Source organism: Dysgonomonas sp. 216, assembly GCF_010501065.1.
Lineage (GTDB): Bacteria > Bacteroidota > Bacteroidia > Bacteroidales > Dysgonomonadaceae > QVMM01.
The window spans coordinates 173,014-220,634 of sequence record NZ_QVMM01000003.1; the positions used below are offsets into that span (position 1 = coordinate 173,014).

The 47,621-nt window shown below is 35.3% G+C and carries 44 protein-coding genes and 1 tRNA gene (1 of these 45 running past the window's edge); 26 read left to right on the plus strand and 19 right to left on the minus strand.

Features of this window, described 5'->3' with window-relative positions:
- Together D0T53_RS03165 and D0T53_RS03170 are read right to left on the minus strand one after the other, a co-directional pair.
- On the minus strand, positions 1–53 hold the start of the coding sequence (locus D0T53_RS03165) for a DedA family protein (protein WP_163264995.1). The gene continues 619 nt to the left of window position 1, outside the view; the window shows 53 of its 672 coding nt (coding positions 1–53); its start codon is at positions 51–53; its stop codon lies off the left edge, out of view.
- Positions 54–300: 247 nt separating this feature from the next.
- Positions 301–876 (minus strand): superoxide dismutase, encoded by a 576-nt coding sequence (locus D0T53_RS03170; protein WP_185152967.1) that lies wholly within the window; start codon positions 874–876, stop codon positions 301–303.
- Positions 877–1,310: 434 nt separating this feature from the next.
- Between D0T53_RS03170 and trmD the strand changes: the two genes are divergently transcribed.
- Complete coding sequence (gene trmD, locus D0T53_RS03175; RefSeq protein WP_163264999.1) at positions 1,311–1,988, plus strand: tRNA (guanosine(37)-N1)-methyltransferase TrmD; 678 nt, start codon at positions 1,311–1,313, stop codon at positions 1,986–1,988.
- 13 nt (positions 1,989–2,001) lie between these two features.
- On the opposite strand, the gene D0T53_RS03180 is transcribed toward trmD, so the two are convergent.
- From D0T53_RS03180 to D0T53_RS03200, 5 genes are all read right to left on the minus strand, one after another.
- The gene (locus D0T53_RS03180; RefSeq protein ID WP_163265001.1) at positions 2,002–2,913 is read right to left on the minus strand and encodes a dihydroorotate dehydrogenase; all 912 of its coding nucleotides are present in this window, start codon (positions 2,911–2,913) and stop codon (positions 2,002–2,004) included.
- On the minus strand, positions 2,901–3,683 hold the full coding sequence (locus D0T53_RS03185; RefSeq protein WP_163265003.1) for a dihydroorotate dehydrogenase electron transfer subunit: 783 nt from the start codon (positions 3,681–3,683) through the stop codon (positions 2,901–2,903). Before D0T53_RS03185 ends, D0T53_RS03180 begins: the two co-directional genes overlap by 13 nt.
- Before the next feature lie 85 nt (positions 3,684–3,768).
- Positions 3,769–4,287 (minus strand): helix-turn-helix domain-containing protein, encoded by a 519-nt coding sequence (locus tag D0T53_RS03190; protein ID WP_163265005.1) that lies wholly within the window; start codon positions 4,285–4,287, stop codon positions 3,769–3,771.
- A gap of 671 nt (positions 4,288–4,958) precedes the next feature.
- Complete coding sequence (locus tag D0T53_RS03195) at positions 4,959–8,342, minus strand: AAA domain-containing protein (protein WP_163265007.1); 3,384 nt, start codon at positions 8,340–8,342, stop codon at positions 4,959–4,961.
- On the minus strand, positions 8,323–8,826 hold the full coding sequence (locus D0T53_RS03200; RefSeq protein WP_163265009.1) for a hypothetical protein: 504 nt from the start codon (positions 8,824–8,826) through the stop codon (positions 8,323–8,325). The genes D0T53_RS03195 and D0T53_RS03200 overlap by 20 nt, the downstream gene beginning before the upstream one ends.
- 318 nt (positions 8,827–9,144) lie before the next feature.
- Between D0T53_RS03200 and D0T53_RS03205 the strand changes: the two genes are divergently transcribed.
- From D0T53_RS03205 to D0T53_RS03220, 4 genes are all read left to right on the plus strand, one after another.
- A complete protein-coding gene (locus D0T53_RS03205; RefSeq protein ID WP_163265011.1) occupies positions 9,145–9,303 on the plus strand; it encodes a hypothetical protein in 159 nt (52 codons plus the stop codon).
- A gap of 334 nt (positions 9,304–9,637) precedes the next feature.
- Positions 9,638–11,437 carry a 30S ribosomal protein S1 gene (gene rpsA, locus D0T53_RS03210; RefSeq protein WP_163265013.1) on the plus strand — a complete coding sequence of 600 codons (1,800 nt, stop codon included), beginning with the start codon at positions 9,638–9,640 and terminating at the stop codon, positions 11,435–11,437.
- 199 nt (positions 11,438–11,636) lie between these two features.
- Positions 11,637–12,488 carry an endonuclease/exonuclease/phosphatase family protein gene (locus D0T53_RS03215; RefSeq protein ID WP_163265015.1) on the plus strand — a complete coding sequence of 284 codons (852 nt, stop codon included), beginning with the start codon at positions 11,637–11,639 and terminating at the stop codon, positions 12,486–12,488.
- 362 nt (positions 12,489–12,850) lie between these two features.
- On the plus strand, positions 12,851–14,293 hold the full coding sequence (locus D0T53_RS03220) for a sulfatase-like hydrolase/transferase (protein ID WP_255489376.1): 1,443 nt from the start codon (positions 12,851–12,853) through the stop codon (positions 14,291–14,293).
- Between the two features lie 55 nt (positions 14,294–14,348).
- Here the strand turns inward: D0T53_RS03220 and D0T53_RS03225 are convergent, their stop codons facing one another.
- On the minus strand, positions 14,349–15,593 hold the full coding sequence (locus D0T53_RS03225; RefSeq protein WP_163265019.1) for a DUF1015 domain-containing protein: 1,245 nt from the start codon (positions 15,591–15,593) through the stop codon (positions 14,349–14,351).
- Between the two features lie 266 nt (positions 15,594–15,859).
- On the opposite strand from D0T53_RS03225, the gene D0T53_RS03230 reads away from it, so the two are divergent.
- The gene (locus D0T53_RS03230) at positions 15,860–17,350 is read left to right on the plus strand and encodes a DUF3943 domain-containing protein (protein ID WP_163265021.1); all 1,491 of its coding nucleotides are present in this window, start codon (positions 15,860–15,862) and stop codon (positions 17,348–17,350) included.
- A gap of 288 nt (positions 17,351–17,638) precedes the next feature.
- Positions 17,639–18,427 (plus strand): aspartate dehydrogenase domain-containing protein, encoded by a 789-nt coding sequence (locus tag D0T53_RS03235; protein WP_163265023.1) that lies wholly within the window; start codon positions 17,639–17,641, stop codon positions 18,425–18,427.
- Here the strand turns inward: D0T53_RS03235 and D0T53_RS03240 are convergent.
- Genes D0T53_RS03240 through D0T53_RS03250 form a run of 3 tightly spaced genes read right to left on the minus strand, consistent with a single transcriptional unit; the run spans position 18,407 to position 21,206 of the window.
- On the minus strand, positions 18,407–19,294 hold the full coding sequence (locus tag D0T53_RS03240; protein WP_163265025.1) for an NAD(P)-dependent oxidoreductase: 888 nt from the start codon (positions 19,292–19,294) through the stop codon (positions 18,407–18,409). The genes D0T53_RS03235 and D0T53_RS03240 overlap by 21 nt on opposite strands.
- 53 nt (positions 19,295–19,347) lie before the next feature.
- Entirely contained in the window at positions 19,348–20,109 is a 762-nt protein-coding gene (locus D0T53_RS03245; protein ID WP_163265027.1) for an outer membrane beta-barrel protein, read from the minus strand.
- An 11-nt stretch (positions 20,110–20,120) separates the two neighbouring features.
- A complete protein-coding gene (locus tag D0T53_RS03250; RefSeq protein WP_163265029.1) occupies positions 20,121–21,206 on the minus strand; it encodes a PCMD domain-containing protein in 1,086 nt (361 codons plus the stop codon).
- A gap of 190 nt (positions 21,207–21,396) precedes the next feature.
- Between D0T53_RS03250 and D0T53_RS03255 the strand changes: the two genes are divergently transcribed.
- The 3 genes from D0T53_RS03255 to nth all read left to right on the plus strand — a co-directional run bounded on the left by D0T53_RS03255 (position 21,397) and on the right by nth (position 24,173).
- Complete coding sequence (locus tag D0T53_RS03255) at positions 21,397–21,867, plus strand: hypothetical protein (RefSeq protein ID WP_163265031.1); 471 nt, start codon at positions 21,397–21,399, stop codon at positions 21,865–21,867.
- A 53-nt stretch (positions 21,868–21,920) separates the two neighbouring features.
- Positions 21,921–23,408 carry an acetyl-CoA hydrolase/transferase family protein gene (locus tag D0T53_RS03260; RefSeq protein ID WP_163265033.1) on the plus strand — a complete coding sequence of 496 codons (1,488 nt, stop codon included), beginning with the start codon at positions 21,921–21,923 and terminating at the stop codon, positions 23,406–23,408.
- Between the two features lie 117 nt (positions 23,409–23,525).
- Positions 23,526–24,173: an endonuclease III gene (gene nth / locus D0T53_RS03265; protein WP_163265035.1), complete on the plus strand. Its 648-nt coding sequence runs from the start codon at positions 23,526–23,528 to the stop codon at positions 24,171–24,173.
- 5 nt (positions 24,174–24,178) lie between these two features.
- Here nth and D0T53_RS13705 read toward each other — a convergent pair whose 3' ends face one another.
- Positions 24,179–25,342, minus strand: coding sequence for a glycosyltransferase (locus tag D0T53_RS13705; RefSeq protein WP_163265037.1), 1,164 nt, complete (start codon positions 25,340–25,342; stop codon positions 24,179–24,181).
- 175 nt (positions 25,343–25,517) lie between these two features.
- Between D0T53_RS13705 and D0T53_RS03275 the strand changes: the two genes are divergently transcribed.
- The 11 genes from D0T53_RS03275 to D0T53_RS03325 all read left to right on the plus strand — a co-directional run bounded on the left by D0T53_RS03275 (position 25,518) and on the right by D0T53_RS03325 (position 35,143).
- Positions 25,518–26,915 carry an aspartate kinase gene (locus tag D0T53_RS03275; protein WP_163265039.1) on the plus strand — a complete coding sequence of 466 codons (1,398 nt, stop codon included), beginning with the start codon at positions 25,518–25,520 and terminating at the stop codon, positions 26,913–26,915.
- 450 nt (positions 26,916–27,365) lie between these two features.
- Positions 27,366–28,169 (plus strand): MotA/TolQ/ExbB proton channel family protein, encoded by an 804-nt coding sequence (locus D0T53_RS03280; RefSeq protein WP_163265041.1) that lies wholly within the window; start codon positions 27,366–27,368, stop codon positions 28,167–28,169.
- 81 nt (positions 28,170–28,250) lie between these two features.
- A complete protein-coding gene (locus tag D0T53_RS03285; protein WP_163265043.1) occupies positions 28,251–28,859 on the plus strand; it encodes a biopolymer transporter ExbD in 609 nt (202 codons plus the stop codon).
- Positions 28,860–28,932: 73 nt separating this feature from the next.
- A complete protein-coding gene (locus D0T53_RS03290; protein ID WP_163265045.1) occupies positions 28,933–29,589 on the plus strand; it encodes a biopolymer transporter ExbD in 657 nt (218 codons plus the stop codon).
- Between the two features lie 26 nt (positions 29,590–29,615).
- Complete coding sequence (locus D0T53_RS03295) at positions 29,616–30,452, plus strand: energy transducer TonB (protein WP_163265047.1); 837 nt, start codon at positions 29,616–29,618, stop codon at positions 30,450–30,452.
- 119 nt (positions 30,453–30,571) lie between these two features.
- Positions 30,572–30,811: a hypothetical protein gene (locus tag D0T53_RS03300; RefSeq protein ID WP_163265048.1), complete on the plus strand. Its 240-nt coding sequence runs from the start codon at positions 30,572–30,574 to the stop codon at positions 30,809–30,811.
- 31 nt (positions 30,812–30,842) lie between these two features.
- On the plus strand, positions 30,843–31,781 hold the full coding sequence (locus tag D0T53_RS03305) for a PstS family phosphate ABC transporter substrate-binding protein (RefSeq protein ID WP_163265050.1): 939 nt from the start codon (positions 30,843–30,845) through the stop codon (positions 31,779–31,781).
- 45 nt (positions 31,782–31,826) lie between these two features.
- The gene (locus tag D0T53_RS03310; protein ID WP_163265052.1) at positions 31,827–33,485 is read left to right on the plus strand and encodes a lipopolysaccharide assembly protein LapB; all 1,659 of its coding nucleotides are present in this window, start codon (positions 31,827–31,829) and stop codon (positions 33,483–33,485) included.
- A 282-nt stretch (positions 33,486–33,767) separates the two neighbouring features.
- Positions 33,768–34,175 (plus strand): hypothetical protein, encoded by a 408-nt coding sequence (locus D0T53_RS03315; RefSeq protein WP_163265053.1) that lies wholly within the window; start codon positions 33,768–33,770, stop codon positions 34,173–34,175.
- A gap of 7 nt (positions 34,176–34,182) precedes the next feature.
- Positions 34,183–34,443: a DUF4884 domain-containing protein gene (locus tag D0T53_RS03320; protein WP_163265055.1), complete on the plus strand. Its 261-nt coding sequence runs from the start codon at positions 34,183–34,185 to the stop codon at positions 34,441–34,443.
- 142 nt (positions 34,444–34,585) lie between these two features.
- Positions 34,586–35,143, plus strand: coding sequence for a hypothetical protein (locus tag D0T53_RS03325; protein ID WP_163265057.1), 558 nt, complete (start codon positions 34,586–34,588; stop codon positions 35,141–35,143).
- An 84-nt stretch (positions 35,144–35,227) separates the two neighbouring features.
- Here D0T53_RS03325 and D0T53_RS03330 read toward each other — a convergent pair.
- Positions 35,228–35,300: transfer RNA gene (locus D0T53_RS03330), tRNA-Met, on the minus strand.
- Between the two features lie 113 nt (positions 35,301–35,413).
- Between D0T53_RS03330 and D0T53_RS03335 the strand changes: the two genes are divergently transcribed.
- The 5 genes from D0T53_RS03335 to D0T53_RS03355 are packed head-to-tail and all read left to right on the plus strand — an operon-like array spanning position 35,414 to position 40,418.
- Positions 35,414–36,289 carry a YicC/YloC family endoribonuclease gene (locus tag D0T53_RS03335; protein WP_163265059.1) on the plus strand — a complete coding sequence of 292 codons (876 nt, stop codon included), beginning with the start codon at positions 35,414–35,416 and terminating at the stop codon, positions 36,287–36,289.
- Positions 36,290–36,298: 9 nt separating this feature from the next.
- A complete protein-coding gene (gene gmk / locus D0T53_RS03340; RefSeq protein ID WP_163265061.1) occupies positions 36,299–36,865 on the plus strand; it encodes a guanylate kinase in 567 nt (188 codons plus the stop codon).
- A 9-nt stretch (positions 36,866–36,874) separates the two neighbouring features.
- Positions 36,875–37,447, plus strand: coding sequence for a nicotinate (nicotinamide) nucleotide adenylyltransferase (gene nadD, locus D0T53_RS03345; protein WP_163265063.1), 573 nt, complete (start codon positions 36,875–36,877; stop codon positions 37,445–37,447).
- A gap of 32 nt (positions 37,448–37,479) precedes the next feature.
- Complete coding sequence (locus D0T53_RS03350) at positions 37,480–38,682, plus strand: L-serine ammonia-lyase (RefSeq protein ID WP_163265065.1); 1,203 nt, start codon at positions 37,480–37,482, stop codon at positions 38,680–38,682.
- Positions 38,683–38,708: 26 nt separating this feature from the next.
- On the plus strand, positions 38,709–40,418 hold the full coding sequence (locus D0T53_RS03355; RefSeq protein WP_163265067.1) for a L,D-transpeptidase family protein: 1,710 nt from the start codon (positions 38,709–38,711) through the stop codon (positions 40,416–40,418).
- A 46-nt stretch (positions 40,419–40,464) separates the two neighbouring features.
- On the opposite strand, the gene D0T53_RS03360 is transcribed toward D0T53_RS03355, so the two are convergent.
- The 6 genes from D0T53_RS03360 to D0T53_RS03385 form a co-directional block, all read right to left on the minus strand.
- Entirely contained in the window at positions 40,465–41,205 is a 741-nt protein-coding gene (locus D0T53_RS03360; protein ID WP_163265083.1) for a polyprenol monophosphomannose synthase, read from the minus strand.
- A 76-nt stretch (positions 41,206–41,281) separates the two neighbouring features.
- Positions 41,282–41,935 carry an NAD(P)-dependent oxidoreductase gene (locus D0T53_RS03365; RefSeq protein ID WP_163265069.1) on the minus strand — a complete coding sequence of 218 codons (654 nt, stop codon included), beginning with the start codon at positions 41,933–41,935 and terminating at the stop codon, positions 41,282–41,284.
- Between the two features lie 78 nt (positions 41,936–42,013).
- On the minus strand, positions 42,014–43,345 hold the full coding sequence (locus D0T53_RS03370; RefSeq protein ID WP_185152965.1) for a deoxyguanosinetriphosphate triphosphohydrolase: 1,332 nt from the start codon (positions 43,343–43,345) through the stop codon (positions 42,014–42,016).
- 105 nt (positions 43,346–43,450) lie between these two features.
- The gene (locus D0T53_RS03375; protein WP_163265071.1) at positions 43,451–44,074 is read right to left on the minus strand and encodes a hypothetical protein; all 624 of its coding nucleotides are present in this window, start codon (positions 44,072–44,074) and stop codon (positions 43,451–43,453) included.
- A 213-nt stretch (positions 44,075–44,287) separates the two neighbouring features.
- Positions 44,288–45,397, minus strand: a complete 1,110-nt coding sequence (locus D0T53_RS03380) for a TlpA disulfide reductase family protein (RefSeq protein WP_163265073.1) — start codon at positions 45,395–45,397, stop codon at positions 44,288–44,290.
- A 29-nt stretch (positions 45,398–45,426) separates the two neighbouring features.
- Entirely contained in the window at positions 45,427–46,497 is a 1,071-nt protein-coding gene (locus D0T53_RS03385; protein WP_163265075.1) for a TlpA disulfide reductase family protein, read from the minus strand.
- Positions 46,498–47,621 lie beyond the last annotated feature (1,124 nt).

Genomic DNA, 47,621 nt, shown 5'->3' on the forward strand with positions numbered 1-47,621 from the left:
GTTTCAGTTAATAATTGAACAAGAAAATTCCAAATTTCATGAAAAAGTTCCATATATTTTTATTTATGTAATCTATTCTCTTTTTTATGTTTTACAGCACAAAGATAGTCAATTTATCAGAACAATAAAGCTAATATAAATCGCATCCTATAGTTAATTGCAAAAAGCTTTTTCTATTTGATATCCAAAGTTATCAATATTAAAACAAAATGACGATTTAGCTTTTTATAACGTTACAGAAAATACAAAAGCAACCTAAATAAATTAGATTGCTTTCATTTTATAAAGAATATCAATGTATTAGTAACGTCCTTCCACAGCATTCCAATCAATTATCTTCCATATTTCAGAAAGATGATCGGCACGTCTGTTCTGATAATCCAAATAATAAGCATGTTCCCAAACATCAAAACCTAATAGGGGAGTAAGCCCCTTTGTTACAGGATTACCTGCGTTTGGTTCTTTTTCGATAGATAGTTTTCCTGAAGCATCTTTGGCCAACCAAACCCAACCTGATCCAAATAAACCAGCTCCGGCTGTATTTAATTCTTTTTTGAAATTTTCGAATGATCCCCATTTAGCATTAATTGCTTCAGCTAATTTACCTTTTGGTTCACCACCTCCGTTAGGCGAGAACGATAAAAAGTATATATTATGGTTAAGGGTTTGCCCTGCATTATTGAAAATAGCTCCATCGCTTTCTTTTACAATAGTTTCTAAATCAGCATTTTCAAATTTAGTACCAACTACCAGATTATTAAGATTATTAATATAGGTTTGAAGGTGTTTACCATAATGAAGTTCAATTGTTTGCTTACTGATTACAGGTTCTAGTGCGTTTGTTGCATAAGGCAACTTTGGTAATTCAAATTTCATAATTTTTTCGTTTTTATTATTTGTTAATATTTCGTTATTGTTTGCTGTAGCATTTATTACTACCATAAAACATATGATTAATGTTATCGAAATAATTCTATTCATTTTTATATATTCCTTCTGGTTCTATCAAATTAACAAACAGAAACCAATATTGTTTATCAATAAATTATAGATTCTCTCTAATTCTCATAGGTATTATATATATAGTAAACAAATTACAGTCGCAAACATATATAAATATATTTGTTCTATAATTACCATTATGTTTAATAATAGGTTTTAAATATTGAAAATTAATCTTCTATGACTCCCATTCTTACTTTTCTATTTTTACTCCACTTCAGACTCTAAAGATAATATGCCACAAAAAATTGCACTCATTTGTAGGCTTTTTATACATTTGCAGTCTATTATTTCAACTTAGTATAAAAATGAGAATAGATATAATATCAGTATTACCTGAGATAGTTGAAGGATCGGTCAATTTTTCAATCTTAAAAAAAGCACAAGATAAAAATCTAGCAGAAATTGTAATTCACAATCTCAGGGATTACACTAACGACAAACATCGCCGTGTAGATGATTATCCGTTTGGTGGCGAAGCTGGAATGGTTATCCAAATTGAACCGGTTGACAATATTATATCTTATTTGAAAAATCAGAGAAATTACGATGAAATAATATTTACTTCTCCAGATGGAGAACAATTTAATCAGAAGATGGCTAATACAATGTCATCTATGGATAACATTATTATTTTGTGCGGGCATTATAAAGGAATTGATTACAGAATACGTGAACATTTAATTACCAAAGAAATATCTATTGGCGATTTTGTTCTTACAGGTGGCGAACTTGTAGCCGCAATGATTGCCGATGCTATTGTACGTGTTATTCCCGGAGCTATCGGAGATGAGCAATCTGCCCTCTCCGACTCTTTTCAGGATAATTTATTGGCTCCTCCGGTATATACCCGCCCTGCTGACTACAAGGGCTGGAAAGTACCTGAAATACTACTATCAGGTCATCAAAAGAATATTGATGATTGGAAATTGCAGAAAGCAGTTGAACGTACCAAACTTTTAAGACCGGATTTATTGTCTGATTAAAACTTATAAAAAATTAAACGGAAAGCTGCCCGATTAAATCTTTTACGTGGCTAATATTATGCTTATCCAAATACTCTTTTATACCTTCGGCAACTTTTACTGAAATTGCCGGGTCTATAAAGTTATATGTACCTATCTGAATAGCCGATGAACCGGCCAAGATGAACTCAATAGCATCTTCCCAGCACGATATTCCCCCCATACCTATAATAGGGATGTTTACGGCATTATATGTTTGCCACACCATACGCAATGCTACAGGTTTAACACATGCACCCGACAGTCCGCCAGTAACAGTAGACAGTATAGGCTTACGTTTGTTTATATCGATAGCCATTCCCAACAAAGTATTTATAAGAGAAAGGCAATCGGCTCCTTCTCCCTCTACAGCTTTGGCTATCTGAGTAATATCGGTTACATTTGGAGATAACTTTACTATCAAAGTTTTAGGATAAACTTTTCTTACTGCTTTTACTACATTCGCAGCCGAATTTGCACATGTTCCAAAAGCCATACCGCCTTCTTTTACATTAGGGCATGATATATTCAGCTCAATAGCTGGTATTTTGTCTAAACCTACCAAACGTTCGGCACATTCGGCATAGTCTTCGATAGTAGAGCCCGAAACATTTACAATAACATTTGTATCCAAATCTTTTATTTCGGGATAGATATTTGAAACAAAGTAATCTACACCTTTATTTTGAAGCCCAACAGCATTCAGCATACCCGAAGGAGTTTCGGCCATACGAGGATAAGGATTTCCCTGACGTTCGTGTAAAGTTGTTCCTTTTACGAATATTCCACCTATTTTAGATAAATCCATAAAATCGGAAAACTCTTTTCCGTATCCAAAAGTACCGGATGCTGTCATTACCGGATTTTTAAGTTCGAGTCCGGCTATATTTATTTTCAATTTATCCATGTCAAATCTTTTATATTAAATACAGGACCTTCGCTACACACACACACATGACCATCTTTGGTTTTCTCAACACAACATAAGCACACTCCAAAACCACAAGCCATTGTATTTTCGAGCGATACTTCGCATTCTATATTATTTTTTGCTGCATATTGTGCAACAGCCATCATCATAGGCTTAGGTCCACATGTGAAAATGTTGTCGAATTTTATGTCTGTTAAAATCGAGTGATTTGTTACATAACCCTTTTCTCCTAACGATCCATCTTCTGTTGTACAATAAACTTCGCCATATTTTGCAAATTCGTCTAACTGTAACAGGTCGGCTTTAGAACGTGCCCCTAACAAAAAGTTGGGTTTATAGCCTTTTTCTTTAAGTTTTGCACCTAAATACAGCATAGGAGCAGTACCTACACCACCTCCGATGAGCAACAAGTTTTTATTATCAGATACAGAATCGAGCGAAAAAGTATTACCTAGGGGCAAAAGCATATTCACAATATCAGCTTTTTTATATTGGCACATTTTACGTGTACCTTCACCCACAACTTGCACCAGAAGCCATAACTCATTAGTATCTTTATCCACAAAATTTACCGAAATAGGACGACGTAAAAATGGTTTAGGTGAATCGTCGACTCTCACTTCTACAAACTGTCCGGGATACATATCGGGCAATAGAGAGCCGTCTGTTGTAGTGAATTTTATCAAACAATAGTTTTGGTTTAGTTGAACATTATCTGTAACAACCAAATCTAGCATTTTTTTCATTTATCTTGTTTTTATAGATAATATAATGTATTTCACAATACAAAGTTAATTAAAATAACAACAAGATTCTTTTCTTCAACAGACTTTAAAGAGGTTCATTTTCGGCATTAAACGACTCGAATGTATTATCGGTGTAATAAATAATTATCTTACTTATTTTTTTAGCAGCCTTTTCGCGGTATATAATGCGCTCTGTTACAGTTTTTTGAATATTATCTTGAGGTGTTTTAACCTCTATTTCCTTGTCTTCTTCAACCAAATCTGTATAAACGGGTTCATTTATCACATTCTCGGAAGCAAATAAATCTTGAGAAAATAAATCAGATGCCGAAAGTTGATTATTGTTTGTTGTAACAACTAACGAAGGCTGACTTGAATTAACAATATTGACTTCATCTTTATACATTGAACCATTTCCCGTTAAAAGCCAATCCGAATTTATTTGTGGCATTTTTGCTAATATCCGAGTTATAACTTCAAGACTGGGCTTATTACGTCCATTTAATATATGAGATATAACTGCTCTACCAATATCAAGATTATCAGCAAAACGGGCGGGCGTTAAATTCTCAGCTTCGATTATCGATTTTATGCGATTTATCATATACAATAATATATAAATAAGTGTATAAGTGAATTACAAATGTATAAAATATAGTTCACAAAAGCAAACAACAAATGTAATTTACGCGATAAACAAATGTAATTTTTAATAGAGCTAAATTAATGCACATTTGTATACACTAGGGCGTGAAGATAGAACGATAATAAAAAACATATTAAAGTAACACTTTAAAAAAATAATATATCTTGCTGATAATATTGTGATTTATAAATATAATTTGAAATACATACGTCATTAAACCGTGTTGTTTGGTATTTCATACATTTAACCTAAACAATAACTTTATATAATAAATATATTATATTGGCTTTGAGAATAATACACTTGAAAATATTGTAGTATTACGGCTATATATAGAGGTTTACATACCTATATCATACATTTGTTACATGACACCTTTTGTTGAGTTTACTTTTGTATATTTTAATATTCGAGCAGTAAGTTTACAAATGTACATCGGAAATATATGCCTACAATAAACTTTTGTCAACATTTGTACAGGTATACTTTTGTATAAATATACATTTGTTCTAACCTATATTACATACAAACATAAACTCCGTGAGAATTGAATATTTCAAAACAATTAACCCTTCGGTCTTGAAAAACTCAATCTGACTAATAGATAAAATTCGATAAAAAAATAGGATTTATATACTATAAACAGTGGTATCTTCTATTAACTGCCTATACAGATTATTTTGGGAAAGAATATAATTATTACCAACCAAAAAGAGTTGTTGGCGGGCACGAGTTAAAGCTACATTTAATTTACGATCTACATTTCTCTCTCTGTTCCAATTGCAGAAAAAATCTAATTGGTAAGGCTTATTAATACAAAACGACATAATAATAATATCTCTTTGGCTACCTTGGTATCGTTCGACGGTATCAACCATTATATTTTGTAGCTCAGATATCCTCACCTCTTCTAGTTTATGTTTTATTAATGCTATTTGATTACGGTAAGGAGTAATTATGCCCAATGTTTTACGGGGATTAAAATCCAGTCCATTTGTTTTGTATACATCGATAACTGCTTTTGCAATACGCACTACAACATCAGCCTCGGTCTCGTTTACTTTATCGCTAATAACATTAGTACTTACATCTGTACAAGGAATAAAAGCTTTTCGATATTTAGCTACCAGATTATGCGCTCTGTCCGATTCATTCAAGCAACTAAGCTCCAATGGTTCGTTTTGCCACAACGATGCAGGCAACAGCATATTATCGTAAAAATAAGTATTCGGATAGGATGCCAATTCAGTATGCATTCGCCCTTGATATGTAAGAATTGCATATGCATTGTCCCATCCTTTATTTTGACATATACGAAATATCCGTTCGAAATAAGATTCACGACAATCAAATAACTCTAATTGATTCAGCTTTTCATCAATTACCTGTGATTTATCTTCGCTCTGAAGGGTTATTGTCGATAATTGCTTATGATCGCCAATCATTATATATTTATCGAACATAGGTAACAAGCCTATAATTTGTGGTTCCAATATCTGAGAAGCTTCATCTATTATTGCTACATTAAATTTTTTGAGTTCGAATAATTCTGGTTTATTTGATATGGCAGCTAAAGTTCCTACAAATATTCTCTGATTCTGTATAACTTTACGTAGCTCATCTCTCGATTTTGTATTTGCCGATATATTTTGTAATAATCTGTGCCTATATGGTTCTCCACATGATAACTCTGTTCCGATACGGATATATTTAATAATATCTTCGTTCTCCGAATTTAGTGCATTTTCTATAGCTTCGCACAACTCATCAACAGCCCTGTTTGTGTAAGCTAATACCAGAATATTATTTTGCGGATTAGTGTAAATCTCCTCAATTAAACGACGGGCATATATTGAGGTTTTACCTGTACCAGGAGGACCAACTATAAGAAAATAATCTTTTGCCGCTAATGCCTTATCTATGATACAACTTTGTTTTTCTTCTTTGGATAAGTTTGCGTTATGAGGTATCTCCTCATAATTTGTTTCAGGTGCGGTTGCACCAAGTATCAATTCTCTTTTTTCAGGAGACACACATAGAAAAGAAAACAGGCTTTTAAACATATTGATATAGGTATGATCCAGATTATCATGTTCTAATACCCAATATTTGTACGAAGTTAAATATTTCTTGTTTTTTTGTTTGTACCTGAACCTTACTAAAACTTGTTTTGCTGTAATCCAGACCACTGTACCTTTCAGAATTTGGTTTGTCAGTACAGTATCATTTTCGTTTTCGCGTGGATACAGAATACATATCTCTCCTTCCCTAAAATTGACAAACTCCGAATCGGAAATGCGATTAAATAATATCTTCATATCGTTGCCCGAATCGTCAATATCTTCTATTTCAAGTCCGGCTATTAAATCAAAAGCTTCCTTTCTCTCTTCAAACTCTTTATTCCACAAAGACGAAACACCGTTGGCCGATTCGTAAGCCTCGTCCCCTATTTTTTGTAAATATAATTCACGGGTTAAAAAACTGACAAACCGATAGAAGTACCTTTGTTCGGTATCGGATATGTTTTCCAATATTTTTTTCAGCCCGGTTAATTTATCAGCAAAAAAAGATGGGATACGGCTATAATTATCTGGGTCGAACATTTCTGTAAACAAATGTTCAACAACCTCTGTATTACCTATATACAAGTCGTGTTCGGTTGCAATAATTAAATTACGAATGTTAACTATTTCTTTTTCAAGCGTTTTATACGAAGCTGACATCCGTATATTTTGTCCGCATTGGTCGGCAGATGAATATAATATTGAGGAAAAGATTTTACGTGATGTTTTTGAAAATACACTTTGTATTATAAGACGGTATATTACTGTCTGTACCTCATGGTTTATAGCTATTTTAGTAGGATCGTTGAACGGAAAAGGTATCTTACCCGATTTCAATTCTATAATTTTGCTGGGATTATTCTCTTCATCCGAAAGTTGAAGCAAATCGAGCCGCCCTTGAAACCCAAATTTTTCACAAAAAAAAGCAGGTTCTAACGTACATTGTTTCGTATCTATCTCATTTGCAGGAAAATCATGTACCACTACCCTCTTTATATTATCGAATTGGGCTTGGGCTTTCAGCATAAATTCAACAAAATCAGACTTTTCCTTTATATCATTACAACTGGTATACTCAAAAGGTGACATTCTGAATGCTTTCAAGAACAAATCGTTAAACTTCAGCAATTCAGGAGAATCGCTATAAACTAATTCGTCAAGAAAGAAATTCGCTAAATTACCTAATAGTATATGTTTGGAAGCTGCGACAGGCTCAAATCGTTTTCTGAAATAATGGAGATATGATTTCCCATAATTTTGAAAACATTCGGCCAGAGATGACGCATCTACTAAATAATCGGGTTCTAATACAATATAACGAGGTATAACGTAGTTTGTTTGTAAGTCGATAGATGAATTTACGAGATTAAGCTGTACATTAATCCATAATCTGTCTATTGTTGGATTAAATGAATCGTTTACATTTCGGACATTGTATTTAACTATAATCTCATTACCTTCGGCTATATTGGTATAGCAATAAAGCAATTCTTTTTCTTTATCAATTGCAATTAACTGTACCCGGATTTTATCGGGAAGATTGAAATCTGAAGTAGGTTTCGGGTAATCTCCGAGCAAAGACTCCCCTACTCTATTACCTATGTAAACAACTGAAACAAAACAAATTACAATACTTTTAGCCTGTTCGTATTTCGTCCCCGATATTATATTATTATCGTCTTTTAGTAAAAAAGAGGCTTTAACCCTAATGTTTTGGAGTTGCCATTCTAATTTTCCCGATAATCCATATTTTTGAGCAATAAAAACTAACCTCGAAAACAAAGAAGGGAATTGTAAGACTTCGTTTTGTGTAATGTCTTTACAACTCCGCTCCAATATTCGCTTCAAAGCAATATACTTCTCTCTGAATGTGATATTTTGCTTATCAACACTTTGTATATCAGCTACAAATTCTTCGTATTTTTGTTGATTAGTCTCTGAGGCGAACATCTAAATTATTTCCTAGAACTACATATAACCGTCCAACCGACATATCGGAGTATCCTCTTATGATAACATCAATACGTCCATTTCTGTTAAGCAATTTCATTGCCTGATAAATGAAATCTTTATATGCACGATCATTTGTGAAAAAGCGATCATCATCGGGACGAGGACCAATACTAGCCCGATAGTTCAACCTTAAAGTCTCTCCATTTATCGTTATATCGTATAATCTTATTAAATCCCCTACTCTTAAATCTCCATCAAGTTCAATCCACGAGTTTAGTGTTTCAATTTCGATAATATCACTCGTTCTGTGTCCAATATTTAAGTCTCTTAAATAAATAGTCGACGATATCTCGAAATTTCCATCCCAGTCAACATATGGCATTTCATAGTCAAAAGTAGTTGTTTCCCAATAATCCTCTTCACACGATGTGAAACCTATTACAATTATTATAGCTAATACTACAGAATAAATCTTTTTCATACCTGTTCTAATTTCAATAATGTTCTATTATATAGATATAACGTAATATCTTTATTTATGTTTCAATCAATAAAATTACTGAAGCAACAAAGTTAAGCAAATATTATCGAAAATATGGATATTATTATCTATAGAGTAGCTAGTTTATTTATCGGTAAAAGATCGCTTACTTCGATACTGTAAAAATCATCTGAAATGTCAGATATGTCAGTTTTTTGAAAAACATGCACTTCAACAGATTACAGACTACATTTAATTCTATATAGATAGAATTAACAAGCATTTATAATCACAAGATGTAGAAAAAATAAAATAAATTTGTTACAAAAATTTGGCGATTATCGTTATCACAATAGAATGGAATTAGAAAAGTTCAAAATAGTTGTTCTTCCTCTCCGTGAAAAGTTACTAAACTTTGATAAAGGAAAAGGACCCGATATAAAGGCCTACAACATTGGTGTTATGCTCTGCTTTTAATTTCGAAAATATTTATTCAATCTTATCTATCTATTAGGAACTATACAACAAACGGATCTAAAACAATTTATGAGTTACAATATATGGAAAACAACAAAATCTGTCAGATCTGTCAGGTTTTCTGTAAAAACCTATCGAAAAGCGATTACCGCAAGGACGTAATTCTACACAAATAGAATAAATAATTACAGGAGTGATATTTGATTACAAAACTCTAAATTTTAAGCAAATAAATTGGTTTATACGTTTAAAATCAATAACTTTGCATCGTTTTTCAATAAAATAAAGTCTAACTTATTAATTTACTGACCAATAAAGGTCAAAAACAAAGAAAATGATTGAATCAGACAAATTAAAAAATGTTCAGCCTCTCGATGGTTTCGATTGGGATGCGTACGAACAAGGCGATACTTACGGAGATGTAAGTAAAGAAGATTTGGTTAACACCTACGACCAGTCGTTGAATAAAGTGAACGACAAAGAAGTGGTTATGGGAACTGTAACTGCAATGAACAAACGCGAAGTTGTTGTTAACATTGGTTACAAATCGGATGGTGTGGTTTCGATGAACGAATTCCGCTACAATCCTGATCTTAAAATTGGTGACGAAGTAGAAGTTTACATCGAAAGCCAAGAAGACAAAAAAGGACAATTAGTTCTTTCACACAAAAAAGCCCGCGTATCTCGCTCTTGGGATCGTGTTAACGAAGCTCTTGAAAAAGACGAAGTTATCAAAGGTTACATTAAATGCCGTACAAAAGGTGGTATGATTGTTGACGTATTTGGTATCGAGGCGTTCTTGCCAGGTTCTCAAATAGACGTTAAACCAATCCGTGATTATGACGTATTTGTAGGAAAAACAATGGAATTCAAAGTTGTGAAAATCAACCACGAATTCAAAAATGTTGTTGTATCTCATAAAGCTCTTATCGAAGCTGAACTTGAACAACAGAAAAAAGATATTATCTCGAAACTGGAAAAAGGTCAAGTGCTTGAAGGTACAGTTAAAAACATCACATCTTACGGTGTATTTATCGACCTTGGTGGCGTAGACGGACTTATCCATATTACAGACCTTTCTTGGGGACGTGTTCAACACCCTGAAGAAGTGGTTAAATTAGACGAGAAAATCAACGTTGTTATCCTTGACTTCGATGATGATAAAAAACGTATCGCTCTTGGTCTAAAACAACTTACTCCTCATCCATGGGATGCATTGAACGCAGACCTTAAAGTTGGCGACAAAGTGAAAGGCAAAGTTGTTGTTATGGCCGACTATGGTGCATTCATCGAAATAGCTCCGGGTGTAGAAGGTCTTATCCACGTATCTGAAATGAGCTGGACACAACATCTTCGTAGCGCTCAAGACTTTATGAAAGTAGGTGACGAAGTAGAAGCTATTGTTCTTACTTTAGATCGTGACGAGCGTAAAATGTCGTTAGGTATCAAACAATTGAAACCAGATCCATGGGAAAATATCGAAGAAAAATATCCTGTTGGAAGCAAACATACTGCTAAAGTACGTAACTTCACTAACTTCGGCGTATTTGCTGAAATAGAAGAAGGTGTAGACGGACTTATCCACATTTCTGACCTTTCTTGGACTAAGAAAATCAAACACCCAAGCGAAATCACTCAAATAGGTGCTGACATCGATGTTCAGGTTTTGGAAATCGACAAAGAAAACCGTCGTTTGAGCCTTGGTCACAAACAATTGGAAGAAAACCCATGGGATGTGTTTGAAACAATATTTACTGTTGGTTCGGTACACGAAGGTACTGTTATCGAAATGGTAGACAAAGGTGCTGTAATTGCTCTTCCTTATGGAGTTGAAGGTTTTGCTACTCCTAAACACTTAGTGAAAGAAGACGGATCGCAAGCTCAAGTTGAAGAGAAACTTGAATTCAAAGTAATTGAATTCAACAAAGATTCGAAAAGAATTATTGTTTCTCACAGCAAAGTTTACGAAGACGAAAGACCTGAAGCTAAAGAAGCTGCAGAAAAGAAAACTAAGAGAACTAAGAAAGAAAATGATGCTCCACAAATGACTTCGACTTCTGCCGAAAAAACAACTCTAGGCGATATTGAAGAATTAGCTGCATTGAAAGAAAAACTTTCTGGCGAAAACAAATAAAAACCACAGCTAGATTATACTGATTATGATATGCTCTTTCATTAAAGAGCATATCATTTTTTTTTATACCTATTTTATCTATATTTTATGCACATCCATTTTTGCATCAATATTTTTAAATTTTGAGACATATAAAACAATAAGAAAAAGTTAAATACCTTTACCTTTAGTCTTTATTAAACTCATTAATATTACTACCATGCAAAAATTGTTATTAAGTATTTTATTAATCTTATACTTGGTGAGTTGTAAACTCGAAAAAAACACAGAAATAAAGGTTGCAACATTTAATATTCGCTACGAAAACTCGGATGATGCGCCTAACACATGGGACAATAGGGTGAAACACGTTTGCAAATTTATAAAAGAGAATAATTTATCTGTAATCGGCTTTCAAGAAGTATTATTCAGCCAATTACAAGATATGAAAGAAAATTTGCCTCAATACGAATTTATAGGAGTAGGACGAGACGATGGAAAAACTAAAGGAGAATATGCTTCTATTGCTTTTTTGAAAGATTCGTTCGAAAAAATAGATGACAATACATTCTGGCTTGCTGAGAACCCCGATAGTATAGGTGTATTAGGTTGGGATGCTAAATGTACCCGTATAGCAACTTGGGTTAAATTAAAAGATAAAGAGAATGGCAAAATTTTTATGCTTGTAAACACGCATTTCGACCATATAGGAACAGAAGCCCGTAAAAACAGCGCATTGTTAATCATCAATAAAATTAAAGAAATAGTAGGCAACAACCCTGCGTTGCTAACAGGCGATTTTAATGTAACAGACGACTCTGATGCTTATAGAACAATAACAACCAATAACTTTATATTAAAAGATGCCCATAAAATAGCAGCAGAAATTACAGGCAGTGAATATACATACCATAATTTCGGGAAAAATCAGGAAAACGAAAGAACTAAAATAGATTTTATATTTGTTACACCTAATATAACAGTATTCAAATCGGAAATACCACATACTCAGATAGATTCTGTTTTATATCTATCCGATCACAATCCTCAGATTGTAAATGTAGCTTTTTAACTTATTGCAGCTTGGGAGGCAATTTACCACATAAATAGGTTTATTATTTCTCTTTATTAGTCGAAATAACAACCAATGAAAACAAGAATTATTCTTTGTCTAAAGAATAAATAGTATATTTGTTTTCATTCATTTGTGTTATAATAAAAGTAAAAATTGGAATTTGTCCCTAGGAGAATGCTATGAATAAAATATTTGAAATATTGAAACAAAAGAAATTACAAATATTCTTTTTGTTTTATATTTTTTTGGTCTTACCTTTTCTTTGTATACTGGCACAGAATCTGTCAATTTTCGAGACTAGTTTTATAATTATAATAAACATTCTGTTATTTCTGTCAGTTTTATTGCTGTCGCTATTCATGTCTACTAAGACTGAGAAAATTATATACTCAATAATATTGGTAATTTCTATATTACCCGGAACCATATTCTTAGGTTATTTGCTTTTTGCAAAGGTGCTACTTGAACAAAACAGCATTACCAGCCTTTTTGAAACGAATCCGGAAGAAAGCAAGGAGTTTCTCGTCTACTATCTTAATTCATGGGTAGTTTTGGGGGTATCGTTTTATGCTATTTTACCGGCTGTAATGGTGGGCCTAATGCGTTCAGCCAAATCATTGACAATACGTAAGCATAAAAAACTGTTTATTATTGCATTAACAACAGTTTTGGCGATTGTCTTTATTCCCAACATTTCTAAGTCGGTGTATTTTCTCAACTTTTACAGAACCTATATATCATACAAGATAAGAGTAAAAAAAGAAACATGGGGCATTGCTGAACGACAAAAACACCCTTACGAAGTTTCCAATATGTATGCCGATTCTATACCTCAAACAATAGTAGTTGTTATTGGTGAATCTCAAAGCAAAAAGCACATGCAGCTTTATGGATATGAAAGAAAAACCAATCCATTGCTTTCGGCAAAAAACGATAGTTTGCACATCTACACAGATGTAGTGCCACCTCAAGTACACACTATTCCGGTAATGAGATCTATCCTTACTCTTGGAGAACATGATTGCCCTGAATTTTTTATTGAGAAACCATCTCTATTTGAGTTGTTCAACAGAGCAGGATATACAACATACCTAATAAGCAATCAATCTTTTGGTGGTCCGCTGGGAACCAGCTATGATGTACTTCTTAATCTGGCACAACATAAGTATGACTTGTCTTCGGAAAACAAACATGACGAAGTTGTGCTCAAAACCTTTACTAAAGCCTTAAAAAAGGCTCCGGCCAATAATAAACTAATTGTTATCCATTTGATAGGAAATCACATGGCTTATAAGTTCAGATATCCACCTCAGTTCGCAAAGTTTGATAATACTAAAGACGACTTTATAAAGCCAAACAATTTTATTAGTAATCAGGTTATTCCAGTTATTGACGAATACGACAATTCGATCTTGTACAACGACTATGTTGTGAATAAAATACTTGATACATTGATAGAAAAAGGCGGAGCAAAAACGTCATTGGTATACTTTTCCGATCATGCTGAAGAACTATATAATTACAGAAACTTTGCCGGACATGCGTATGAGAAAATATCTCCTTACATGTGTGAGATTCCATTCTTTGTCTGGATATCTGAAAGATTCTCCAACAATAGAAATGATATTGTAATAGAACCTTCACGCCCCTATTCTACCGCCGATCTTGTATACTCAATATCCAACCTCGCTGGAATAGATTATATTGATTACGATAAGAAAAGAAGCCTTTTTTCTCCGGATTTTAAACCTTCAGAAAGATATGTTGGCTCTCACTTATGGGAAGATTTAATAGCTCGTTAAAAATAAAAGCAGAAAAGAACCTGAACCTCTTCTCTGCTCTCTTAATACTTTTTATTCAACTAAGTTTATGGATAACTAGCCCCGATCGTAATTTGGGTTCGAACCAAGTTGTTTTTGGCGGCATAATATTATCTGTATCTGCTATATCCATTAGCTGTTTCATTGTTACAGGATATAGAGCTATAGCTAGTTTCATTTCACCGCTGTCTACGCGCTTTTTCAACTCGCCTAACCCTCTGATACCTCCTATAAAATCTATACGCTTATCAGAACGAAGATCTTTGATATCTAATAATTCGTCCAATATATATTTTGATGATATTGTAACATCAAGCACCTCTATCGGATCGTTATCATCATAAGTATTATCTTTAGCTGTCAGGCTATAACACTGACCATCAATATAGATAGAAAAGTTATGTAACCCTATGGGAGCTATAATTTCAGAGCCTTTCTCTTCAATTAAAAAGTTCATCTCTAACTTCTTAAGAAACTCATCTGTAGACAATCCATTCAGGTCCTTTACAACTCTATTATAGTCAATAATATTAAGTTGATTAGCCGGAAAACATACAGCCATAAAGAAATTATACTCTTCATCGCCCCGATGATCTGGATTTTGTTTAGCCTTTTCAGCCCCAACTAATGCAGCAGCTGCAGATCTATGATGCCCATCGGCTATGTACAAATAAGGTATGGAAGCAAATGACTCTGTTATCGTCTTTATATCATTATCTCTATCTACTAACCAAAAAAGATGCCCTATTCCATCAGTCGATACGAAATTATATTCGGCCACTCCGGAGGTAATACGCTTAATCAGATTATCTATCGTCTCATTATCCGGATACGCAAAAAACACAGGTTCTATATTGGCATCATTGATTCTCACATGCTTCATTCGGTCTTCTTCTTTATCTCGCCGGGTCAGTTCGTGTTTCTTTATCTTCCCATTGATATACTCCTCGACGTGCGCGCAAACGACCAACCCATACTGGGTTTTTCCATCCATTGTTTGTGCATAGATATAATACATCTCTTTTTCGTCTTGTACAAGCCAACCTCTATTCTGGAACATTTCAAAGTTTTCAACAGCTTTTTGATACACGACATCATCATGTTCATCCGTTTTCGAATTAAAGTCAACTTCAGGCTTTATTATCCGATACAATGATTTTTCATTTCCTTGCGATTCTATACGAGCCTCTTCCGAATTGAGAACATCATAAGGGCGGGAAGCTACTTGTGCCACTATATTTTTAGGTGGTCTTACACCTTTAAAAGGTTTTATTACAGCCATATTTATATTATCATATTATTTTACATTCTACTTTACAAATAATAAGAACGTTTATACAAATATATTTGTTCTATTGAAATATCAAACAAAATAACATATAAAACACCCAAATAAGCAACTTGACAGAAACTTTCTCTTTACAAATGAAAGCTATAAATAAAGAAGAGCAAAACAAACTATTACCTTCTGAAATTGTTTATTAGTGCATGTTATATCATAAAATGTTTATCTTAGCAGCATTTATTTTATCATCCTGAAAATTTAAAATGAAATTAAAGGTTCTCTCTTTTTTTGTTTTTTTATTACTTGCTACTACAGTGCAAGCACAGTTTGTTATGCGACGTCCGGTTGTAAATCCACAACCTGCCGATTCGGCAGATTTAGTCCATTATTCGAAAAAAAGGTTTTGGCCCGCTGCATCTTTAGTCTTCGGTATGAACATGGGGGTTTGGGCTTTTGACCGATATGCCCTGAATGCCGACTTCGCCCGAATAAGCATGCATACTATTAAAGATAATTTCAAAAACGGATTTGAGTGGGACAACGACCAAATGGGGACAAATATGTTTTTGCACCCATATCATGGAAACTTATACTATAATTCGGCACGCTCAAACGGATATAACTTCTGGGAATCGGGAGCATTTGCGTTATCAGGAAGTGCCATGTGGGAGTTATTTATGGAGAACGAGAAGCCTTCGATAAACGATATTATTGCTACGCCGGTTGGAGGAGTTGCAATAGGAGAAGTTTTTTATCGGACTACTGATATGATATTGGATGATACACGCAGAGGACGCAACCGATTATGGCGCGAAACTGCAGCTTTTATTATAGCTCCAACAAGAGGGTTATCACGTATTATATCGGGCGATGCATGGAAGGTGCGTCCAACATCGGGACGACAGTTTGGTATACCAGATGTAAGTGTAGAAGTTTCTGCCGGAGTTCGGATTTTGGAACTGGAAGACAACATTTTCGACAAAGGAGTTGGAGCTTCCACAAGCATCAATATAGAATATGGAGACAAATTTGATAATGAAGCGACTAAGCCTTACGACTATTTTAGTTTCAGGGCAAATCTTAATGTGCAAGCATCTCAACCTGTTTTAGGGCAAATAAACATCATTGGTCAATTATGGGGAGTGGATGCCATTGACTCACAAAAGCATTATTTGGGCTTTGGGTTTTACCAGCATTTCGACTATTACGATTCGGACACTATATCAAATGTATCGAACAAAACACCATACAAATTTGGCACACCAGCTTCATTTGGTATAGGAATGTACCACAAAAACAGGGAGTTTACTAAATGGTCTTTCGATTCGTATGCCCATTTTAATGGAATACTTCTAGGAGCATCATTAAGTGATCATTATCTGGTTGATAAGCGTAATTACAATCTGGGTAGTGGCTTTGGGTGGAAGGCCGGAATAAACATCGCATACAAAAATAAAATAGGCTTGTCATGGTGGTACGAGGGCTATCGCTTGTTTACATGGAAAGGTTATCCCGATGGTTACGATCTGTCGACAGCCCTGAATAATAGGCTAAACTCTCAAGGAGACAAATCGAATGCAACCTTTAACACATCGAGTATAAGGCTTGATCTTAAAATTGGACGTCATTTATACCTGACAGGTATAGCTTCGGGGTACCGAAGGTCTACTCACTATAAATATTATAACGATGTGTATTCTGTGACTGGCGAAGGTAAACTAATGTTGACATATAAGTTTGGTGCCGACAATTAAGCTATTCTACTTATATAGAATAACCATACCTTTTAAATACTATACTGAGTAGGTTATCGCAAAAACCTGACAATCCTGACAAAGTTTGTACTTTTTTTAAAGCATGTAAAACATAATAGTCAGACAACTTAAACTTACATCGTTTAAACAAGCAAATATATTTATCCGCCCCTACCCTAACTTTATAATATATAGATAAATATAAGTAAACAAGTTCTCTTTGGAGAACAGCTTACAGCAAAACAATGAATTGCATAATCAATAAAAAAAAGGCTATATTTGTAAAATATGAAAAATTTAGTAATTGTTGGATGTGGACGGCTTGCCGAAATAGTAGCTTATGCCGTTTTAGAAGGGTTGTTGCCTGAATATAATTTGACTGGTGTTTATTCGCGTACTAAAGCTAAAGCCGAATATTTGGCTTCGGTGATGACGCAAAATGGAAAACCTTGCAAAGCATGCCATAGTTTAGAAGAGCTACTTGCTCTAAAACCCGATTATCTGGTAGAAACTGCATCTCCGGCAGCAATGAAAGAACTTGCTTTTCCCACATTAAAAAACGGGACATCGATTGTAACTCTTTCAATAGGAGCCTTTGCCGACACCCCTTTTTATGAAGATGTAAAAAAAGTAGCAAAAGAACATAACACGCGTGTATATATTGCTTCGGGTGCAACCGGAGGTTTCGATGTGTTAAGAACAGCTTCATTAATGGGGAATGCATCTGCTCGCTTTTTTAACGAGAAAGGACAGGCAGCCCTCAGAAGATCCCCGGTTTACACCCCTACTTTAGAAACCGAAAAACGTATAGTTTTTTCGGGGACAGCACGGGAAGCCATTAACGTGTTTCCAACAGGCCTTAATGTATCCGTTGCTGCTTCATTGGCATCTGTTGGGCCCGAAAAGATGCAAGTAACTATGCAATCGACACCAGGATTTGTTGGTGACACACAAAGAGTTGAAATAAAAAACGATCAGGTGCATGCTGTCGTAGATGTGTACAGCGCTACCCCCGAAATAGCAGGATGGTCGGTTGTAAGCACCCTGCTGAATATATCATCGCCTATTGTATTCTGATATATTTGCTAGTACCTTTTCACTCAGGCGGTCAAACGCCTGACGTGTTCTTCCTGTCGAAACCTGTATGCAACGTACATTAGGATGAGTAAGCAAATCGGCGTTACCCAATGCCCCCAATGTATCGCAAAAGCAAAGATTATTTCCGTTTAACCATTCAATAAACGGTGCTTCGTCCCAAGCTGGAGACAAACCTGTATTAAACAATATCTTTTTATTACCCAGATGGTTAAATTCCAAATCGTGCAATAAAACAGTATTTTTATTAAGACAACAAAATACGACTTCGCTTTGCGAAAGCAATTCTGATAAGGGTAAGAAATGATAGCCTTTTTCTTTAGCGTCCGATTTTTCGTTACGAGCAAAATAAGAAACTTCCGCTCCAAAAAATTTCATAGCATCGCCAATCATACCTCCCGATTTTCCTAATCCCACAATCCCAACTTTTAATCCGGTTATTTCGCGAGGCATACCATCCCAAGGCTCCTGCTCAAACCCATGTAAGCAACGCACCAATTCGCTAACTACATATTCTACTACACCTTCGTCACCATAATCGCGAATACCTGTCACAGTAATACCCAGTTCGTTAGCACAATTAATATCTACATTTGCACTTTCGGGCGAATACAGAGAACAACACATGCCAACATATTTAATGTTCGGGCACTTTTCCAATACTGCCCTGTTTATTCGCGATGTATAACTTAATAACACAGCATCGGCATCACCAATACGAGCTATAATTTCGGTATCGCCCGATGGAATATCGTTGTACATTATAACTTCTTTTGCATACTGATGCAGTTTTGCCTCTGCTGACGGAATCAGTCCTACAGGCTCTATTGCTACAAGTTTTTGGAACATAGTTATATTATAAAATTAATAAACAAAATATTAAACATCCACGTCTGTATATCTTACAGCTTATAAGTTAATCCTACAGCCATATATATATTATACATTTTAAACGATACAGTTTTATAGTCATTAGGAAAAATAGACGTAAGTCCCCAACTCAAATTCGAATATATCCCGAATTTATCATTTATTCTTCGCTCTGCGCCACAAGACAAACCAAAGTCAAAATCCCTGATATCATCGCCAAAATTGAAAGTGGCATCTCCCTTGTTTTCTATAACTATTTTTTCGCCCGTTGGTCCGCCTGTTTCAGAATCTTCAACCCTCAGATATCCCCCCCATACATCTCCTTTAAATTCAGAGCTCGATTTATATGAAGCATATCCGCCTATCTTAAAATTCCAATCGGTATTATATTTATAAACTATGTATAAAGGAATTGTTACATAAGCCGATTTTACGCGAGTCTCGTTCCTCCCAACAAAATACCCCGTAAGCGGGCGGTCTCCGTCCTTTTCAAGAATTACACTTGTATACATATATTTCACTCTGTTTCTTACCCCCATACCTTTGTTGTCGAGTAATATACCCGAGCTTATTGCCCATTTAGAAGTATGATTATAAGTTACATTATACCCTAACTGAGGCGTAAACTCCGGCCAGTACGAAGAAATTGTGCGCACCTCCGATGGTATAGGCACAGGAGCCGTAGCTCCGAAGTTATAACCCGCAACTATTTTGTGTTCAAATTTATCTTTTTGAGCAAAAACAGATGCAGATGAAAGAAAAAGAAAAAGTATTGTATATAATTTTAGTTTCATGAGTTTTTTGTTTATTTATTATTTTCACATATAATTTCCACATCATCAACAATTAATTTGCTGCCAATTGCACCTCTATAAAAATCGCCCTCTTTACTGGATGCAAATACAACGGCCAACCGATAATCGTATTCCGAATAATCAGGCTCTGATGTATAGATAAACGGAATCTCAAATTTCGTATATTCGGCTTTTGCCGAACCATCGGGTAAAACTGCTTTAGCTACAATTCGCTCCGATGTTAAAATATTTTCTCCATTTAGGTAACTTCCATTGCTCGTATCGCCTTTTTCTATTCTATATAGCACTGCATGTATCGAACATTCATCTATACGCCCGGGTACTTCTTTAGCGTTTTCATCAATAAACGTTTTGCCTGGTTCATATTTGTAATATCCTGTAAATAAAGATGGACGCCCCATATAGTAAGGATGTAATTGACCAAACAAAGCCGACTTTACAAAATTTGAAAGATTTATCGCAAATTTTCCTCTGTAAAGAGACCCTGAAAAAATAGGAATATTTTGCCCCCAATATTTGCCCCCTTTTTTTGTTTCGAGCAATGCTGCAGAATACCCGGAATAACTATCATCAGTTACCCGTGTAGGGTACTCCCCTATCCGCCCCATTGTTGCCAAAGCAATGCCCTGGTTTGCCGAACTCCACAATTGATCGTCCAATGCCGGATGTATTAACATTCCTCCACCTGCTGTTGTCCACGCTTCGAATCCTGTTTCTAATGGCACTATTTGTACTATATTTACAATATAAACTTGCTTATAAAGTTTATCTTCCGATTCCACAATATATTCGGCTTTATAATCGATAAATTCAACTGTGTCGCCCGATGTTGGAGTTATTGTTGCTCCGGGTGAAACCTGTATTTTGGGTGCAAATTTTTTATGACTTGTTCCAGTAGTATCTGAAACTACTATTGTAACAATATTATTCCGTGCAGGTAAAAAATCGACCTGAATATCATTGTCCAACAAAAAATGATCAATATCAACTTCACTATAAAGAGGTTCGTCCTTAATACATGACGCAAATAGTAAAGAAGAAATAAGTAAATAAGTGAATACCAATTTATTTTTCATAATTATCGTGATTAATTTCATTGTTATACTCCCCATAATATGCAGTAGCTACAAAATAAAAAAGGAGTTCAGCTCCTTACCCTAAAAAGTCAATCTAAAATCTTTTTATTTTTGCCGATAATAGCACAAATTATTTGTACATTTGCATGTCTTTAGCAAAGATAGGAATCAAATCCAAAAAGGTATTGATATGGAAGATATAATTTTTTATATTGTAGTGATAATTTCGATTGTCGCAAGTATTATTAATAATTTCAGAGAACAAGGCAAAAAAAATGCCAAGAGGGATATCAGTAAACCTGTACAAGAACCACAGTCAACACCACTTCCTGAGCAACAGACCTATAATACACCTCAAAAGCAAGAAGTTGCAGACAAAAAGAAAAAGGTTGCTACTGCTGTTGTTAACAAAGAAGATTCAATTATTGAAGAAGCTTTAAAAAGGGCAAATGCCCAATACTCAACGCTCGAATCAATAAACAATACAGAATCAAGTGTTTCTGAAGAAGAATACAAAGCATATAAAGATCATAGTGAATCTGACAACGAAATATCAGATAACCACAACACAAAACACAAGCAACTCTCTGATTTATTCAAAACTTCCGACGATCTAAAAAAAGCGATTATTTACAATGCTATTTTAGACCGTAAATATTAGACATAAAATCAACAAATTAAATAAAAACAGACTTATAAAATTAACAAATTAAAATGGCATTAAAATTTATGACCGCTGACGAAGCGGCATCCCTTGTTAAAAACGGCGACAATGTTGGCTGTAGTGGATTTACACATGCAGGTTGCCCAAAAGTTGTACCGGGAGCTATTGCAAAAAAAGCAGAAGAAGAACATGCAAAAGGAAATCCCTTTAAAATCAACATTTTCACCGGAGCTTCTACCGGAGATAAACTGGATGGAGTTTTAACACGAGCCAAAGCAATTAATTTCAGAGCGCCTTATCAAACCAATAAAGATATGCGTAACGCCATTAACAATGGCGAAATTAAATATTGCGATTTACACTTATCTACAATGGCACAAGATATTCGCTATGGTTTTTATGGAAAAATCAATGTTGCGATTATCGAAGCCTGCGATATTACCGAAGATGGAGAAATAGTTCCTACATGTGCTGTCGGTATATCTCCAACTGTTTCACGTTTGGCCGACATCGTTATTGTTGAGCTAAACAGATGGAACCCAAAAGAATTGCGAGGAATGCACGACATTCCAGAGCCTAAAGACCCTACACATCGCGAAAGCCTTCCTATATACGGAGTGCAAGACAGAGCAGGCACACCTTATATAAAGATAGATCCTAGCAAAATTGTGGTTGTTGAAACAAACGAGCCTAACGAAGGTAATGCATTTGCTCCTGTTGACGAAATCACAACAAAAATTGGAGAAAACGTAGCCAACTTCTTTGTTACTGAAATGGAGGAAGGACGTATGCCTAAATCATTTCTACCAATACAATCGGGCGTAGGAAATATTGCAAATGCCGTATTAGCTGCTATGGGTGACAACCCAAATATCCCTAACTTCAATGTTTATACAGAAGTTATTCAGGATGCTGTTATCGAATTGATGGAAAGCGGACGTGTAAAATTTGCCAGTGGATGTTCATTAACAGTCAGCAACCCTTGCATCGAGCACATATATAAGAATCTTGATTTCTTCAAAGAAAAAATATTGTTGCGTCCATCCGAATATTCAAACAATCCCGAAATAGTACGTCGTCTTGGTATTATAGCTATAAACACAGCCATTGAGGCTGATATTTATGGAAATATAAACTCTACTCATATAATGGGTACTAAAATGATGAACGGAATTGGAGGATCAGGCGACTTCACGCGTGGTGCATACGTTTCTATTTTTGTAACACCATCTGTTGCTAAAGACGGAAAAATAAGTTCGTTTGTTCCATTGGTTTCTCATGCCGATCATAGCGAACACTCTGTTAAAATTATAGTAAGCGAATATGGCGTTGCTGATTTAAGAGGAAAATGCCCTGTTGAACGTGCCAGAGAAATTATTAACAAATGTGCACATCCTGACTATCGTCCATTACTTACCGAATATTTGGAAAATGCACCGATAGGTCAAACTCACTTCGATCCATACAATGCTTTTGCATTCCACCAAGCATTTATGGAAACAGGCGATATGAGAAATGCTACTATCAAAAAAAGATAAAGCAAAGCATATATGATTACAAAGCCGCTTGATTTATTTCTGGCGGCTTTATTTTTTCGCAACAATTCTGTTTTTAATTTGTATTTTTGTACTAACCGACAAATATTATAAATAGTTATGACTAAAAAACAACGATACGAGGGCATCATCAATTGGTTCGAAAACAACATGTCGATAGCCGAAACTGAACTGCATTACGATTCGTCGTTTCATTTACTTATTGCAGTCATTCTGTCGGCACAATGTACAGATAAGCGGGTAAACATGGTAACCCCTGCCCTATTCGAAGCATTTCCAACGCCCGAAGTCATGGCCGAATCTAGCCCCGAAGAGGTTTACGAGTATATAAAGAGTATCTCATATCCTAACAATAAAGCAAAGAATCTGGTTGGAATGGCTAAAAAACTGGTAAATGACTTTAATAGCGAAATACCATCCGAATTAGCCTTGTTGGAGCAAATACCGGGAGTAGGACGTAAAACTGCAAACGTAATGTTAGCCGTAGCCTTCAATAAACCGGCAATGCCAGTCGACACCCACGTTTTCAGGCTCGCAAATCGCATTGGGCTAACCAATAACTCAAAAACGCCTCTTGAAACAGAAAAGGAACTGGTAAAGAATATACCGACTGAACTATTATCAAAAGCACATCACTGGCTTATATTGCACGGACGATATGTATGTATTGCCAAAAGTCCTAAATGCAACGAATGCGGAATAAATCGATGGTGTAAATATTTCGAAAAAAACAAAGGTGTAAGATAAGTCATTTATACACCGAAGATTTTTTCGACCGACTGTAGCCAATTGGTATAATTAAATCGTTTTAGGCACTCTTCAGCCTTCGAATTATAACTTTCGGACAAATGAGCATTATCCATCACTGTTTTCATCCCTGTATAAATGCCAGTCGTGCTATTCTCTACTAATAACCCATATTTTCCATTATCGGTAATTTCTGTTGGCCCACCACAATTGGTAGTTATTACCGGTGTTCGTAAATATATAGATTCGAGAACAACCAACGAAAAGCTCTCGCGCTCCGAACTACAGATCAACCAATCGGCCTGACGTATAAAGGGATAAGGGTTCTCAACATATCCCAACAAGGATATTGTATCAGATAAAGATTTTTGTTCAATCATTCGTTCAAAATCCGGCATATAATGTCCGCTGCCTAAAATAAGTACTTTAAAAGTATATCCTTCCGACTTTAATTTATAAACCGACTCAACAACTCGGTCTATTCGCTTCTCGACCGAAAAGCGGGTAACCATTATAAACACCGGAATATCCGAATTTTCTTTATTATCTTTTGGGTTATCTGCGATACATTTATTAACCTTCGACAAATCAAGAGCATTATACAATACTTCTATCGATTGTTTTCTTTTAACCTTGCCTTTACAATAAACATCTATAAAATTATCACGACAGATATTAGATACACATATAACCTTTTCGAAATGAGTATACGCCTTTGTATATTGGTTCATTTTAAACCTTTGCATTGCTACCGACAGCCATTCTTTTACCGACCTGACTTTGTATTTATTTTTCACCGCCAAATTATGAACCCATAATATTTTATCCAAGCTGTTATAACTCAACAAAGAAGAGTATGGGCTATCTTTAAAACTGACAAGCATATTGTAGCCTTTTAAATTGAGAAACAGCCATGTATACAAACGCGGAAACAATGCTATTGCCAAAAAGAACAAGGTACGCCTATACCCCGTCAATACTTTTTTATGAATATAACGAACTTCGACATTCGACGAAACATATTGCAACAGAATATTGTCCTCGGTCTCAAAAGGCAGCAACAATGTTACTTTACATCGTTTTTTTGATAAATGATTCAAAATATCTAAAAGCAGCGATTCGGTACCACCTAGTTTAAGACAATCGTTAAATATGAGTATATTTTTCACGTTTTGCTCGATAATATATATTCTAACAAAGATAATAAATATTTGAATGGCAATATGATTATTTATCAGGACAAAAAGACATAGATAATAGTCTCTTGTTATAATATTATTATTAAATTTGCGCTTTTTGTTATTATTTATAAATAAGAAACGCTGTAAAATTTAGATAAACAATATGTTGACTGTTGAAAAAATTGGTGGAACCTCAATGTCCCAGTTTGGTAATGTTCTAAATAATATTATAATAGGTAAAAGAAATGCTGAAGATTATTACAACCGTATATTTGTGGTTTCGGCATATAGTAATGTAACTAATAAACTATTAGAACATAAAAAAACAGGCGATCCCGGAGTATACGAACAGTTTATAAACAATGGAGACTTTGCAACCGCTCTTGATAGCGTTCTGGCATACCTGCTAGAAATTAATCAGGAGATGGAAAAGATAGGGCTCGATATAAATGCTGCAAAAGAGTTTATAGAAGAGCGTATTGCTAAAACTAAAACAATATTGGTATATTTAAACAACGTAAAAGCATCAGGCTACCTTAATGTTATTAATATTCATTTAGCAGCACGCGAAATACTTGCTTCGATAGGAGAAGCACATTCGGCTTGGAATTCTGTAAACATACTGAATAATAACGGGGTAAATGCTAAATGTATTGATTTGTCAGGAATTGACGACCCAAGCCCCTTAACAATTGACGAAAGAATTTCCAGAACATTCGAAAACAAAAAATTCGACAAAATACTCTATATTGTAACTGGATATACTAAAGGTACAGAGGGTATTATGAGGGAATTCGACCGAGGATACAGTGAAGTTACATTTAGTAAAATAGCCGAAGTTGTTAAAGCCAACGAGGCAATAATACACAAAGAATACCATTTATCGAGTGCCGACCCTAACATTGTAGGTGTTAATAATACCAAGCCTGTAGGACATACCAATTTTATTGTGGCAGACCAGCTAGCCGATATAGGCATGGAAGCCATACATCCCAAAGCTGCAAAACCATTAGAAAAAGCTGGAATTAACATACGAATAAAAAACACATTCGAGCCCGAACATCCCGGAACCTTGATTTCGCGCGATTATATATCCGAAATTCCTAAAGTTGAAATTATTTCGGGAACAAAAAGAGTATTGGCTATAGAAGTTCGTAGCTCGGAAATGGTTGGTGAAGTTGGTGCCGATTTAGAAATAATGAAACACCTTAACAATAGGAAAATAAGCTATATATTAAAATCGACTGATGCCAGTTCTATAACAATTGTAGTTTGGGACAAAAAGATATTAAACCAGCAATTAATTAGCGATTTAAAAACTATCAAAAATGTGGAAGTACATTCAAGAGAAGTTGCTATTGTTTGTGCTATAGGTAGCAATATAGCTAAACCCGGCTTTTTAGCACGCGCGACATCTGCTTTAGCAAACGAAAAAATAAATGTTTTGAGTTTCGGACAATCGTTACGTCAAGTAAATATGCAATTTATTATTGAACGTAACGACTACGAAGATGCAATAAAAGTATTAAATAAGTCGTTATGTTTAGAAATCGGCTGGTAAAATTGTAACATTTATTTTCTCTATTTTCACAATTATTTCACACGCAATATAATGTAGAATAAAATTTATCTGTTACATTTGCTTATCAAAAAATTGAGAGAATATACAAAAACCATAAAAACATATATGCAATATCTTTACCTATCTGATTATACATTATCACAACAAATTATGCATTTTAGCAACTGAACTAATAAAAAAACAACAAAATTGGATAGCGGACTTATCAAAACAAACAAATATTTATTTAAGTTTTTTTTCGAAATCTGGCGTTTTTTTGCTTCAAACTACACCAAATCAAAGAATCAATTCATATATTTGTACCTGCTATTTTTTAGAGGGGCTGATTGCTTTCAAAATATAAGAAAATTAATGTCTGTTCTTTGAAAGAATTAATCTATATACGTAAAACTAAATAAAATCATTAATCAAAACAATTTTATTACTGTTATGGAAACTAAACCAAAAAATCAAAAACAAAAACCAAGATCAAAAGGCGTATCTGCCATGTTAGTTATTATTGGTTGTGGTATTATTGCCCACCTTTTCTTTTACCTGTATTGTGGAGCCGATTTTCAATTTAACGAAAAAGGTCAACCTATTGACAATAATATTTTCGGAACACTTTACCATGGTGGATTCGTTATTCCTATCGTAATAACACTTCTTCTTACAGTATTTGCTTTATCAATTGAAAGATTGTTCGCTTTAAACAAAGCTAGCGGAAAAGGAAACGTTAGTAAATTTATCATGGAAGCAAAAAATAAATTAGAAGCAAAAGATATAGCTGGAACAAGAAAACTTTGTGACGAACAACAAGGAACTGTAGCTAATATATTAAGAGCTGGTCTTGTTAGATACGAAGATGTTGAAAAACTTGACGTAAACAACGACGAAAAAGCAGCTATGATTGAAAAAGAAATTGAAGAAGCTACAACTCTTGAATTACCATACCTTGAGCAAAACCTTTCGGTTATCGCTACTATATCTAGTTTGGGTACACTATTCGGACTATTAGGAACGGTACTTGGTATGATCAAATCGTTTGGTGCGATGGCAAATGACGGAGCTCCTGACTCAATCGCTCTATCTCTTGGTATCTCTGAGGCCTTGATGAATACAGCAATGGGTATTGGTACCGGTGCTGCTGCGATTATTTCTTACGGATACTTCTCGGCTCGCGTACAAACAATAACAAATGCTATTGATGAAGTTGGTTTTGCTATTGGCCAAACTTACTCGAAAAAACACTAAAAATATTTTTTTCAAAAAAAATAGAAATTTATTTGTGGAATTTGAATATAATTCCACTCTAAATAATAAAAGCAAAAAGATATGTCTAAAGTAAAGACAAAAAAACATGATACTTTCATCGACATGACCGCGATGAGTGACGTTACTGTACTATTGCTGACATTCTTTATGTTGACTGCTACCTTTATACCCATCGAGCCGGTTCAGGTATTTACTCCGGGATCTGCATCAGAAACAAAGGTTCCTGATTATGATGTTATCACTGTAATTATCGACCCCGCGGGCAAAATATATTTGAACATGGACAGGCCTGATAATAAAAGGGAAATATTGGAAAGAATGGGTGGTTATTACAATGTAGCATTCAGCGAAAAGGATAAAAATGTGTTTGCCGAATCAACAACATTTGCTGCTGTTCCAATGGGACAGATGAAGACCTACTTATCGAAAGATATGTCAGATCGGGACGAAATGATCAAACAGTTAAACGGTATACCTAACGATAGTATAAATAACCAGTTTGCTGAATGGATTAGGGCGGCTAAGGATGTTAACGACAATTTGGCTATAGCTATTAAGGCTGACCAAAATACACCATATCCTTTAGTGCAAGGTGTTATATCAAAACTCCAAGACATTAAAGAAAACCGCTTTAGTTTGATAACAACTCTCCGTGGAATGGAAGAATAATAAATCTCGCCCATTGCGCAGATTAGTTAAAAAACTGAGAAATAATACTTTTAAAAAGTAAATTTAAAGGAATATGGCAAATATAGATACCGGTGGCGGAGAACAAAAGAAGGGGAAACCCAAGAAGATTAACCTAAGGGTAGACTTTACCCCGATGGTTGACATGAACATGTTACTTCTTACATTCTTTATGTTTTGTACATCGCTAGCAAAGCCTCAGATTATGGATATTGTTATGCCTACTAAGGATAATCAAGATCTGACTGAGGATGAATTGAACATGGTAAAGGATTCAAAGACTATAACATTGTTATTGGGTGAAGAAAACAGAGTATACTACTACTATGGTAAGCCTAATTACGAAGATTATAAATCTTTGATGGTAGCAGATTATTCGTCTGAAGATTCGGGCCTTCGTGCTGCAATATTGCAACGCGACCGTAAATCGTACGATCAGATGATTGATTTGAGAAAAAAGAGAGCTAAGGGACAAATGTCTGAAGATGAATTCAAAAAACAAGCAGATGAAATAAGAAAAGACCCTGATGGTTTGGTTGTTGTAATTAAACCAATGGAAAGTTCAACTTATAAGAATCTGGTTGATGCCTTGGACGAAATGCAGATATGTGGTATTGGTAAATATGCTATAGTTGAAGTGGCAGAAGGTGACGACTTTGTTCTTGAAAACTATAAGACAAAAGGACGGCACGCTGCTGAAAGACAACAATAAATAGCATTAGAAATATAGAAATAATTATGGCAAAAGATGTAAATTTAAATTCCTCGGAATGGATTGACATGATCTTTGAGGGGAAGAATAAAAAATACGGAGCATATTTCTTGCGTAGTACTTCTTCCAAAAGGCATATTGTCGCATTCATTATCATTGTATTTTTTGTAGGAATGGTTGCAGCAATTCCATCTCTAATGGAGGCTGTAAAATCAAACGACAAAGATGACCTAGCCGGTGTGGATGAAGCATATGAGTTGTCGAATCTGTCGAATGTAGAGGAACAAGTTCCAGAAGAAAACATTATCAGACAGGAAACTGCTCCACCTCCTCCTCCATTAAAGGCTACTGTACAGTTTACACCACCTGTGATTACAGATGATGATAAAGTTACAGACGAAAACCAAATGAAGTCGCAAGATGAATTGAACGAAAGTAAGGTTCAGATTTCGATAGCATCAGTAGAAGGTTCTGATGATAAAGATGCGGTAGACATCGCCGACCTTAAAGACCACAAGGTGATTGTAGAACAAACAGAACCCGAGAAACCATTCGTTAGTGTTGAGCAAATGCCCCAGTTTCCAGGAGGTCAGGCCGAGCTGATGAAATTTATCTCAAACAATCTTAAGTATCCTACAATTGCAGCTGAAAACGGTATCGAAGGTCGTGTTATTATCCGGTTCGTTGTAAGTGCTAATGGTTCGGTACAAAATATTGAAATTCAAAGAGGACTTGACTCTTCTTGTGATAAAGAAGCTGTACGTGTAGTAAAAATGATGCCCAAATGGATTGCAGGTAAACAAAACGGACGGGCAGTACCTGTTTACTTTACACTACCAGTATTGTTCAAATTACAAAAATAACTTTATGAGTAAAAAGGATTATTGTCCTAAAAACATTCATAATGTTACAATGATAAACTAAATTAAAGAAGAGGAGCCGATAAATCTAATGTTGTCGCTTCTCTTCTTTAGAATTAAAAATGAAAGACGAAGATTCTAAAATATCGTTTAAACTAATATGGGGAATACTAATGGTTATCGCCTATTTAGGAATAGCTTACTTAGTAGTATTTACTCCTATGCTAATACGTTATAACGCTCGGGACAACCAACCGACAAACGATGAAAATTTTGTATTACGTATTGTTTTAGGTATCATACTTCTGGCATACGGATTATTTCGTGGCTATCGCATCTGGAAAACAAGAGACTTAAACTAAAGAAATAAAAAAGACTTAATTATCGGATTTTATGAATAGAATAGCTTTAATATTTGCTGTATCAGTACTATTTTTTTCGTGTGGAGAAAGAAAAAAAGGTACACGAACAGATACAACTACAAGTGGCTTTGCCGAATTTGTTTGTGACGATTGCTATGCGCCGATAATAAAAAATGAAATTCAGGTTTTTGAGGCACTCAATCACGAAGCATTTGTTACAACGCACTACACAAATGAAGTTGAAGCTGTTAATCTTATACTTAAAGACAGTTTAAGAGTAGCTGTACTAGCCCGAGACCTTAGCGAGAATGAAAAAGAAAGTTTAAGAAATAAAAAACTGAATCCACGTTCTCAAAAAATTGCAATAGATGGTATTGCACTTATTATAAATAAAGAAAATACTGATTCGTTAATAAGCGTTCCTAATTTGAAGAAAATTATGACGGGAGAAATAACCTCATGGAAAGAGCTTAATCCGGACTCAAAATATGATGATATAACAGTTGTTTTCGACAACCCAAATTCAAGTACCGTACGCTTTATTAAGGACTCTATTTGCAGAGAAACTCCATTATATGATGGGCTTAAAGCAATGGAAAATAATCAGGCTGTATTAGACTATGTAGCTAAAACAAAAAATTCGATGGGAGTTATCGGTGTAAACTGGATTAGCAACCCTAACGACTCGACAAACCTGACTTTTAACAGTAAAGTAACAGTTATGTCGGTAAGTAGATATGAACCAGCACGACGAAGCAATAGTTTTCAACCATATCCTGCATTTCTGGCATTGGGAGACTATCCGCTTACACGCGAAATGTATGTTGTTTTAACCGACCTTAGAGGTACACTCCAATCTGGTATAATGGCATTTTTGGCGAGTGATAGAGGACAACGCATTATTTTAAAATCAGGATTAGTACCCGCAACTCGTCCTGTAAGATTAATTAGCGTAAGTGAACACTTCTAAAATTGAAATATATTTAAATTGAAATAATAAAAATTAGATTAAAAAATGAAGAAAAGAAATTTAATGAAAGCATTTCTTGTTTTATTAGTAAGCTCGATAAGCATATCAGCTTATGCTCAAAACTTGGGTGCCGATTACTTTAACACAGGTGAAATAGGAGTTGCAAAAGAATTCTTCAACAAAAACATGAGCAATAACCAAGCAGAGGCAAACTATTATTTAGGAGAAATAGCATACTCCGAAGGTAATATTAGCGAAGCTAAATCATATTACGAAAAAGGGCTTGCAGCTTCTTCCGATTATGCATTAAACAATGTTGGACTTGGGAAAGTTCTTTTAAAAGAAAATAATCAAAAAGCAGCTGAAGATATGTTTTCTGAAGCCATAAAGAAAAACAAAAAAGACGTAAAGGTTTTAATTGCTGTTGCCCGTGCATATTATATAAACGGAATAAAAGATAAACCTATGCAAAAAGCATTGGAAGATGCACGCAAAGCCGATAAAAAATCGCCATATGTTTATTTGTTCGAAGGAGACATGCTTAAAGATGCAAATGATCCGGGTGGTGCTGCAGGACAATATGCTCAAGCCATAAACTTTGATCCTCAAAATACTGAGGCATATATAAAAACTGCTCAGGTCTATGAAACTATTAATCCAAATTTGGCAATAGACAATCTGAATAAAGTATTAGAAATAAATCCTGAGTACAAATTGGCCAACAAATCATTAGGTAGTATATATTATCGTAATGGACAATATGGTAAAGCAATTGAAGCTTTCTCTCAATACTTTGCAGGAGGTGTATATACAACCGACGACTTAACTCAATACGCTGCTTCATTATATTTTTCAAAACGTTACGATGAAGCAAAAAAACTTATTGAGGAAGGATTGAATAAAGAACCAGGAAATTTTGTATTGAATCGTCTATTAATGTATAGCGATTTCGATTCTAAGGATTTCGAAAAAGGTTTAGCTGCTGGAGATAAATTTTTCTCTATTGATAAAGGAACTAGCGAATACATCGCTCGCGACTATTTGACTTATGCTCAAATATTAGCTGAAAATAAAATGTACGAGAAAGCTTTTTCACAATTTGAATTAGCTATAAAAATTGATCAGGAAAATGCTGATACTTATAAATTAGCCGGAGAAGTTTTGTCTAAAGCAGGTTTACCTGCTGAAGCTGCAGAATACTTTAAAAAGTATATAGATAAAGCTGGTGAAAATGCTGTTGCTCTTGATTACTTCAATATGGGTAGATATTATTATATGGCTGCAACAAAAGCTAACAACGACTCGGTAGCAGATGCATTACCTAAAGCTAAAACTTACTTATCTGAAGCTGACTCTGCGTTTTCAATAGTTACGGTTCGCGTACCCGACAGTCATTTAGGTGTATTCTGGAGAGCCAGAACTAATGCTCTTTTAGATGCAATACTAGCTAAAGAATCGGAAGCTTTACCTGTATTGGCCAGACCTTATTACGAAGCTACAATTGAAATTTTATCTGCTAAAGAAGGTAATAATACAAGTGAATTAAAAGAAGCATATCGCTATTTAAGTTCTTCGTACTATTTTGCATTCGATTCGTCTAAAAACGCTGATGATAAAAATAAAACGATAGAATTCAGCAAGAAATTGCAGGAGCTTGATCCTGATAATGCACAAGCAAAGCAATTACTAGATGCTCTTCAATAATTACTAATCTTAAAAGACTGTTACAAGTTTAACTAGACAAAAATATTGATAATTTATGAGATAGTTGTTGAGGCTAAGCCCGATAACTATCTCATATTTTTTTATCCATTCTTTATATCCCGAATAATATTAAAACCTGAAAGAGTTTTATTAAGATGACAAATAAAGTAAGGTTAAATAAATATTAATGTACTATGGATTCTTTAATTAAACCTTTTCTTTATTTGTTGGTCAAAAGAATTGTAGTAACAAGTAAAATACGAACCAAATAATAAAATCGACATGAAAACAAAGGTTACATTTCTACTTTTAGTCTTGTTTTTTATTTCAGCATCATTTGTTGAGGCTGCAAACAGACAAAGAATCATAACTAAAAAACAAAATCATTCATGCAACATTCGATGTAATTTTGCACATATACCTAATTTAACACCAAAACAGAGAAATAAAATAGATAAGATTTGTTATAACAGAGACAAAAAAGTAAAACTATTAGAACATCAAAAGCGTCAACTTAAGTATGAATTAGTACGTCTTGAACGCCGCCCTTATCATGGATCGTGTAAAAAAGTTGAAAGAGTGAAAACCAATATACATAAGAAAAACATAGAGATAGCAAGAGTGACCCGTGATGCAGAATTGAAAGTATATTCTTTATTAAGCCGAGGACAACGAATAATATACACATAAAAATATTATGAAAACGCTATCAATATACTTGCTCGTTATTTTGACGACATTTTTGGGATCATGTGTTTCTACATATCCCACAGCATTGAATCAGACATCTCCAAGTAATAATAATACTTATACTGTAAGTTATTTATTTGAACACGAAGGTGTAAAAGTCTATCGTTTTTATGATAACGGACAATATGTATATTTTACAAATTGTGGAGGAGAAATGACTTCAATAAATAATGATTCCATTGGAGTACGTATACAAACCATTAAATAAAACAAAAAGAACCACTTTTCAATGATCCTTTCAGTTTAGTTGAACACTCTATCGAATTCTCGAACGATTTTATTGAGGATTGGAAGAAGATTGCTACATTTTTATTACATTTGGTAATTTTTTAACTAAAAGAAATGCATTTATGAAAAAAACATTATTTATTATTTTCTTATTAACATTAGGTTGTACTTTCACCCTATTTGCTCAGGATGCAAAAAAAGAAGCCGAAACAATTAAAACAAAAATGGATGCTTTCTCATCTAAAACAGGGACAATAACTAAGTTTATAGACACTAAACTTCCTAACTTAAAAACATCTTATTCTTCGCCTGAAACTCGGATTAGAAAAATCAGTAATACAAATATATCTGCCTATTTCTATCAAATTGAAAAAGAAGGAAAGTATAGTAATAACACAGCTTCAATTGAATATTCAGACTTACTTGAAGTCATAAAAGCATTATCTGTATTAAAGGTTGACGAGAGTAAAGATATTGCTTTAAATCCTGATTATTTAGAAAATAAATTTGTAACTGTAGATGGCTTTCAAATCGGATACTTTGTAAGTAAGGGTAAAAGTACTTGGTATATAAAGCTTGAAAAATACGGATCAGACAATACTGTTTTTATAAATGATGTAAATATTGTGGAAGCTGCATTTACTGAAGCTAAGAATAAAATAGAGGAACTAAAAAAATAAATTTTAATTGATTCGATTCAGATTTCAAAATCAACTGATGTAAAATAAGAAAGCAATCTCTTTCAGAGATTGCTTTTTCTTTAGTTGCGGAGACCGGACTCGAACCGATGACCTCCAGGTTATGAGCCTGGCGAGCTACCAACTGCTCCACCCCGCGATTTATTTCGAGTGCAAAGATAAGTATTACGAAAATACAAACCAAACTTTTAGTAATAAATTTTCTAAGAATAATTATTTCACTACATTTGTAGGAAATATAATACATTCTATATGATACAGTCAATGACTGGTTTCGGCAAAGCTAAAACAGAACTCGAAACCCGAAAAATTACTATCGAAATTAAATCGCTTAACAGCAAACAGCTGGATTTATCAGTGCGAATCCCTTCTTTGTATAAAGAAAAAGAAATGGCTCTACGCAACATGTTGGCTAAAAAGCTGGAACGAGGAAAAGTTGAGTTTGCCATATATATAGAAAATATAGGTACTGAAACATCCACGCAAATTAACCACAATATAATTGAAGGTTATTACAACCAAATCAACGAATCGGCTGGTAAGCTAGGAGTTGCTCCTCCTACCGACTGGTTTAAGGTTTTGCTGCGTTTACCCGATACACTGAAATACGAAGCTCAGGAATTAGACGAAAAAGAGTGGAGTCTTATTGATGCAACTATCAACAAAGCCGTTGAACAAATAATAGATTTTCGTAAACAGGAAGGTCAGAGCCTAAGCGCTTTATTCGAAACAAAAATATCTAACATATCTCAGTTGATGACTGATATAGAGCCTTTCGAAAGCGAGCGTATCGAGAAAGTCAAACAACGTATAATAGAAGCTTTACAAAAAATAGAAAATTTCGACTATGATAAAAATCGTTTCGAGCAAGAAATGATCTATTACATAGAGAAACTTGATATAAACGAAGAAAAAGTCAGGTTAAAAAATCACCTTGATTATTTTATCGAGACAATGAAAGATACCGGTTCGGGGCAAGGCAAAAAACTAGGATTTATAGCACAAGAAATGGGTCGCGAAATAAATACGATGGGATCGAAATCGAACCATGCCGAAATGCAACGCATTGTTGTGCAAATGAAAGACGAGCTGGAGCAAATAAAAGAACAAGTGTTAAATGTTTTATAATTGCCATACGTGGGAAAACTTGTGATATTTTCGGCCCCCTCGGGTTCAGGCAAATCTACTATAGTAAATTATTTATTGAGTCTAGGTTCTTTAAATCTGCATTTTTCGGTATCGGCAACAAGCCGGATGCCTCGTGGATGCGAAAAGGAAGGACATGAATATTATTTTCTAACACCCGAAGCATTTAAAGAGAAAATTGATAATGACGAATTTCTCGAATATGAGGAAGTTTACGAAAATCGGTTTTACGGGACACTGAAATCGGAAGTGCAGCGGATTCTCGATAATGGAGGAAATGTTATTTTCGATATAGATGTTATAGGAGGCTGTAACATAAAAAAATATTACGGCGATCAGGCTCTTTCGGTATTTATTATGCCCCCTTCGGTCGAAGAATTACGTTTGCGCTTAGAAAAAAGAGCAACCGACAGCCCCGAAGTAATTAACGAACGTATACTTAAAGCCGAATTTGAAATGACCTTTGCTCCTAAATTCGATATAGTGATAGTTAATGAGGATTTAGAAACGGCAAAAGCTGAAACTTTTGAGGCTGTTTCGTTATTTTTAAATTCATAACAACATATTATGAATATAGGAATATTCTCAGGTTCGTTCAACCCTATTCATATAGGGCATCTGATATTGGCAAATTACATCTCAGAATTTACCGATATTGATGAAGTATGGTTTCTGGTAAGTCCGCAAAATCCATTAAAGAATGACAATCTGGAAGACGAACAAATAAGACTCGAAATGGTAAATCTGGCACTTTCAGGCTATCCCAAGCTAAAGGCCTGCGATTTTGAATTTTCGCTACCCCGTCCGTCATATACAGTAAATACGCTGGATGCTTTAAAAAAGAAATATACCGAACATAAATTTTCACTAATCATAGGTGCCGATAATTGGAAAAACTTTGAACTGTGGAAAGACTATAAAACAATATTGAACAATTTTGATATATACATATATCCACGTTTATTATTCGACATTGAAGCAAGTGATATATTGAAAGACAATATCACAATTTTGGATTCTCCTATTATCGAAATATCATCAACATTCATAAGAAACAGTATTAAGGATAAGAAAAATGTAAAGGCTTTTCTCTCCGAGAAAGTCTACGAATATATAAGCAAGAATAATCTTTATAAATAAAAAATTACTATCTTGCTCGCCACGAAGTAAGGATGGAATCAATACGCAAAATATACAAAATAGGATACGGTCCTTCCAGTAGTCATACTATGGGTCCGCGCAATGCTGCAAGCATATTCAAACAACGAAATACTAATGCTGCCGGATTTCGAATAACCCTATATGGCAGTCTTGCTGCAACAGGAAAAGGGCACTTAACCGATGTTGCCTTAATAAACGAATTGCAACCATACAAAACCGAAATAGTATGGAAACCCGAAATAGTTCTTCCTTTTCATACAAACGGGTTGAAATTTGAGGCTCTCGACCATTCGGGTAATGTAACTTCGGACTGGACTATATATAGTATCGGAGGAGGCGATTTAGCAGACGAGAGCACGAAGCAATCGCAAGAAAACATATACGAACTACATTCAATGTCTAAAATTCTGCAAATGTGCCAAAACTCAGGCAAAACATTTTGGGAATATGTTGAAGATATTGAAGGTAAAGATATACTGGCATACCTGTCGGAAGTATGGGAAACCATGCAGGCAGCCATACATAGAGGTTTGGAAGAAGAAGGACTGATTCCGGGAGGGTTAGCTTTGCCACGAAAAGCTTCTACCTATTATATAAAATCGAAAGGATACCAAGGTTCGATAAAAAGCAGAGCCTTAATTTATTCATACGCATTGGCATGCTCTGAAGAAAATGCATCGGGAGGAAAAATTGTGACAGCACCCACTTGTGGTTCGTGCGGAGTATTGCCATCAGTACTCTTTCATCTGAAAAAGAATCACGACTTCAGCGATGCAAAAATAATCCGTTCGCTAGCAACTGCCGGACTTGTTGGCAATATCGTAAAATATAACGCATCCATATCGGGAGCCGAAGTTGGGTGTCAAGGCGAAATTGGAGTGGCCTGTGCTATGGCTGCCGCTGCTGCCTGCCAATTATTTGGCGGATCGCCGGCACAAATAGAATATGCAGCCGAAATGGGACTGGAACATCATCTAGGTTTAACATGCGATCCCGTTTGTGGTTTAGTACAAATTCCGTGTATTGAACGAAATGCATTTGCTGCTGCCCGTGCTTTAGATTCGTGTTCTTTTGCAATGCTATCGGACGGAAAACACCTTATTAATTTCGATAAGGTTGTAAAAACAATGAAACAAACCGGACGCGATTTGCCCAGCCTGTATAAAGAAACATCAGAGGGCGGATTGGCTATTTTCATGAAAGACGAAGAATAATTATTTTTGTAGTTAAAGGAATTACAATGAACAAACATTTAAGGATTTTTATTTTATTATTAAGCATCAATTCGATAGTAACACTTAATGGATGCAACACAAGCTCAAACACAAAACAACAACAGGAAATAAGCGATTTCCCTTTTCCCGAATTAAATACTGATATAGCCGAAAAGCTAGAAGGAGATACTTCGGTTTTAAGTTGGCTATACAAACAAAACGGATATTCGCCAATATGGATATCTAAAGACATAGACCTGCAAAAGATTAGAGATGTATTATCTATTTTCGACGAAAGTTATATGCATGGACTTTCTCCCGAATTATTTAATAAAACTACTATCTCGCAAATAGTAGATTCTATAAACAACAACTTTTACATTTGGGACGATTATCTTGATACAGCCTTAAGACTGGAACTATTATTATCCGAGTCGGCGCTTAAATATTCAACAATACTACAATTCGGATATTTAGCCCCTCAGAATTTATATCCCGAAGAATATCATATCGAAATAAGGAAGCCCGATTCAGCTTTCTACACAAATGCATTTAAGCAACTTGCTAATAACCAGATAGAACTTTTAACTTCGTCGCAACCTCAGTGCGAAGTTTATAAAAGTATGCAAAAGTCATTACTAAAATGGAGTTCTCTGCAAGACTCAACTTTCGCCACAATTGCCAATAAAGGCAAAAACAACGTTTATAAGCTTAAAGAAAAAAGCAATGTAGTAGCTACAATCGGTCACAGGTTATCCCTTTCGGGCGAATATATAAAACCCGATACAATGCCTGACATAATTGATGAACAGCTAATAGAAGCGGTAAACGCATTCCGAAAGCTTAATTCTTATCCCGAGAGCGAAGAGATAGATAAATTAGTTATTGATGCCATGAACAGGCCTCTCAGCCATTACTGTAACAAGCTTATTGCCAATATGGAACGATACAGGTGGAAAAGGGTAAAAGGCAAATCGGCAAAAAATATTGAAGTTAACGTAGCCGGAGCCTATTTAGTTGCCTCGGACAAAGATGCATCGCCTCTGCAAATGAAGGTATGCGTAGGACAGCCGTCAACCCCTACCCCATTAATAGAAAACGAAGTAGGTTACTTAAATATAAATCCCCTTTGGAATGTACCGAAAAGTATTGCACAAAAAGAAATATGTGTAATAATGAAACGGGACTCCACATATCTGGCTCGCAAAAATATGCGTTTATACAAAGGTGGCGAAGAAGTAGATCCATCAACCATTGATTGGAAAACCGTAAATTGCAGCCAATTTTATTATGAAATAAGGCAAGATGCAGGAGATTTTAACTCGCTGGGGCGAATAAAATTTATGTTTCCAAACCGTTTTGCCGTATACTTGCACGACACCCCTTCGAAGCTAACATTTAAACGAAAAAACAGAGCCGTGAGCCATGGTTGTGTAAGAGTAGAAAAGCCGCTCGATTTGGCTTATTATTGCACTTCTACAGCTTCGGATGAAGTTTATCAGGACAGGATACGATATTCAATAGACCGTTCTCCTGTATCGAAGCAAGGAAAAGAGCTATTGAAAAATGGAAAATTACAAAAGCTTCCGGATATTATCAACTTGAAGAGTAAAATTCCCGTATCGATAGACTATTACACAGTATACATGTTGCCAAACGATTCTACTTTATACTTTGCCGACGATGTATACGGATATGATGATATTATATTAAAGAATATGGACAACAAGAACTAAGCAATCAAGCCCTCTTTATAAATTTATAAAAGAGGCTTGCATTTGTTTAATATTTAGGAGCTTTTTTAAACCCTCCGAACATTTTGCGTATTCTTAAACCAATAACACCAAAAAAGGCTTCGCCAAATATCCCTGAGCTCATTTTCGATGTTCCTAATATCCTGTTCACAAAAACAATGGATACTTCTTTAATGTTAAAGCCCAGCACATAAGCTGTGTATTTCATTTCAATCTGGAACGCATATCCTTTAAAATGAATACTATCCAAGTCGATAGTTTCGAGCACTCGACGTTTATAACAAACAAACCCGGCTGTAGTATCGTGCACCTTCATTCCTGTTATAAGCTTTACATACTTTGATGCAAAATACGACATCAGCACGCGTCCCATTGGCCAGTTCACAACATTTACCCCTGTCGAATATCTCGAACCAACTGCCACATCCGCTTCGGTTAGGCAGGCATCATAAAGCCTTACCAAATCTTTAGGATTGTGAGAGAAATCGGCATCCATTTCAAATATATAATCGTAGTCGTGTGTTATAGCCCATCTAAACCCAAGTATATAAGCTGTTCCCAGCCCTAATTTACCTGCGCGTTCTAACAAATGCAACTTTTCGGGAAACTCTTTTTGCAAAGACTTTACAACATCGGCAGTACCATCGGGAGAGCCATCGTCTATTACCAGAATATGAAATTCTTTAGGTAAATCAAATACAGCCCTAATGATGTTTTCGATATTTTCTATCTCGTTGTATGTAGGAATTATAACTATCGAATCGGACATTATTACTATTTTTCTCAAAAATAGCGATTTTAAATGTCCGATTAGCAAATATCCATCAAATTTTAAGAATATTTTATTAGTATCCCGCAGTAAATCTCATATGAGAGAAACGATTATGCTCCAGTTCATCAACTATAGCCACAGCCAAATCCTCGACCGACAGCCTCGAATGCCCCTTTTTATCGAATACTGGTTCATCGTTTGCAACACGGTATACACCTGTTCTTCCGGTTTTTACTGCAGCATTCATTTCAATTGCAGGCGAAAAATACGTCCAGTCTAAAGTTTTATTTTTTCGTATATCGTTCAAGTAGTCGCGGGCGGCAGTTGCTCCGGCTTTAAACTGTTCAGGAAAATCGTCTCCATCAACTATTTGTTGTCCTCCAATGTACAACGAACCGGCACCCCCTATAACAATAAGTCTTTTTACCCTTGCATTTTCGGCAGCTTTTTCGATAGAATGCGCACCCTTCATATAATCGTTATACAAATCGGGGTTTGACCACCCTGCGTTGAATGCACTTATAACAACATCGTTATCTTTCATCACAGCCGATAAAGCCTGAGTATTGTTTACATCTACGCTAACAGTTTTAACATTAGCCGACTGATTTTTTATTTGTTCCGAATTTCGTGCTATAGCTATAACTTCGTAATTTCTCGAAACTAGTTCGTTTAAAATATGTGAACCAACAAAACCTGTAGCCCCAATTAATACAATCTTTTTCATATTAGTTTTTCTTTATAGATAAAAAAGCATTTATTATTAGAACTGATTATCGGGCATTTTGTTCAATAATTGTGTTTTTCACACAGCAGGCAAACTCATACCTGTTATTTTTCGGTACAAATCGAGTGCATACACATCCGTCATTCCCGAAATATAATCGAGCACGGCAAGTATTCGTGTATACAGTTTTTTATCGTTAACCTCGTACTGTTCGGGTACCCTGTTCAATAGTAATTTCGAATACGATTCATCGGGCTTCTGTACAGCATTAATAAGTATATCCAACAAAAACGATATTATCCGATGTCCTGCCAATTCGATATCCAATACATCTTTCGATCGATATATATTATCAATCGAGAACTTTTTACATGCCTTATAAGCTTCGCATGGTATAGACGATATTTTATCAATTAACGAATCCTCAAATTTGCCTGATAATATTTCGTCTTCGTTATCAACAAACACCCTGATGCACTCATTAATCAGTACACCTATAACGCTGGACCGAAGGTATGCTATCTGCTCGTTCACGTCGTCAACAATTTCCATTGTCTTCCTTATCTTCAATTGTCTTTCTTCGGGGAAAAATCCGAGTAAGAGCTCCTTTATTTTTTCGGTCGAAATAATACGTAACTTATGGGCATCCTCTAAATCCATTACCTGATAACAAATATCGTCGGCGGCTTCTACTAAAAAAACCAAGGGATGACGAGCATATTTTAGGGGAGATTCATGTAGTTTCAGCAGTCCTAACTCGTCGGCAATTATTCGGAAACTATCTTCTTCGGACTGAAAAAAGCCAAATTTATTTTTCTTGGTCGATGCCAATGACGAATAAGGATACTTAGCTATCGACGCCAAAGTTGAATAAGTAAGAACGAATCCTCCTTTGCGTCTGCCCGCAAATTGATGCATCAACAGACGGATGGAATTGGCATTACCTTCGAAATTAGTAAAGTCTTCCCAACGCCCGTTCTCGTCTTTTATCGATTTTTCCAGAACAGCACCTTTACCTTCGGAAAAATAAGTAGATATAGCTTTTTCTCCCGAATGCCCGAAAGGCGGATTACCCAAATCGTGAGCAAGGCATGCAGCAGCAACAATAGAGCCCATTTCGTCAAAATCGGCATCCATTCCTACATGTTTTTCTTTTAACATGCGTCCGGCTCCCATACCCAACGACCGACCCACGCACGACACTTCGATGCTATGTGTTAACCTGTTGTGCACAAACACACTTCCGGGTAAAGGAAAAACCTGTGTTTTATTTTGCAGCCGACGAAAAGGCGACGAAAATATTAAACGATCATAGTCGCGCTGATATTCTGTCCTATCCTTATTCCTTTCGTTGCTCATTCCCTCCAGCCCGAAACGTTTCGAAGTCAAGAGAGTTTTCCAATCCATCATATTCTTGTTATTTGTTCTTTTACAAAAGTAACAAATTAAGCCAATTGAATAAAAAAAGTGCATACGATAAACGTATACACTCTCTCATATATAAATTATATCGGTTTACTTTTCTACTAAAGTTACTTCTCCTTTACCATCGGCAGTAAACTCTATATCGTAATATTCGGTCTCTGTTACCATTTTACCGTTTTTCAACTTCGTATCGCTTCCTGCACGGCTTTGGATCGAAAACTCGTGTAGTGCTTTTTCGGGATCTGCATTCGATATAAGTTCATACGTACCTAAACCCGAAAAAGGATAATCTTCGGCAACAACCATCTGTGCTGCTTTATTTACATTGTCTGCTATTTTCGAGAAATCAAGATCCGATAGTTTTACGGCATTCTCTGGTTTGTGTTTTTTATCGAACGACGAAATAAAACGGGTCTGATCCTGTACATTATCCATTGTTGTATAAATAAGTAATCGTTTTAGTTCGCTGCTACCCGGTTCGTAATAATTTACAGTAACAATTTGCATATTAGTCGAAAAAGAATGAGAGTCTCCGGTTGTAAAAGTGATTTTTGAGACAAGTACATCGGCCGGTAAGTTTTCGTCGATCTTCGCTTTCATATTATTTATCGACTCTTGTTTTGTAAAATCGTACCCTGTAATACTTTCGCACGAGCTAAATAAAATAGTTGCTACCACAACTACAAATGATAAAATTCCAGTTAATTTTCTCATGATTCAAAATTGTGTTAATTTGGTTTATAAAACGCAAATATATGTATAATTTTCATCAACAAAAAGTTAATGCTAAAATAATGCCGAATAAACCGGATAAGAGCTCTAGTAAAGATGTACAGATTGTTTCGAGTATTTATCCTTACCTCTGTTAGATGGAAAAAGAGAATACCCAAACAGGATATTCTCTTTTTCTTTATATGTTAAAGACTATTATTTCAATAATTCGTCAAGAGCCGACAAAAGTTTTTGTCCGCGAAGATCTTTCTCTACTATTTTACCATCTTTATCTAATAATATAGTATGAGGAATGCTTCTTACGCCATATACTTTCGACAAGTCGCTATTCCAAGCTTTCAGGTCCGACATTTGTGGCCAAGTGATACTAAGATCTTTAATTGAAGTTTTCCAAGCATCGCCATCCTGATCGAGAGAAATACCTACTATTTCAAAACCTTTAGCTTTATATTTTTTGTAAGCCTCAATAACTACAGGCATTTCTTTTATACATGGTCCACACCATGATGCCCAAAAGTCGATAAGAACAACTTTTCCTTTACCTGCATAGTCTGAAAGTGCAATCTCTTTACCATCAGGAGTCAAACCTTTTACATCGATAAACTGTTTTCCGATAGCCGAATTTTCGAGTATAGTAAGATGCTCTTCTAATTGTTTAACCCGTTCGTCGGCTTTAAGCTCGGGACTGGCAAGCGACAACAGTTCTTTTTGTTGTTTTTCGTCGAACGCATTTGCCGACATCTTGAAGAAAAATTCTCCGATCGGGCTATTCATATTTACTTTGGTATATTCGAATAATATCCCGCTAATTTCTTTTGAAAATCCTTCAAACTCATCCATTAGTTTTTCTTCGGCTTCAGCCGTTAATTCACCTTTCTCCGACAAATCACGATGTTTTTGCCCAATAGCTCTAAGCTTCACATTTATTTCGTCTCTAGCATTAGCAAAACGTTGGAAAGCATCGTTATTTGTTGTTCCTTCTACCATTGTAAGAGAATCGATCAACATTTTTATTGTTCCGGGTTCTAAAACAAATAAGGCTGGAGCACCACCTTCAACCGATACAAAGCGCATTTGAGGTGCATCTCCGGCAATACCTTTAAACGTAAATTTACCATTTTCCACTTTGGCTGTATCAATATTATTGAATCCGCTACCATCTTCCTTTAGTTCCTGAAGGTAAACAGCCTTACCATTAGCCTCTTCTGTCTTAACTGTGCCGTCAAGAGTGTAGGCATTTTTATCCGCACACGAGCTAACAAGTATAGCAATAGCAGAAAGAAATAATCCGATTTTTTTCATCATTTAATAATTAAATTTGTTTATTTATATAGTTACTCTAAAATTTCGTCTAATTTATCTAACAATCTTTTGCCAACTAAGTTCTTGGCTATTATTTTTCCTTTTTCATCTAAAAGAAATACCGAAGGAATACTTGTTACTCCATACAATTGTGCAGCCTCGCTTTTCCAGCCTTTCAAGTCGGATATCTGAGGCCATACCATTCCGTATTGTCCGATCATATTTAACCACGAAGTTTTATTTTCGTCAAGCGAAATTCCTATAATCTCAAAACCTTTGTCTTTATATTTTTCGTATGCCGCAACAAGATTAGGCATTTCTTTGCGACACGGACCACACCACGAAGCCCAAAAATCGACAAGTATGAGTTTCTTTTTCCCGATATATGCCGATATAGATAACTCTTTACCTTCGGGGTTAAGCATTTTTACATCAATATAATCTTCTCCAATGCCGGGTCCCGAACCTCCTAACAGCTTTTTCATCTGCAGCCCCATCTGGCTATTCTTGAATTTGTCATTCGTTTCCGACAACAAATCTAAAATAACCGACGGGTCCATAGAATTCCATACCCCCGACAATATCATTTCTCCCAATTGGTTTTTTATATTCGATTTTATAAACTTATAGTCATTTTCTTGCAGCTTATTAATCAAATTTGCAGCTTGGGGAGATGAAGGAGATGCAATATTCATACTCTTCAAGCTATCGACTATAGCTCTTTGGGCCGATATGTAAGCCTGATATTCGTTATTTTTTGTTGTTCCGCTTACTAAAGGAATATTCTCTTCTAAATTTAAGAATATATCTCCGGCTTCTAACACAACCATCGATACAGGATAAATATTCTTTGTTGAATCGGAGAAAGATATTAAACCCACCTTTATTTCGTTGTCTGCTATCGTTTCCAAGGCAAATTTATTGTTTTCGACAACACAACTGTCAACCGGTAACAAGCCCGACTGTCCCGAATATTTACCTAAATAAACAGTTTTTCCGTTATTTATTCCTTCGGGAAAGGTTCCTTTAATTATTATCTTATTATTTGCATATATTGTAAAGGTTGTCGCAACCAAAAACAAGAACGATAATACAATTTTCATATTCAAATTACAAAGCTTTATTTTTCTTTGATTATTTCAAACTTGTTACTTTCACAAACAAGCGCATTTTACAAAAATACCTTTTTTATTTAGAAGATATGTTTTTTATCTAAGTAAAAAAACTTCATAATTTTGTTTATACCTATTAAGCAACTCTACCAATATAGAATTTCTCCTTCATTTAAATGCATCCAAGTGTATATTTATTATAAAACCTGACAGTTCTGACGGTTTTAGCCTCTTTATTGTTTCCAACAGAAGTGGCATCTTCTCTATTCCTCTAAAGCAATGAATATTCTGACAAAAGCCTCCTGTTTTACGATGACGAATTGTAAATTATTGAAGTTAAAGTTCTCTGCATGGTTGTTTTGACCGTTTCCATTATAAGCAGATACAGAGGGGCTTAACCGCCATAAGCCAAACATTCTTCAATGCAAGGCCAGAAAAGGAATATTCTTTAAATTATTCTTATTTACTGTTATTACTGCGCGTGATCGAAGATCACTTGCATTCCTTTTGCCCTATGCCGCAAAAGGAATCAAAAAGGCATTTTGCGGCTATACCTTCTTGGGGACAGCATTGCAGCCGTAAAGGCTAAATTAAAAATAACTCGCAGCTAAAGCTGCTCAAACAGCTTTTAATTTTTAACGCCTTTGCCGCCTGCATGCCTTGTCCGTCGAAGCTAAGGCCGCTCTCAGACAATGCATCGCAAAAAGGACCGACCTCGCCGTATGTGCGGGGTACCCGCTTAGCGAAGTGAACGCCCGGAACAAAAAGCTGTTTGAGCATAGCCTGACTTAAAAGTCAGCACAATCTTTTGTGCGAGTTATTTTTTGTTCAGTGAACAAGCTAAATGGCGGGTCGCACAGCAGGCGCAGTCTTGATTTTTTGGTTCGTTTTGCATCAAGGCAAAATGAACGAAGGCAAGCATCGGTAAGATGCGCGGCAGTTAAAAGAACGTTTTTTAAGCAATAAAACTACCCTTCGTAATCGTCGGGCATAGGTTGATATACGTAGTTGGGATCGTTAAGGCGGCGGGGCAATTGTTCCATCTCCCATTTGGTTTCTTTGTCTACAACTTCTACAATGATGGGCCGACGGCTTGGCGAGTTCTCTTTTTCTTC

Bases quoted from the DNA above. Each gene is read 5' to 3' on its own strand.
- D0T53_RS03320 (WP_163265055.1), top strand. From the start codon at position 34,183: ATGAAAACGCTATCAATATACTTGCTCGTTATTTTGACGACATTTTTG.
- D0T53_RS03240 (WP_163265025.1), bottom strand. From the start codon at position 19,294: ATGTTCCAAAAACTTGTAGCAATAGAGCCTGTAGGACTGATTCCGTCA.
- nadD (WP_163265063.1), top strand. From the start codon at position 36,875: ATGAATATAGGAATATTCTCAGGTTCGTTCAACCCTATTCATATAGGG.
- D0T53_RS03185 (WP_163265003.1), bottom strand. From the start codon at position 3,683: ATGAAAAAAATGCTAGATTTGGTTGTTACAGATAATGTTCAACTAAAC.
- D0T53_RS03300 (WP_163265048.1), top strand. From the start codon at position 30,572: ATGAAAGACGAAGATTCTAAAATATCGTTTAAACTAATATGGGGAATA.
- D0T53_RS03290 (WP_163265045.1), top strand. From the start codon at position 28,933: ATGGCAAATATAGATACCGGTGGCGGAGAACAAAAGAAGGGGAAACCC.
- D0T53_RS03325 (WP_163265057.1), top strand. From the start codon at position 34,586: ATGAAAAAAACATTATTTATTATTTTCTTATTAACATTAGGTTGTACT.
- nth (WP_163265035.1), top strand. From the start codon at position 23,526: ATGACTAAAAAACAACGATACGAGGGCATCATCAATTGGTTCGAAAAC.
- D0T53_RS03375 (WP_163265071.1), bottom strand. From the start codon at position 44,074: ATGAGAAAATTAACTGGAATTTTATCATTTGTAGTTGTGGTAGCAACT.
- D0T53_RS03200 (WP_163265009.1), bottom strand. From the start codon at position 8,826: ATGAAAAAGATTTATTCTGTAGTATTAGCTATAATAATTGTAATAGGT.
- D0T53_RS03315 (WP_163265053.1), top strand. From the start codon at position 33,768: ATGAAAACAAAGGTTACATTTCTACTTTTAGTCTTGTTTTTTATTTCA.
- D0T53_RS03385 (WP_163265075.1), bottom strand. From the start codon at position 46,497: ATGAAAATTGTATTATCGTTCTTGTTTTTGGTTGCGACAACCTTTACA.
- D0T53_RS03245 (WP_163265027.1), bottom strand. From the start codon at position 20,109: ATGAAACTAAAATTATATACAATACTTTTTCTTTTTCTTTCATCTGCA.
- D0T53_RS03230 (WP_163265021.1), top strand. From the start codon at position 15,860: ATGAAATTAAAGGTTCTCTCTTTTTTTGTTTTTTTATTACTTGCTACT.
- D0T53_RS03225 (WP_163265019.1), bottom strand. From the start codon at position 15,593: ATGGCTGTAATAAAACCTTTTAAAGGTGTAAGACCACCTAAAAATATA.
- D0T53_RS03285 (WP_163265043.1), top strand. From the start codon at position 28,251: ATGTCTAAAGTAAAGACAAAAAAACATGATACTTTCATCGACATGACC.
- trmD (WP_163264999.1), top strand. From the start codon at position 1,311: ATGAGAATAGATATAATATCAGTATTACCTGAGATAGTTGAAGGATCG.
- D0T53_RS03235 (WP_163265023.1), top strand. From the start codon at position 17,639: ATGAAAAATTTAGTAATTGTTGGATGTGGACGGCTTGCCGAAATAGTA.
- rpsA (WP_163265013.1), top strand. From the start codon at position 9,638: ATGATTGAATCAGACAAATTAAAAAATGTTCAGCCTCTCGATGGTTTC.
- D0T53_RS03355 (WP_163265067.1), top strand. From the start codon at position 38,709: ATGAACAAACATTTAAGGATTTTTATTTTATTATTAAGCATCAATTCG.
- D0T53_RS03335 (WP_163265059.1), top strand. From the start codon at position 35,414: ATGATACAGTCAATGACTGGTTTCGGCAAAGCTAAAACAGAACTCGAA.
- D0T53_RS03260 (WP_163265033.1), top strand. From the start codon at position 21,921: ATGGCATTAAAATTTATGACCGCTGACGAAGCGGCATCCCTTGTTAAA.
- D0T53_RS03190 (WP_163265005.1), bottom strand. From the start codon at position 4,287: ATGATAAATCGCATAAAATCGATAATCGAAGCTGAGAATTTAACGCCC.
- D0T53_RS03370 (WP_185152965.1), bottom strand. From the start codon at position 43,345: ATGATGGATTGGAAAACTCTCTTGACTTCGAAACGTTTCGGGCTGGAG.
- D0T53_RS03220 (WP_255489376.1), top strand. From the start codon at position 12,851: ATGTCTACTAAGACTGAGAAAATTATATACTCAATAATATTGGTAATT.
- D0T53_RS03310 (WP_163265052.1), top strand. From the start codon at position 31,827: ATGAAGAAAAGAAATTTAATGAAAGCATTTCTTGTTTTATTAGTAAGC.
- D0T53_RS03365 (WP_163265069.1), bottom strand. From the start codon at position 41,935: ATGAAAAAGATTGTATTAATTGGGGCTACAGGTTTTGTTGGTTCACAT.
- D0T53_RS03255 (WP_163265031.1), top strand. From the start codon at position 21,397: ATGGAAGATATAATTTTTTATATTGTAGTGATAATTTCGATTGTCGCA.
- D0T53_RS03180 (WP_163265001.1), bottom strand. From the start codon at position 2,913: ATGGATAAATTGAAAATAAATATAGCCGGACTCGAACTTAAAAATCCG.
- D0T53_RS03360 (WP_163265083.1), bottom strand. From the start codon at position 41,205: ATGTCCGATTCGATAGTTATAATTCCTACATACAACGAGATAGAAAAT.
- D0T53_RS03305 (WP_163265050.1), top strand. From the start codon at position 30,843: ATGAATAGAATAGCTTTAATATTTGCTGTATCAGTACTATTTTTTTCG.
- D0T53_RS03275 (WP_163265039.1), top strand. From the start codon at position 25,518: ATGTTGACTGTTGAAAAAATTGGTGGAACCTCAATGTCCCAGTTTGGT.
- D0T53_RS03280 (WP_163265041.1), top strand. From the start codon at position 27,366: ATGGAAACTAAACCAAAAAATCAAAAACAAAAACCAAGATCAAAAGGC.
- D0T53_RS03170 (WP_185152967.1), bottom strand. From the start codon at position 876: ATGAAATTTGAATTACCAAAGTTGCCTTATGCAACAAACGCACTAGAA.
- D0T53_RS03350 (WP_163265065.1), top strand. From the start codon at position 37,480: ATGGAATCAATACGCAAAATATACAAAATAGGATACGGTCCTTCCAGT.
- D0T53_RS03250 (WP_163265029.1), bottom strand. From the start codon at position 21,206: ATGAAAAATAAATTGGTATTCACTTATTTACTTATTTCTTCTTTACTA.
- D0T53_RS03195 (WP_163265007.1), bottom strand. From the start codon at position 8,342: ATGTTCGCCTCAGAGACTAATCAACAAAAATACGAAGAATTTGTAGCT.
- D0T53_RS03380 (WP_163265073.1), bottom strand. From the start codon at position 45,397: ATGATGAAAAAAATCGGATTATTTCTTTCTGCTATTGCTATACTTGTT.
- D0T53_RS03295 (WP_163265047.1), top strand. From the start codon at position 29,616: ATGGCAAAAGATGTAAATTTAAATTCCTCGGAATGGATTGACATGATC.
- D0T53_RS03215 (WP_163265015.1), top strand. From the start codon at position 11,637: ATGCAAAAATTGTTATTAAGTATTTTATTAATCTTATACTTGGTGAGT.